General features: G+C 73.3%; 50 protein-coding genes (2 of these 50 cut by a window edge). 18 read left to right on the top strand and 32 right to left on the bottom strand.

The features are described 5' to 3' along the window. The 4 genes from EV374_RS26380 to EV374_RS26365 all read right to left on the bottom strand — a co-directional run. A protein-coding gene (locus EV374_RS26380) for an 8-amino-7-oxononanoate synthase family protein (protein WP_132239854.1) crosses the window boundary here: on the bottom strand, positions 1-444 show its beginning. 810 nt of this gene lie to the left of the window's left edge; 444 of the gene's 1,254 nt are visible here — the first part of the coding sequence; its start codon is at positions 442-444; its stop codon lies off the left edge, out of view. Continuing rightward, positions 444-1,250 carry a cupin-like domain-containing protein gene (locus EV374_RS26375; protein ID WP_132239880.1) on the bottom strand — a complete coding sequence of 269 codons (807 nt, stop codon included), beginning with the start codon at positions 1,248-1,250 and terminating at the stop codon, positions 444-446. Before EV374_RS26375 ends, EV374_RS26380 begins: the two co-directional genes overlap by 1 nt. Positions 1,251-1,351: 101 nt before the next feature. Next, positions 1,352-2,362 carry a 4-hydroxy-2-oxovalerate aldolase gene (gene dmpG, locus EV374_RS26370; protein WP_132239853.1) on the bottom strand — a complete coding sequence of 337 codons (1,011 nt, stop codon included), beginning with the start codon at positions 2,360-2,362 and terminating at the stop codon, positions 1,352-1,354. Further along, positions 2,359-3,288, bottom strand: a complete 930-nt coding sequence (locus EV374_RS26365; protein ID WP_132239852.1) for an acetaldehyde dehydrogenase (acetylating) — start codon at positions 3,286-3,288, stop codon at positions 2,359-2,361. The genes dmpG and EV374_RS26365 overlap by 4 nt, the downstream gene beginning before the upstream one ends. Positions 3,289-4,267: 979 nt before the next feature. Here EV374_RS26365 and EV374_RS26360 point away from each other — a divergent pair. Continuing rightward, a complete protein-coding gene (locus EV374_RS26360; RefSeq protein WP_132239851.1) occupies positions 4,268-5,650 on the top strand; it encodes a hypothetical protein in 1,383 nt (460 codons plus the stop codon). Positions 5,651-5,810: 160 nt separating this feature from the next. Here EV374_RS26360 and EV374_RS26355 read toward each other — a convergent pair whose 3' ends face one another. Then, the gene (locus EV374_RS26355; protein WP_132239850.1) at positions 5,811-7,316 is read right to left on the bottom strand and encodes an aminopeptidase P family protein; all 1,506 of its coding nucleotides are present in this window, start codon (positions 7,314-7,316) and stop codon (positions 5,811-5,813) included. Between the two features lie 351 nt (positions 7,317-7,667). Here EV374_RS26355 and EV374_RS26350 point away from each other — a divergent pair, with 351 nt between their 5' ends. Further along, positions 7,668-8,693: an alpha/beta fold hydrolase gene (locus EV374_RS26350; RefSeq protein WP_486485977.1), complete on the top strand. Its 1,026-nt coding sequence runs from the start codon at positions 7,668-7,670 to the stop codon at positions 8,691-8,693. Positions 8,694-8,905: 212 nt separating this feature from the next. Here EV374_RS26350 and EV374_RS26345 read toward each other — a convergent pair whose 3' ends face one another. The 3 genes from EV374_RS26345 to EV374_RS26335 all read right to left on the bottom strand — a co-directional run bounded on the left by EV374_RS26345 (position 8,906) and on the right by EV374_RS26335 (position 10,856). Beyond that, positions 8,906-9,334 carry a hypothetical protein gene (locus EV374_RS26345; RefSeq protein WP_486485976.1) on the bottom strand — a complete coding sequence of 143 codons (429 nt, stop codon included), beginning with the start codon at positions 9,332-9,334 and terminating at the stop codon, positions 8,906-8,908. A gap of 234 nt (positions 9,335-9,568) precedes the next feature. After that, positions 9,569-10,288, bottom strand: a complete 720-nt coding sequence (locus tag EV374_RS26340; protein WP_132239847.1) for a hypothetical protein — start codon at positions 10,286-10,288, stop codon at positions 9,569-9,571. Next, complete coding sequence (locus tag EV374_RS26335) at positions 10,281-10,856, bottom strand: RNA polymerase sigma factor (RefSeq protein WP_486485975.1); 576 nt, start codon at positions 10,854-10,856, stop codon at positions 10,281-10,283. Before EV374_RS26335 ends, EV374_RS26340 begins: the two co-directional genes overlap by 8 nt. A gap of 176 nt (positions 10,857-11,032) precedes the next feature. On the opposite strand from EV374_RS26335, the gene EV374_RS26330 reads away from it, so the two are divergent. From EV374_RS26330 to EV374_RS26320, 3 genes are all read left to right on the top strand, one after another. Further along, positions 11,033-12,853, top strand: coding sequence for a glycoside hydrolase family 3 protein (locus tag EV374_RS26330; RefSeq protein WP_132239845.1), 1,821 nt, complete (start codon positions 11,033-11,035; stop codon positions 12,851-12,853). Between the two features lie 13 nt (positions 12,854-12,866). Continuing rightward, a complete protein-coding gene (locus EV374_RS26325; protein ID WP_132239844.1) occupies positions 12,867-14,672 on the top strand; it encodes a serine hydrolase in 1,806 nt (601 codons plus the stop codon). Positions 14,673-15,051: 379 nt separating this feature from the next. Then, positions 15,052-15,654, top strand: a complete 603-nt coding sequence (locus EV374_RS26320; RefSeq protein ID WP_132239843.1) for a winged helix-turn-helix domain-containing protein — start codon at positions 15,052-15,054, stop codon at positions 15,652-15,654. Between the two features lie 88 nt (positions 15,655-15,742). On the opposite strand, the gene EV374_RS26315 is transcribed toward EV374_RS26320, so the two are convergent. Further along, the gene (locus EV374_RS26315) at positions 15,743-20,125 is read right to left on the bottom strand and encodes a S8 family serine peptidase (protein ID WP_132239842.1); all 4,383 of its coding nucleotides are present in this window, start codon (positions 20,123-20,125) and stop codon (positions 15,743-15,745) included. Between the two features lie 357 nt (positions 20,126-20,482). Between EV374_RS26315 and EV374_RS26310 the strand changes: the two genes are divergently transcribed. After that, the gene (locus EV374_RS26310) at positions 20,483-20,962 is read left to right on the top strand and encodes a winged helix-turn-helix domain-containing protein (protein ID WP_486485974.1); all 480 of its coding nucleotides are present in this window, start codon (positions 20,483-20,485) and stop codon (positions 20,960-20,962) included. Here EV374_RS26310 and EV374_RS26305 read toward each other — a convergent pair. The 8 genes from EV374_RS26305 to EV374_RS26275 form a co-directional block, all read right to left on the bottom strand. Then, entirely contained in the window at positions 20,954-21,721 is a 768-nt protein-coding gene (locus tag EV374_RS26305) for a YqjF family protein (RefSeq protein WP_132239841.1), read from the bottom strand. The genes EV374_RS26310 and EV374_RS26305 overlap by 9 nt on opposite strands. A 99-nt stretch (positions 21,722-21,820) precedes the next feature. Then, the gene (locus EV374_RS26300) at positions 21,821-23,680 is read right to left on the bottom strand and encodes an ABC transporter ATP-binding protein (RefSeq protein WP_132239840.1); all 1,860 of its coding nucleotides are present in this window, start codon (positions 23,678-23,680) and stop codon (positions 21,821-21,823) included. Further along, entirely contained in the window at positions 23,677-25,383 is a 1,707-nt protein-coding gene (locus EV374_RS26295) for an ABC transporter ATP-binding protein (RefSeq protein WP_486485973.1), read from the bottom strand. The genes EV374_RS26300 and EV374_RS26295 overlap by 4 nt, the downstream gene beginning before the upstream one ends. Before the next feature lie 5 nt (positions 25,384-25,388). Then, positions 25,389-25,535, bottom strand: coding sequence for a hypothetical protein (locus EV374_RS32775; RefSeq protein ID WP_165947919.1), 147 nt, complete (start codon positions 25,533-25,535; stop codon positions 25,389-25,391). A gap of 77 nt (positions 25,536-25,612) precedes the next feature. Beyond that, positions 25,613-26,446 carry an ABC transporter ATP-binding protein gene (locus EV374_RS26290; RefSeq protein WP_132239839.1) on the bottom strand — a complete coding sequence of 278 codons (834 nt, stop codon included), beginning with the start codon at positions 26,444-26,446 and terminating at the stop codon, positions 25,613-25,615. Then, entirely contained in the window at positions 26,443-27,477 is a 1,035-nt protein-coding gene (locus tag EV374_RS26285) for an iron ABC transporter permease (protein WP_132239838.1), read from the bottom strand. The genes EV374_RS26290 and EV374_RS26285 overlap by 4 nt, the downstream gene beginning before the upstream one ends. Then, positions 27,474-28,517: a FecCD family ABC transporter permease gene (locus EV374_RS26280; protein WP_132239837.1), complete on the bottom strand. Its 1,044-nt coding sequence runs from the start codon at positions 28,515-28,517 to the stop codon at positions 27,474-27,476. The genes EV374_RS26285 and EV374_RS26280 overlap by 4 nt, the downstream gene beginning before the upstream one ends. Then, entirely contained in the window at positions 28,514-29,542 is a 1,029-nt protein-coding gene (locus EV374_RS26275) for an iron-siderophore ABC transporter substrate-binding protein (protein ID WP_132239836.1), read from the bottom strand. Before EV374_RS26275 ends, EV374_RS26280 begins: the two co-directional genes overlap by 4 nt. A 386-nt stretch (positions 29,543-29,928) precedes the next feature. On the opposite strand from EV374_RS26275, the gene EV374_RS26270 reads away from it, so the two are divergent. Then, the gene (locus EV374_RS26270; RefSeq protein WP_132239835.1) at positions 29,929-30,726 is read left to right on the top strand and encodes a siderophore-interacting protein; all 798 of its coding nucleotides are present in this window, start codon (positions 29,929-29,931) and stop codon (positions 30,724-30,726) included. A 52-nt stretch (positions 30,727-30,778) separates the two neighbouring features. On the opposite strand, the gene EV374_RS26265 is transcribed toward EV374_RS26270, so the two are convergent. From EV374_RS26265 to EV374_RS26250, 4 genes are all read right to left on the bottom strand, one after another. After that, positions 30,779-31,201: a hypothetical protein gene (locus EV374_RS26265; protein ID WP_486485972.1), complete on the bottom strand. Its 423-nt coding sequence runs from the start codon at positions 31,199-31,201 to the stop codon at positions 30,779-30,781. Between the two features lie 113 nt (positions 31,202-31,314). Further along, positions 31,315-32,979 (bottom strand): alpha/beta hydrolase, encoded by a 1,665-nt coding sequence (locus EV374_RS26260; RefSeq protein WP_132239833.1) that lies wholly within the window; start codon positions 32,977-32,979, stop codon positions 31,315-31,317. 7 nt (positions 32,980-32,986) lie between these two features. Continuing rightward, on the bottom strand, positions 32,987-33,289 hold the full coding sequence (locus tag EV374_RS26255; protein ID WP_132239832.1) for a type VII secretion target: 303 nt from the start codon (positions 33,287-33,289) through the stop codon (positions 32,987-32,989). Further along, complete coding sequence (locus EV374_RS26250) at positions 33,286-33,588, bottom strand: hypothetical protein (RefSeq protein WP_132239831.1); 303 nt, start codon at positions 33,586-33,588, stop codon at positions 33,286-33,288. The genes EV374_RS26255 and EV374_RS26250 overlap by 4 nt, the downstream gene beginning before the upstream one ends. Positions 33,589-33,706: 118 nt before the next feature. On the opposite strand from EV374_RS26250, the gene EV374_RS26245 reads away from it, so the two are divergent. Continuing rightward, positions 33,707-34,996, top strand: coding sequence for an MFS transporter (locus tag EV374_RS26245; protein ID WP_132239830.1), 1,290 nt, complete (start codon positions 33,707-33,709; stop codon positions 34,994-34,996). A 65-nt stretch (positions 34,997-35,061) separates the two neighbouring features. Here EV374_RS26245 and EV374_RS26240 read toward each other — a convergent pair whose 3' ends face one another. From EV374_RS26240 to EV374_RS26210, 7 genes are all read right to left on the bottom strand, one after another. After that, positions 35,062-36,045, bottom strand: coding sequence for a nitroreductase family protein (locus tag EV374_RS26240; protein WP_132239829.1), 984 nt, complete (start codon positions 36,043-36,045; stop codon positions 35,062-35,064). Between the two features lie 2 nt (positions 36,046-36,047). Further along, positions 36,048-37,148, bottom strand: coding sequence for a hypothetical protein (locus EV374_RS26235; protein WP_132239828.1), 1,101 nt, complete (start codon positions 37,146-37,148; stop codon positions 36,048-36,050). Next, positions 37,145-37,585: a DUF4188 domain-containing protein gene (locus EV374_RS26230; RefSeq protein ID WP_132239827.1), complete on the bottom strand. Its 441-nt coding sequence runs from the start codon at positions 37,583-37,585 to the stop codon at positions 37,145-37,147. The genes EV374_RS26235 and EV374_RS26230 overlap by 4 nt, the downstream gene beginning before the upstream one ends. 3 nt (positions 37,586-37,588) lie before the next feature. Further along, positions 37,589-39,169, bottom strand: coding sequence for a phenylacetate--CoA ligase family protein (locus EV374_RS26225; RefSeq protein WP_132239826.1), 1,581 nt, complete (start codon positions 39,167-39,169; stop codon positions 37,589-37,591). 102 nt (positions 39,170-39,271) lie between these two features. Then, a complete protein-coding gene (locus EV374_RS26220) occupies positions 39,272-40,024 on the bottom strand; it encodes an alpha/beta hydrolase family protein (protein WP_132239825.1) in 753 nt (250 codons plus the stop codon). Positions 40,025-40,151: 127 nt separating this feature from the next. Then, positions 40,152-40,706, bottom strand: coding sequence for a hypothetical protein (locus tag EV374_RS26215; RefSeq protein ID WP_132239824.1), 555 nt, complete (start codon positions 40,704-40,706; stop codon positions 40,152-40,154). Positions 40,707-40,752: 46 nt separating this feature from the next. Next, positions 40,753-42,402 carry a glycoside hydrolase family 10-like protein gene (locus EV374_RS26210; protein WP_486485971.1) on the bottom strand — a complete coding sequence of 550 codons (1,650 nt, stop codon included), beginning with the start codon at positions 42,400-42,402 and terminating at the stop codon, positions 40,753-40,755. 709 nt (positions 42,403-43,111) lie between these two features. Between EV374_RS26210 and EV374_RS26205 the strand changes: the two genes are divergently transcribed. Further along, the gene (locus EV374_RS26205) at positions 43,112-45,451 is read left to right on the top strand and encodes an isoamylase (protein ID WP_132239823.1); all 2,340 of its coding nucleotides are present in this window, start codon (positions 43,112-43,114) and stop codon (positions 45,449-45,451) included. 115 nt (positions 45,452-45,566) lie between these two features. Here the strand turns inward: EV374_RS26205 and EV374_RS26200 are convergent, their stop codons facing one another. From EV374_RS26200 to EV374_RS26185, 4 genes are read right to left on the bottom strand one after another with little or no spacing between them, the layout of a single operon-like run. After that, positions 45,567-45,998 (bottom strand): DUF202 domain-containing protein, encoded by a 432-nt coding sequence (locus EV374_RS26200; protein WP_132239822.1) that lies wholly within the window; start codon positions 45,996-45,998, stop codon positions 45,567-45,569. After that, positions 45,995-46,393, bottom strand: a complete 399-nt coding sequence (locus EV374_RS26195) for a DUF202 domain-containing protein (RefSeq protein WP_132239821.1) — start codon at positions 46,391-46,393, stop codon at positions 45,995-45,997. The genes EV374_RS26200 and EV374_RS26195 overlap by 4 nt, the downstream gene beginning before the upstream one ends. Next, the gene (locus EV374_RS26190; protein ID WP_132239820.1) at positions 46,387-47,115 is read right to left on the bottom strand and encodes a sulfite exporter TauE/SafE family protein; all 729 of its coding nucleotides are present in this window, start codon (positions 47,113-47,115) and stop codon (positions 46,387-46,389) included. The genes EV374_RS26195 and EV374_RS26190 overlap by 7 nt, the downstream gene beginning before the upstream one ends. A gap of 2 nt (positions 47,116-47,117) precedes the next feature. Further along, complete coding sequence (locus tag EV374_RS26185; protein ID WP_132239819.1) at positions 47,118-47,993, bottom strand: beta/alpha barrel domain-containing protein; 876 nt, start codon at positions 47,991-47,993, stop codon at positions 47,118-47,120. Positions 47,994-48,120: 127 nt separating this feature from the next. Here EV374_RS26185 and EV374_RS26180 point away from each other — a divergent pair, with 127 nt between their 5' ends. The 9 genes from EV374_RS26180 to EV374_RS26140 all read left to right on the top strand — a co-directional run. Then, entirely contained in the window at positions 48,121-48,903 is a 783-nt protein-coding gene (locus tag EV374_RS26180; RefSeq protein WP_132239818.1) for a DeoR/GlpR family DNA-binding transcription regulator, read from the top strand. 419 nt (positions 48,904-49,322) lie between these two features. Next, the gene (locus tag EV374_RS26175) at positions 49,323-50,543 is read left to right on the top strand and encodes a mandelate racemase/muconate lactonizing enzyme family protein (RefSeq protein ID WP_132239817.1); all 1,221 of its coding nucleotides are present in this window, start codon (positions 49,323-49,325) and stop codon (positions 50,541-50,543) included. After that, positions 50,540-52,015, top strand: a complete 1,476-nt coding sequence (locus tag EV374_RS26170) for an aldehyde dehydrogenase family protein (RefSeq protein WP_165947918.1) — start codon at positions 50,540-50,542, stop codon at positions 52,013-52,015. The genes EV374_RS26175 and EV374_RS26170 overlap by 4 nt, the downstream gene beginning before the upstream one ends. A 5-nt stretch (positions 52,016-52,020) precedes the next feature. Then, on the top strand, positions 52,021-53,127 hold the full coding sequence (locus EV374_RS26165) for a diphosphate--fructose-6-phosphate 1-phosphotransferase (RefSeq protein WP_132239815.1): 1,107 nt from the start codon (positions 52,021-52,023) through the stop codon (positions 53,125-53,127). Between the two features lie 27 nt (positions 53,128-53,154). Continuing rightward, entirely contained in the window at positions 53,155-54,450 is a 1,296-nt protein-coding gene (locus EV374_RS26160) for an ABC transporter substrate-binding protein (protein ID WP_132239814.1), read from the top strand. A gap of 97 nt (positions 54,451-54,547) precedes the next feature. After that, complete coding sequence (locus tag EV374_RS26155; RefSeq protein ID WP_165947917.1) at positions 54,548-55,411, top strand: carbohydrate ABC transporter permease; 864 nt, start codon at positions 54,548-54,550, stop codon at positions 55,409-55,411. After that, on the top strand, positions 55,408-56,229 hold the full coding sequence (locus tag EV374_RS26150) for a carbohydrate ABC transporter permease (protein ID WP_132239812.1): 822 nt from the start codon (positions 55,408-55,410) through the stop codon (positions 56,227-56,229). The genes EV374_RS26155 and EV374_RS26150 overlap by 4 nt, the downstream gene beginning before the upstream one ends. Then, positions 56,226-57,227 carry an alcohol dehydrogenase catalytic domain-containing protein gene (locus EV374_RS26145; protein ID WP_165947916.1) on the top strand — a complete coding sequence of 334 codons (1,002 nt, stop codon included), beginning with the start codon at positions 56,226-56,228 and terminating at the stop codon, positions 57,225-57,227. The genes EV374_RS26150 and EV374_RS26145 overlap by 4 nt, the downstream gene beginning before the upstream one ends. Then, positions 57,224-57,671 carry the start of a 2-deoxy-5-keto-D-gluconate 6-phosphate aldolase domain-containing protein gene (locus tag EV374_RS26140; protein WP_165947913.1) on the top strand. It continues 464 nt past the right edge of the window, so only the first 448 of its 912 coding nucleotides appear in the window; it begins with the start codon at positions 57,224-57,226; the stop codon falls past the right edge of the window. The genes EV374_RS26145 and EV374_RS26140 overlap by 4 nt, the downstream gene beginning before the upstream one ends.

Here is a 57,671-nt window from a genome sequence, read left to right as displayed (position 1 = left end):
GTCGAAGACCATCAGCGGCCGGGTGCCGTTGCCGAGGTGCCCCGACGCGATCAGCGGCAGCAGGCCGGTGCTGGCCGCCGCCGTGGAGATCGCGCTGATCACCATGGCGTCGAACAGCTCGCCCAGCGACTCCTCCAGCTCCAGCAGCACCGACGTCTGGACGCGGGTGCGCGGGATGCAGTGGTCCAGCACGCCGAATCGGCGCAGCGCGGCGACGGCCCCGTCGATCACCTTGGGGTGGGTGTCGAGGTCCAGGTAGGAGCAGACGGTGAAGTTGACGAACTCGTGGCCGTCGGCCATCCGGAACACGCCGTCGGAGAGGTCGCCGACGATGCCCGCGACCCCGTGCTCCTCGGACATGTTCCAGAAGGTGTTCCCCACACCGATGAGCTTGTCGTTGTTGCGGTAGCGGTGGGTGGGGGTGATGGACTTGCGCTCGCTCATCAGGAGTTCACCTCGGTGGGCTTGTAGCTGTAGACACCCTTGACCCTCCGGTAGGCGTACGTGTACAGCGCGACGCCGAGCGCGTGCGGCCTGCGGAGGATCTTCTTCGACTTCAGCCAGAAATTGACGTTGATGTTCATCTCGTCCAGCGACTCGGCCTGGTGCCACCAGCCGAGCGGCAGGTAGAGCATGTGGCCCGGTTCGAGGACGAAGTCACGGCGCTGGGCCAGCTTGGGCGCCACCCTCGGGAAGCGCGCCAGGTCGACGTTGTCCAGGTCGAAGACCTGGGACTTGTCCCCGAAGCCGCGCAGCACCGAGCGCGGATAGTACTCGCGGGAACCGGGCGGGGCGATGATGAACCGCTTGCGGCCCTCCAGCGCGATGTTGAAGTTCTCGAACTCGTCGAAGTGGTTCTTGGTGAACACGCCGCGGTGGCTGATCCACAGGTTCGCCGCGTACAGCGAGTCGCCGTAGCCGAAGAACTTGTCCGCGTCGAAGCCGATGACGGCGTTGACGTCGGCCGGGCTGTTGCGGATGTTCGACACCACCCGGTGCCACGTGCCCGGGGTCGTCAGGTGCCGCTCGTCGGCGAAGAAGTCGCGCAGCTTGATGTCGCGGGTCTCCCAGCGCCCCGGGTGGTTCTTGTCGCCCGGCTCGGTGAACAGGGTGACGGTCATGTCGGCCAGCCGGCTCGCCACGCCGTCGCGGCCGAGCCCCTGCACGTCGGGCGGCAGCGCGATCACCACGGGCACGTCGGCCTTGAACAGGCCGCCAGGGCCGACGGCCATGAACTCGTCGAAGGTCATGCGGGCCACGGGGACACCCGCCGACCCGTTCGCGTTGGGCACTGCGTCCGAAACTCCCATGTCGCCTTTCCTCACTGCTGAGGGCCGCGCTGCGCGGCCGGTCACGCGTTGGCCCTGCGGGCGCTCAACTCCGCCACCACGTCCACGATCAGGTCCTCCTGGCCGGCGATGGCCTGCCGCCTGCCGAGTTCGAAGAACACGTCGCGCGCGTCGACGCCGGCGCGGCCGGACAGCTCGACCACCCGGTGCTTGAACCCGGAGAACACCCCGGCCAGGCCGCTCACGATGGACATCGAGGCGGTGACCGGAGGTGCGGGCATGAGCTCGCGTTCCGCGAGGTCGGCGGCGTCGAGGAGCGCGTAAAGGTCGATGCCGGTCGCGAAGCCGCTGCGCTCCAGCACGGGGACGAGCACCTCGAGCTGGGTGTTGCCCGCCCCGGCGCCGAAGCCCCGCGCGCAACCGTCGATGATCAGGGCGCCGGCCTGCGCCGCGGCCACCGAGTTGGCGACGGCCATGCCGAGGTTGTCGTGGCCGTGGAAGATCACCGGCGTGTCGACCGCCGCGGCGATCGCACCGATCCGCGCGGTGACGTCGTCGGGCAGGAAGTGACCCGCCGAGTCCATGATCCCGACCGCCTGCGCGCCGTACGCGACGGCCTGCGCGGCGTGCTCGGCCAGCTCGGCGGGCGACGCCATGTGGCTCATCATCAGCACGCAGTGCGCCTCGGCGCCGGCCTCGCGCAGGACGTCGAGGTGGCGCTCGGCCAGCGACGTCTCGGTGGCGTGCACGCCGATGCGCACGACGTCGGCGCCGTGGCCGATCGCGCGCCGCAGGTCGTCGGAGGTGCCCCAGCCCGGCAGCATGAACACGCCCATCCGGCTGTGCCGCAGCGCCTCCCGGACCGTCGACAGCATCTCGTCGTCGCTGACCGCGGCCTGACCGACCTGTAGGGACGACGCGCCGAGGCCGTTGCCGTGGCCGACCTCGACCACCGGGATCCGCGCCGCGTCCGCCGCCTCCGCGTACCGGCGCAGGGCCACGGCCCCGAGCTGGTGGCGGACCGCGTGCTGGCCGTCGCGCAGCGTCGGGTCGTGGATCACGACGTTCCTCATCGGGCCGCCTCCGTCCGGGCGCTGCGGCCCAGCCGGGCCGCGTGCTGCTCGGCGACCAGGATGGCGGCCGAGTTGATGATGTCGAGGTTGCCGGCGTACCCGGGCAGCACGTCGCTGTGGGCGGTGACCTGGAGGGCGACCGTCACCCGGTCGTCGACCACCGTGCAGGCGGTCACCGCGTAGCCGGGGGCGAACGAGCGCACCTGCTCGGCCACCGGGTCGACCGCCGCGCGCACCGCGGCGACCTCGGCGCCCGGGATCCGCGCGTGCACGGCCGTCCGGAACGTCGCCGGCGGCACCGCCGGGCTGATGTTGAGGATGGCCTTGACGTCGCGTACGCCGGAGAACGTCGTGACGGCGTGCCGGGTCGTCGCCACGTACTCGTCGAGGTTCAGCCGGGTGCCACGGCCCGCGACGTCGCTGGCCACCGTCGAGACGACCTCGATGTAGCTCACCGGGAAGCGGGCGGCGAGCGCGTGCGCGACCGGGATGGACGCCTGGCCGCCGCAGCTGATCAGGTTGATGTTGCGCCCGCTCGTCGCCTCCACCCCGGTCACGGTCGGCACCACCATCCGGCCCACCCTGCTGGGCGTCATGTCGACCACCAGCGGGCCGAGCGGCTCCAGCAGCGACCAGTGGCGCAGGTGCGACGCCGCGTTGGTGGCGTCGAACACGACGTCGAACGCGTCCCCCGCCGCCAGCACGGCGTCGATCCCGGCGGCGCTGACGGGGTAGCCGAACCGCTCGGCGTGCCGCAGGCCCGCCGAGTCCGGATTGCGCCCGGCCACCAGGCGGCAGTCCAACAGGGCGGATCGGTGGATCTTGCTGATCAGGTCCTGGCCGATCGCCCCGGTGCCGATGACGGCGACGGTGGCGGGTTCGACGACGCGGACCTCGGCGTCGGTCACGTCCGCGGTGAGACTCAAGGCGTGCCTCCAGGGCGCCGGAGCCGGCCGGTCCGCGACCGCCGGGCGAGGGATCGGCGGGTACGGGTCGCGCGGCTCACGGATTCCGGGTCGTAGGTTCTCAAGTACGTCGTCCTCACCATTCGAAGTGCGCGGCTCCCCGGGCGGAACCCCGTGCGACACGACAGGGGTCGGTCGCGCGGGCTCGGCGTGCCGGGCGTCGCCGCCCGCCGTGCCGCTAGGGGTGCGGGTGCCCGGACGACCCGCGACGTCCACGGCGGCGCGGCCGCCCTCGGGGCGTCGCGGTCGATGGACGGTCGGGAGACGGGTGCGCCGGGCGGATGTCGGAACACGTCGTGACCGGGAGTCGTTCGGCGGAATCCGTTCGGCTGGAATTGCCGAGTCGAACAACAATCGGACATATACCTTGATCTCAGAAGTCTCGACGTATTAACCGAAGAAGCCCCCGTTTACCTGCACGACAACCAATGCGGCCGTTGCGCTCCGTCAGCCGCAGCGTTCCGTCGGCATCGAAGCTATCAGATGGCCACGCCGAGTGGACCCGGCTGTTACGTCACTCTCGCGACAGTCCAGGCTGGAGTGTGAACCGTCACAGAGCCCGCGAACGGCGATGTGCGGCGGCAGCCAGCGACCCGCTCGCGGCGCCGCGGAGGGCCTCCGGGCAGGTCGTACGTCGGGGCTGCCCGCGCGGTCCTCCGGCGGGTCACCGATCCGTCGCGCGGCACCGACGGCACTTCGCCCTCGACGCCGCCACGACCATTTGCGACTATCCTCGTCAGCTCCACCGTGCCGGCAATTTCGGACGGTCCGGCCGAATTGTCGACGGCGGTGTATCGGCAGATCGAAAGGGGGAGGGAATGGCACGTCCGCCCACCCGCCGGCGAAGCTCGACCGGCGCCGGACGACCATCGCCGCCGCACCCACTGCCGGTCCCGCCCGCCCCGAACCGGACGCGCCACCCGCCCCGAGAGGACACACCATGACGACCACCCGGCCGCCCGCAGTGAGCAGGTCGCCACTGGGCCGCGCGTACGCCGAGCACCTCGCCCGGAGCGCGTCGACGGGCGACCCGACGGCCGCCGCCCTGGACTCGGTCATCCTCGAGCCGTACCGGGAACGGTTCATGAGCGCCCCCGCCTTCCTGGCGGAGAGCGAGTGCCGGGCCGTCGCCCGGGACCTGCGCACCGTCTACGACCTGCTGCGCGCCCTGCCGGAGCGGGTGTTCGACGGGGACCTCACCGCACTGGCCGAGGCCGTCGGCATGGATCCCCGGCAGACGGCGCTGATCACGCGCGGCGCCCGCGTCGGGTCGCTCGTCCCGCTGGGCCGCGCCGACCTCTACCACGACGGCGCGGGGTTCCGGCTGCTCGAGTTCAACCTCACCAGCGCCCTCGGCGGCTTCGAGTCCGCCGACATCAACCGGGCGATGCTCGCGTACCCGCCGCTGCGGGAGTTCGTGGACCGGCACGGGCTCCGGTACCCGGACACCCTCGGCTGCATCGTGCGGATGATGTACGCCGAGTGCGCCGCGATGATCCCCACGGACCGGCCGCCCGTCGTCGCCGTGGTGGACACGACGGAGAACTATGCCATCGTGGGCGGCCGGCTCGAGGTGTTCGCCGAGCTGCTCGCCGGGTACGGGATCGAGGGGATCGGCTGCCACCTCGGCGAGTTCACGTACCCGCAGGGCCAGCCGACCGTGGCGGGCCGCGCCGTCGACGTCGTCGTGCGCTACTTCCTGCCCGAGGACCTGGCCGACCCGGCGGCGGCGGCCCAGGTGGAGCCGCTGCTGGTCGCCGCGGAGCAGGAGAAGGTCGGCCTGTTCAGCCGCCTGGACGCCGAGCTGTACGGCAACAAGGGCACCCTGGCCATGCTCTCCGACGACCGGCACCGGCACCTGTTCGACGCCGACGAGCTGGCCTGCCTCGACCGGCTCCTGCCGTGGACCCGGCACGTACGCCCGCGCGGCACCGATCCCGAGGGGGCCGAGGTCGACCTGCTCGCCTACGCCCGGGCCCGGCAGGACGAGCTGATCCTGAAGCCGACGCTGCTGCACGGGGGCAACGGCGTACTGGCCGGGTGGACGGTGGGCGGCGACGAGTGGCAGGCCCGGCTCGACGCCGCGCTGGACGGCCCGTACGTGCTGCAACGCCGGGTCCGGCCCGCCGCCGAGCCGTTCGCCGACGGCGCGGGCGGCGTGCGGGACCTCTACCTCAACTGGGGGGTCTACCTGGCCGACCGCGACGTCGTCGGCGAGGACGGCTACGCCGGCTGCCTCGTCCGTGGCAGCACCGACCCGGGGGTCGGGGTGGTCAGCATGGCCGGCGGCGCGAAGATCGGCTGCACCTTCCACGGCGGCTGAGCGCCCGTCGCCGGCCGGGTCAGGCCGTCGCGCGCGTACCGCCGCCCGCCGGGCACCGGATCGCGGTGCCCGGCGGGCTCAGCGGTGCGCGACGGCCGGTGGGGCCGGCACGACCGGGTGCTGCGCGCCCGCACGTGCCGGCCGGTCGGTCGCGGGGTGCTCAGGCACCCGCGCCGGAGCGCACCCGGTCGATCCAGGCCTCGACGTCGTCGGCGGTACGCGGCATGGCCGACGACAGGTTCTCGTGACCGTCCTCGGTGACCAGCACGTTGTCCTCGATCCGGACGCCGATGCCGCGGAACTCCGCCGGCGCCAGCAGGTCGTCGGCCTTGAAGTACAGGCCGGGCTCGACGGTCAGGATCATCCCGGGCTTCAGCTCGCCGTCGTTGTACTCCTGGCGCAGCAGCATCTGGCAGTCGTGCACGTCCATGCCGAGGTGGTGGGAGGTGCCGTGGACCATCCACCGCCGGTGCCAGCCGCCGCTCTCCCGGTCCAGCGTCTGCTCGAGGGTCACGCCCTCGGGCAGCAGCCCCCACTCGTGCAGCCGCCGGGCGATGACCACGTTCGCGGCGGCGTGGATGTCGCTGAACTTGTTGCCCGGCTTGACCGCCGCCAGGCCGGCCTCCTGGGCCTCCAGGACCGCCTCGTAGATCTTGCGCTGCACGTCGGTGAAGCGACCGGTCACCGGGAGGGTGCGCGTGATGTCGGCGGTGTAGAGGGAGTCGACCTCGACGCCGGCGTCCACCAGGATGAGGTCGCCCTCGCGGACCGGACCGGTGTTCTTCGTCCAGTGGATGGTGTTGGCGTGGTCGCCGGAGGCGCAGATGGTCTCGTAGCCGATGCCGTTGCCGTCGTGGCGGGCGTACAGGCCGAAGAGACCCTCGACCCACCGCTCGCCGCGCTCCTTGCCCACGGCCTCGGGCAGCCCGGCGATGATGGCCTCGAAGCCCCGGTGGGTGGCGGCGATCGCCTTGCGCATCTCGCCCACCTCCCACTCGTCCTTGCACAGTCGCATCCCCGACAGGTGGCGGGCCAGCTCCTCGTCCGCCTCGTGCTGCTGCGTGACCGACGCGGGCGTCTCCGCCTGGGCCCGGGTCTCGTCGACGAGCCGGGCGAGCTCGCCGTCGGCCCCCCGCACCACGCGCACCACGGTCGCGCCGGCGTCCTTGGCCAGGACGTCCGGGAGCGAGTCGATGTGCCGGGTGCCGATGCCGAGGCGCTGCTCGATCTCGCGCATCGTCGGGCGGGGTCCGACCCAGAACTCACCGAACCGGGAGTCCGCGAAGAACTCCTCGCTGTCGCGCGGCGCGAGCGGCCGGAAGAACAGGATCGCCTCGTGGCCGTCGGGCCTGGGGTCCAGCACCAGGACGCTGTCGGGCTCGGTGTCGAACCCGAGACCGGTCAGCCAGGCGAAGGCCGTGTGCGGGCGGAAGGTGTAGTCGGTGTCGTTGCTGCGCACCTTGAGGCCGCCGGCGGGGATGATGAGGCGCTCGCCCGGGAACCGGCGTGACAAGGCCGCCCGGCGGCGGGCCGCGTGCTCGGCGACCTCCGCGCGCGGGACAGGTGCCGCATCCGTACTGGCCCAGCCGGAGGCGATGAAAGCGCGGAATGCGTCGCTCGTCGGGGTGTTACGGTGGCTGGCTTTCACCTGCTCGTCGCTTGTCATGGCCGATATCCTGCCACGCGCCGCGGAGCCACGGCAAAGCTGCCGCGACCCTCGACTGTGGCCCTGGAGCGCCCCGGCGGCAGGCGTGGTTCGCGGTCGTCACCGTCGGGCGTCCGGCGCGTAAGCGGGTATCGACGTTTGTGTCCACGGCACGGGCCGCAGAGTTTGCCGAAACGCCACAATCGATCGACGTCTTGACATCCGTTGTAACATTTCCGAAGCCGCTCGATCGGCATCCGTGGCGCGCTTGTGAACGCCGCCGTTTCCGCTTTGTTTGATCCGACCGTCCGATGCGGTCGCCAACTCACGGAAAGCGAAGTGTCCATGCAATTTTCTGCGTTGAGTTCTGCGGTGAAGACAGCTTTCGGCAGTGATTCGCGTCGTCGGGGCAGGCGGATCGCCGTCGCGGCCGCGCTCGGGGTGGCACTCGTGGGTGGGGCGGGCGCGGGTGCCGCGGCCGTGGCCCCCGCGCCGCCGCCGGAGCCGGCCGCCGCGCCCGTCGGCGGCCACGCCGTACGCCAGGGCAACGTCACGGTCGACGGCGCGACCCTGCGTTACACCACCAGCGGGAGCGGCTCGCCGCTGGTGCTGCTGCACGGCTGGCCGCAGACGTCGTGGGTGTGGCACAAGGTGCTGCCCAGCCTCGCCCAGCAGCACACCGTGATCACGTTCGACCTGCCCGGCCTGGGCGCCTCCACGGCCCCGGCCGGCGGCTACGACAAGGCCACCACGGCGCGCCGGATCCGGCAGGCCGTCAACCAGCTCGGCTTCACGCAGGTGGCCCTTATCGGTCACGACCTCGGCGCCATGGTCGCCTACAACTACGCCCGCGACTTCCCCACCGAGGTCACCCGGATCGGGGTCGTCGAAAGCCCGCTGTCGGGATTCGGACTGGAGAACTTCTACGGGATCAGCTGGCACTTCCTCTTCAACGCCTCACCGGCGCCCATCCCGGAACGCATCATGGACAACGAGGACGTCCCCACCTATCTGGGAATGCTCTTCGACCGCGCGCAACATCCGGCGGCGATCGACCGCAACGTCTACTACCGCGCGTATTCCGACCCGGCGAAGCGCACGGCGGGATACGAGTACTACCGGGCGTTCAAGGCCGACGCCGCCGACAACCAGGCGCACGCGCAGTCAAAGCGCCTGAGGATTCCCGTGATGGCCATGGGCGCCCAGTCCGTGTTCGGACCCGCCGTCGCCGCCTCCTACCAGCAGGTGGCCGACGACGTCCGCACGGTCGTGGCCCCCGACACCGGCCACTGGATCGCCGAGGAGAACCCGACCTTCTTCAGCGCCTGCGCGTTGCTCTTCTTCGGACCCTCCACCGGCACCCCGTCCAGCCCCGAGCTGACCGGCTGCGCCCCCTGACCTGAGCCCCGCCCGCACGTACCGCGCCACGGCGAGGGCGACCTGCGTCGACCCGGGCCGGCGGTGGCGACGCCACCGCCCCTTCCGGTCGACCCGGCCGCCCTCGCCGTGGCGTCGGCGTACCTCGCCGGCCCCGACCGTGGAACTGGTGCTCGCGGACGAGTGGGTGCGGCGGCGTCCGACGCCTCCGGCACGGTCGGCGGCGCGTGGGCCTAGCTGTCCGCGTAGACGAGGTCCAGCACGTCGGTGCGCCCGGACCAGCGCAGTTCGAGGTGCCAGCAGCCCGCCTGCGGCAGGTCGACGATCGACGGCCCCGGACCGCCGGCGACCTCCCGGGTCACCCGGGTTCCGGCGCCGTCCAGGGTCGCGGTGATCCGCAGGGCGTCCGGGGTGGTCGCGGCGGGGGGCGTCGCGGCGGGACGGGCGACCCAGAGGATCTTGTTGTTCGCCCCGTGCTTTCTGGACCGGCTCAGCGGGTGTCCGAACAGCACCGCGACGATCTCGCCGCGCGCGCCGAGGACGTGCGGCGTCCGGGCGCTCCCACTGAACCCGGCGTCCGCCCAGTCGGGCAGCGGCCCCGTCTCGACCCGGGAGCCGCAGCCGGTGGTGGCGCCCGCAGCCGCGCCTGCCGACGCCGTCACGGCCGGAAGGGCAGTCTGCGGACCAGCCGGAGAGACGGCCTGCGGGGCGGGCCGTCCCGCTGTCGCACACCCGGCCAACAGGACCACTGCCCCCAGCAACACCCTGCGCGCTGAACCCATCTCACGCCCTCCCGACGACCTGCTCGTGCTTTCTCACTGTCGGGACACCGGCCGGCTCCCCCGGGTTCCCGACCCCGGCCCCCCGGGTGGCGGGCCCGGGTCGGCACGACCGCCCTAACGCAGCGACCTGGCGATCTCGATCGCCTCGGAGCGGGTGAGGTCGCCCTCGATGCGGTAGCTGACGTCGGCCCCCTGCCAGATCAGGGTGGCGGCGGCGAGCCGTGCGGTCTCCACCCGGACGACGCCGGTGCGATCCACGTAGGAGACCGGGTGCGGGGCGCCGATCCAGACGGCGAAGCCGCCGTCGACCTGGACCCAGCTGGCACCCGCCGCGCTGCTCTCCTTGTGGAAGGCCAGGTCGAGGCGGCCGTCGAAGGCGTCGATGCGCAACGCTCCCCCGCGGTAGAGCAGCGTCGCCACCCGGCAGAAGCCCGCGCCGTCGGGGTCGGCGACCAGCACCTGCTCCGGCGGGCCCAGCTTCGTCGGGGTGCGGACGGGGAAGCGCACCTTCCGCTGTGCCTCGGCCAGGGTGGCGGGCCGCTGCGTCGGCAGCGGCGAGGCCGCGCCGGTGGGACGCGCCGGGTCGGGCGTCGTGGCGATCGTGATCCCGGCGAAGCGCAGCAGCCCGGCGGCGGCGTCGGCGAGGGCGGCGCGCCCCGGCGGCAGCGCCGCCACGACCAGGGCGGCCAGTGCCGCGGCGACGAGGTGGCGCCACCGGCAGCGCCTGGGCGGGGGCGCGGCGAGGCGCGCGCGTACCCGGGTCGTCACGTCGGGCGGGTCGGGCGTCTCCAGCCAGGCGGCGAGGTCGCGCAGTTCGCGTTCGAGGTCATCCACGGCGCACCTCCGCGACGTCGAGCAGGCCGCGGAGCTTCGCCAGTGCCCGGGAGGTCCGCGACTTCACCGTGCCGCGCCGCCAGCCCAGCATGGTCACGGTCTCGTCCTCGCTGAGGTCGAGGAAGAACCGGCACACGATCACCTCACGGTCCTTCACCGGCAGCGAGCGCAGGGCCCGCACCAGGGTGGCCCGGCGCTCCCCGGCCAGGACGGCCTCGACGGCGGCGTCCCCGCCGATCTCCGCGGGCGGGTTCGCGACGGCCACGCGCAGGGCGAGCCCGTCGCGCCGGCCGCGCGACCGGTGCAGGTTGCGGGTCTCGTTGGCCACGATCGCCAGCAGCCACGACCGGAACGACGACTCTCCCCGGTAGCGGGAAATCTTGCGATGTCCCTTCACGAACGCCTCCTGGATGACGTCCTCCGCGTCCGGACCCGCGCCGAGCAGCACCGCCGTCCGGTACGCGGACGCGGTGTGCCGGGCGACCAGGAGTTCGTACGCCTCCAGGTCGCCCGCCCGGGCGCGGGTGACCAGGTCTTCGTCGTTCAGGGGTACCTCCGATGGGGACACGTTGATGACACCACCGGCGCCCTGCGGGTTCCGCCGCAGCGCGAAAAGCCCTCCGGTCGCGTCCTCCGCCGTCCCGCCGGTCACGCCGGAGTCCGGCCCGGCGTGTAGCAATCCTTCTTGACGATTCATCGATGCGTAGCTAAGTTTCAGCCATCCGGACTGAGAGGTCGTCGTCGATGAAGGCCCGACTCGTTACCGCGACCGTCCTGGTGGTCACCCTGTCGACCACCCTCGCACCGCTGCCCGTCCAGGCCTCCGCCACACCCGCGCGCCCACCGGGCGGCGAGCACGGCTGGGTCACCTCGACGCTGCGGCACATGAGCCTGGCGCAGAAGGTCGGCCAGCTCTTCGCCACCTACGTCTACGGCGCCGACGCCACCGAACCCTCGGCCGCCGACCGCGCCGCCAACCGCGCGGCGTTCGGCGTCGAGACGCCCGCCGAGGTCGTCGACGAGTTCCACCTCGGCGGCGTCTGCTACTTCTCGTGGTCGCACAACCTGGACAGCCCGCGCCAGATCGCCACCCTCTCCAACGGGTTGCAGCGGGCCGCCGTCGGCGACGGCACGAAGGGGCGGGTGCCCCTGCTTGTCTCCACCGACCAGGAGCAGGGCGTGGTGCTGCGCATGCCCGCCCCCGCCGCGCAGTTCCCCGGGTCGATGGCCCTGGGCGCCGGGCGGTCGCCCCGGGCCGCCCACGAGGCCGCGAAGATCACCGGACGCGAGCTGCGCGCGGTCGGCATCCACCAGCCGTACGCGCCGATCGCCGACGTCAACGTCGACCCCGGCAACCCGGTGATCGGCGTACGGTCCTTCGGCGCCGACCCCCACCTGGTGTCCGAGCTGACCGCCGCCCAGGTCGCCGGGTTCCAGGACGGCGCCGGCGTGACCGCGGTGGCGAAGCACTTCCCCGGCCACGGCGACACGGCCACGGACAGCCACACCGACCTGCCGGTCATCGACCACACCCGACAGGAGTGGGACCGGATCGACGCGCCGCCGTTCCGGCGGGCGATCAGCGCCGGCGTCGAATCGATCATGACGGCGCACATCGTGGTACCCGCGCTCGACCCCTCCGGCGACCCGGCCACGCTGTCGCCGACGATCCTCACCGGCGTGCTGCGCGGCGAGCTCGGTTTCCGGGGCGTCATCGTCACCGACGCGCTGAACATGGCCGCCGTGCGGCGCAAGTACGGCGACGACCGGGTGCCCGTGCTGGCCCTCAAGGCCGGCGCCGACCAGCTCCTGATGCCGCCGGACCTGCGGCTGGCCCGGGACGCGGTGCTGCGGGCCGTCGCCACCGGCGAGCTGACCGAGCGGCGCGTCGACGAGTCGGTCCGGCGCATCCTCGCCATGAAGTACCGGCAGGGCCTCGCCCGGTCGCCGCTGGTCGACGTCGAGCAGGCCGTACGCACGGTCGGGGCGCCCGAGCACCTCGCCGCTGTGGCGCGGGTCACCGACCCGACCCTCACCGCCGTCCGCAACGACGCGGGGCTGCTGCCGCTGGACTCCGGGCAGCGCTCGGTGCTGGTCACCGGCTGGAACAGCGCCGCCTTCGCGCCGGTCGAGACCGTCGCCGACGGGTTCACCGCCCGCGGCGCCCGGGCCACCGCCCGGCCCGCGACCCTGCCCTCGGATCAGACGATCGCCGCGACGGCCGCGCTGGCGGCCGGGCACGACCTCACCGTCGTGCTGACCAACAAGGCGTGGGACACGACCGTCACCGATCCGCGCGGCACCCAGCGGCGTCTCGTCGCCGCGCTGCTCGGCACCGGGAAGCCCGTGGTGGTGGTGGCGGTGCGGGACCCCTACGACCTCGCGTACCTGCCGGGCGTGACCACCTACCTGGCGACCTACTCGTACACGCGGGCGGCGATGGACGCCCTCGTCCGCGCGCTGCACGGCGAGTTGTCCCCCCGCGGGCGGCTTCCCGTCACGATCCCCACGGCCGAGGGCGCGGGCACCGTGCTCTACCCCTACGGCCACGGCATGAGCTGGTAGGAGGCAACCCACCATGTCGTCGCTCCGCCCACCCGCGCTCCGTCCACTCGCGATCGGCCTGACCGTGGCCGTCCTGGGCGCGGCGCTGCCGGCCACGGCGGCCGGGGCCACGCCGCCGCCGGCCGGCTCGGCGCCGCCGGTCGTCACGCCCGCCGACATCCACTTCCGGCACGACACGCTGCGGCCCGGCCACGCCCGCCAGGTCGGTCTGCTCCCCGAGCACGTGGACCGCATGCCCGCCGACCTGGCGGCGTACCTCGAGCCGACGCCGGACCACCCCGGTCACCCCGCGTACGCGGGCGCCGTGGTCCTGGCGGCCAAGGACGGCGTGGTCGTGCAGCACGCCGCGGTGGGTGCCGCGGTGAAGTACGCCGCCGTCGGCCCGCCGCCCGGGCTGGCAGGGGTGGAACTCCCCGCCGACGAGCAGATCCCGATGCGGCCCGACACCATCTTCGACCTGGCGTCGGTGTCGAAGCTGTTCACCACCATCGTGACCATGCAGCAGGTCGAGCGGGGACGGGTGGACCTCGACGCGCCGGTCGCCCGCTACGTCCCGGAGTTCGCCGCCGGCGGCAAGGCGGCGGTCACCGTACGGATGCTGCTCACCCACACCTCGGGTCTGCCCGCCTTCGTCCCCCTGTGGAGCAGGTACCCGACGCCGGCGGAGCGGTTCGCCGCCGCGCTCGCCACGCCGCTCGCGCCCGGTGCGGAGCCCGGTACCCGGTACGTGTACTCCGACCTCGGGCTGATCGCGCTGGGCGTGCTGGTGGAACGGGTGACCGGCCGCCCGCTGGAGGCGCTCGTCGCCGACGGCGTCACCGCCCCGCTGGGCATGACCGACACCGGCTACAACCCGGGGCCGCAGCGGCGGTCGCGGATCGCCGCCACCGAGTACCAGCCGTACGCCGGACGGGGCATGGTCTGGGGTGAGGTGCACGACGAGAACGCGTGGTCGCTCGGCGGCGTCGCCGGGCACGCGGGGGTGTTCTCCACCGCGGCGGACCTGGCTGTGCTCTGCCAGTCCCTGCTCAACGGCGGCGAGTACCGGGGGCGACGCATCCTGCGGGCGGCCACGGTGCGCGCGATGCTGGTCAACTACAACGCCCCGCTGGAGCAGGCCTACCCCGAGAGCGATCGCGGGCTGGGCTTCGAGCTCGACAAGCACTGGTACATGATGGGCCTCTCCTCCCCGGTGGCGTTCGGGCACACCGGCTTCACCGGGACGTCGATCGTCGTCGACCCGCTCTCCCACTCGTTCGTCATCCTGCTCAGCAACCGGGTTCACCCCGACCGCGGCTGGGGCAGCAACAACGTCGCCCGGCGCGCCGTCGCGCGCGATCTCGCCGAGGCGATGCCGGTGCGCCCCCGGTCCCGCGAGGCGTGGCGGGCCGACCCGCGCGACCTCGCGACCGTCACCCTCACGGCCCCGCTACGCCGGCCGGCGCGGGGCGGCACGGCGAGCTTCCTGCTCTGGTACGACACCGAGCCCCGCTTCGACAGCGCCCGCTTCGAGGTCTCCACCGACGGCGGAGCCACGTGGGCTCCGGGACGACTGCTGCTGCGCCACGCCGACCGGCGGTGGAGCAGTGACGGCACGGTCACCGGCCACGGCGGTCGGGTCTGGTGGCAGGTCTCCGTCGAGTTGCCCGACCGGGCGACCCACCTGCGCTTCAGCAGCACCACCGACGCCTCCAGCCAGGGTCGGGGCGTCTACGTCGACCGGATCGTGGCGGCCGACCGCGACGGGTTGCTCTTCCAGGGCGAGGGCGCCGACGCCGCCCGGCTCGTCCCCGTGGGCTGGTCGCCTGCCCGCACCTGACCGGGCCACGGCCCGCGTCGCCCGGGCCACCAGCGCTCGGCCGGGCGCCGCAGCGTGACAGGAGTTTCGAAAACGCCGGCAGTCCCGACCGAGGCGTGACGATTCGCCGGACCCGACGCGGGGTTTCCGGTCGCACCTGCCGAGCCATTGTCGGTCGCCGACACCGCGCGTCCGGAGAACACATCGCGCCGAACAGGGTCAAGCCACCATGAAGGGCCACGACCCGACTCGGCCGCCGAATGCAGTCAATTTATCGACGCCTACGCGTCACCGTTTTTAACCGAAGCGAGACGAGCCACCACTAGGGTCAGTGAACCGATTGATCGGCGTCGTGGCTGAATCTCTCCCCGGGGTGGGTGGGGAACCGGAAGGGGTGGGAATGAGGGGGGTGGCTCCGCTGGTCATCGGCATCGCCTCCTCGCCGGCCGAACGCAGGCAGCTCGCGCGTCTGCTCGGTGGGACCGAGGCGTTTCTGATCGTCTCGAGCGTCGACCAGGCGCGCACGTTCCTCGGCGTGCCCGGCACACCGGTGCTTCCGCCCGGGCCCGTCGTGACGGCCCCACGCGTCGTGACGGCCGAACACGTGACGGCCGGACCTGTCGTGACGGCCGGACCAGTGGCAGCCGAACCTGTCCAGGCGGCCGAAACCGTCGCGACGGCCGGGCCCGGGCTGGAGGTCGGGACGCCGTCGCCGCCGACCGACCTGAGCGTCGACTCCGACCGCCGGGTGCTGCGCTGGCTGGACCGCGAGGTCGAGTTGACCCGCCTGGAGCACGACTTCCTGCGGTGCCTGGTCGGCGCGCCCGGGCAGGTCTGGACCTACGAGCGGCTACACCTCGAGGTCTGGGGCAACGTGCACCTCGGGCGGGGCTCCGACATGCACTCGGTGGTGCGCAGGGTGCGACGCAAGCTCGCCCGGCTGGGCGCCTCGACGTCGATCCACGCGGTCCGCGGGGTCGGCTTCCGGCTCGCGTCGATCTGACCCGTCCGGCCTCTTCGAGGCCCTCCGACGCGGTCCGGCCCGCCTGGTCGCAACCAGGCGGGCCGGATCTGTCAGCTGACGGTCGGCGTCAGCAGCGGACGGGGGACAACGCGAAGTCCTCCACCGTGGGGGTGGTGGTGTTGATCCTCGTCTGCCGGGTCTGGGGCTTCCAGTTGTCCTTGGCGACGATCATCGTCAACGGGTTGTTCCGACGGTCCAGCCAGTAGGCGTACTTGCCCTCGGCGTCCGTGGAGAACGTCCAGGACATCGCCCACGAGTCGACCTGCACGGTGGCACCGGAGAGCGGCGAGCTGGCACCCTGGCAGCTCGTCCCGGTGACCGTGCCCGTCAGCTTGCCCCAGGTCGTCGGCTGCAGCACGTTCATCGTGACCGCGACCGGCTCGACCGTGTACGGGGTGTTCTCCTTGATGGCGACCGAGGCGGTGTAGGTGCCGGGCTGGTCCACGTTCGCCGTCATGCCGACGTTGACCGTGACGGCCTCGCCCGGCGCCAGGGTGGCCGCCGTCTTGTCGATCGTCATCCAGCTGACGTCGGCGGTGCTGACGGCGCACTCCTCGAAGCCGGGCAGCGACTCGCTGTCCCGCGTCGCGGTGAAGCCGCCGGAGGAGCCGCCGACCTTGTAGAAGCCGCACGCCGCGCCGCCGCGGTAACGCGCCGTGTTGGCGTTCGGCAGGCTCGACCACGAGGAGGTGGCCGGGTCGTAGGCGAAGCCCACGTTGGTGATGGCGCCACCCTGCGAGCCGCCCACGACCAGGAACTTCCCGTTGGCCACGGCGAACGAGCTGGCCCAGTTGTCGGCCGGCGCGTCGGCGATGGCCGTCCAGGTGTTGGCGCCCGGGTCGAAGGCGTAGCTCGCCTTCTGCGCCACGGAGCCGTCGTTGCCTCCGGTGCAGTAGACGATGCCGTCGATCCCGCCGCAGGAGAGGAAGGCCACCGACTTCGGGTAGTCCGCCAGGGTCTCCCAGCTGTCGCTGGCCGGGTCGTACCGCACGACGTCGTTCGACATCGGCGTGCAGGACGCCGTGGTGCAGCCACCGACGGCGTACAGCTTGCCGCCCGCGACCGCCTGGCCCGCAGCAGAGCGCGGCGCGGGGTTGTCGGCCTTCTCCGTCCAGGTGTTGGCCGCCGGATCGTACGACCAGGTGGTGCCGTCCGGGCCGGCCGCCGCCCAGCCGCCGGTCGCGATGATCTTGCCGTCCAGGACGCCCACCGTCATGGCGGTACGCGCGCCGGGCAGATCGGCGATCGCGGTCCAGGTCTGCGCGACCGGGTCGTAGGCGTAGTTCTTCGCCGAGGACGCCGAGCCGGTGCCGCCGGCGATGGAGTACACCTTGCCGCCCAGGTTGACCACCCGGTTGTCCATCACCACGGCCGGGTAGTTGGCGATGTCGGTCCAGGGCGCGGCCTGCGGGCCGGCCTCGGGCGACGCCGCCGCCGTCGACTTGCCGGACGTCTTCGCCGCGAACGAGGTCGGGACCTCGAGCCGCTGCACCGGCGCGCCCTGGGAGCCGAGCACCTCCTGCTTGCTCATCCGGGACCCGTCGGCCCGCAGCAGCTCGAACCCGCCGGGGCGCTCACTGAACTCGACGGAGACCGGGGCCCCGCCGGTGTTCGTCACCGTGAACGCCTTGGTGACCTTGCCGCTGGGCATCCGGGCCGTGCCGGTGACCTGGGCCGGCTTGACCGACAGGCGGCCCGCCGCGAGCTGGAAGTTCGCCGCCGTGGCCCAGTCGGCCTGGACGTCGACCTGCTTGCTCTGGCTGACGTAGCTGCCGGCCCGGGCGGTGAACTTGTGGGTGTCCGTCAGCGTCGAGAACAGCCAGTAGAAGCCGTCCGCCAGTCCCGGGTCGTCCGGGGTCGCCACGGTGGTGGCCTTCTCCGCCGGCCGGTCGTCGCTGGTGACGGTGGCGCCGTTGACGTAGCCGTTGTCGTTCTTGTCGCGGACGTGGCCGAGCACCAGGCCGCCGTCGATCGGCGTGCAGGTGAGCTGGCTGCCGATCAGGACGTTGTCGATCGACCACCACCACTCGTACGAGGCGTCGTAGTAGCGGAACCGGACCCGCGCCTGGGCCTGGCCCGCCGCCTGCGGAATGGCGACCTCGGTCACCTTCGGGCCGCGGACGTCGGCCGCCTGCCGGAGCACGTTGGTCCACGTGGTCCCGCCGTCGAGGCTGAGGTCGACGTCGGCGCGGTCGCTGCCCAGCCAGTTGTAGTCCTGGTTGAACCGGATGACCGGTGCGGTGACGCCGGTCAGGTCGACGACCGGGCTGACGAGCGAGGTGTCCTGCTTGCCGCCGGAGCCGTACTCGTCGCTGTCGACGATCGCGAAGTTGCCGGTGCCGCCGGTCAGGTTGCCCCGGGCACCGTCGTCCGTGAACTTCCAGACCTGGCCGCTGGCGGCGTGGTCCACCACGGACCAGCCGGCCGGCACGGTGCTGCCGTCGAAGGTCTCGTACTCGCCGTCGGAGCCGAAGCGGTAGCCGGGTGCGGTCGTGCAGGCGTTGGTCTGCACCGGCACCGCCACGTTGGCCGTGGCGTTACCCGTGCCGACCACGACCTGCTTGGTCACCGTCTGGTAGCCCGGGTACTGCGACTCGACCTTCAGGTCGTAGGTGGCGCCGGCCGGCAGCTTGAGGCTGTAGCGGCCGTTGACGGGGGTGGTGTAGTCGGACACGCCCGACGGACCCTGCACGGTCACCTTCGCGTAGAGCGGCCAGCCGTGCCCGGAGCCGTCGGTGACGGTTCCGCTGACGGTGACGCTCGGCACCGCCGTCAGCGCCACGTCGACGGTCGTGGTCGCGTTGCGGGCGACCGTGGCCGGCGTGGTCTTCGCCTGGTAGCCGAACGCCGCCACGGCGACCTGGTAGTCGCCGGCCGGGAGCAGGGACGAGTACGTCCCGTCGGCCCCGGTGGTCAGCTCGCGGTCAGCCGCGCCGGTCAGGGTCACCGTGGCGCCGGCGATCGGGGCGCCGGTGGTCGCGTCCGTGACCTTGCCGGCCAGGGTGCCGGTGTCGTCGATCGGGGCGGCGCTGAGCAGCGCGAGCGCGTCCAGGCGGCCCTCGCCGAACACGTTGTTGTCGTCGGTGGTGCCGCCGCACTGGGTGTCGGCCTTGTCGATCGCCGAGTTGTCCAGCAGCGCGCGGGTGGCGTTGACGTCGCCGACGAGCGCCGGTGCGGCGGACCACAGCAGCGCGATCGCGCCCGCGAGGTGCGGGGCGGCCATCGAGGTGCCGTTGTAGCTGGCGTAGCCGCCGCCCGGAATGCTCGACCGGACGTTCACGCCGGGCGCCGCGATGTTGGGCTTGATCTCGCCGTTCTGGCCGGCGCCGCGGGAGGAGAAGCTGGCGATGTTGTTGTTGACGTCGTAGGCGCCGGCGGAGTAGTTGCTGACCAGGCTGCCCGGTGAGCCGCTGGTCTGGCAGGCCGATCCGCTGTTGCCGTTGGACCAGACGCCGAAGATGCCCGACGCGGTCCAGGCCAGCGTCACGTCCTCCATGAACGGGTCGTTGGAGGGCAGCGTGGTTCCCCACGAGTTGTTGATGATGTTCGGGCGCTTGCTCGCGTCCGGGTTCTGGCCGTTGAGGTCAGTCGGCTCGAGCATCCACTGGCCGGAGGTGACCAGCGCCGCGTCGGTCGGGCAGCAGCCGTTGGCCGCGATCCACTTCACGTCGGGCGCGACGCCGATCTGGTTCGCGCCGGCGGAGCCGGCCATCGTCCCCATCGTGTGCGTGCCGTGCCCGTTGGTGTCACAGGGCGCGGCGCAGGAGCCGGTGGCACGGAACCAGTTGTAGTTGTGGTCGAACGTGCCGTCGCCGTTGTTGCCCCGGTAGGAGTTCACCAGCGCGGGGTGGTCGAACTGGACCCCGGTGTCGATGTTCGCCACCGTGATGCCGGCGCCCTTGGCACCGTACTGGGACCAGACGTCGTCGGCGTTGATGTTCGCGATGCCCCACTCGAGGGCGTTCACCGTCTTCTCGTCGGTGCCCTCGGTGACCTCGGGCACCTTGTAGGCGACCGGGGCGTACAGGCCTTCGACCTCGGCGTGCGCGGCGAAGCTCTGCGCCATCGTCAGGGAGCCGCCGCTGACCTTGATCGCGTTGGTCGCCCAGAAGGTCTCGTACTTCGTGCCCGTGCCGTCGAGCTCGGCCCGGATCTTGGACTGGCTGCCGGCGGCGGTCTTCTTCAGGGCGTCGGCGACGGCGGTACCGCGCTTGGCCCAGTCCTTGATGGCGGCGGCCTGGCTGAGGTCCGCCTTGTCCTTGAAGCGGATCCAGAATTCGCCCTCCGTCTTGCCCTGGAGTGCCTTCGTGAGCTCCGGCCGGATCTTGTCGGACGGGGAGGCCTGTGCGCCTGACCCTGTCGCGGCCAGGCTTGTCGCGGCGAGGATCATCGCCGCGCCGGCGCTGACCAGTGATCTGGCCCAGCGCCTCGTGGGTGGACGTGTGAACATTCGGTGGTGCCTCCTCCAGAACGACCCAGAGTGGAACGAGCCATGGTGGAGGGTGCAGGGGCTCGTCTCCGTTCGGATGAGCGGGATCCGGCCCCTCCATGCCCCCCAAGGCACCGCGCGGGTCACGCCGGCTGCCCGTCTGGACACTATGATCGACAAGAATGGACGATCAAGAACTTGCCGTAAGCAATTTGTCACTAGCCGTTGGCCGGCGAATGGGGAGCTTGCCAATGATTGTCACGGTCCTGACGAAGATGGGCAGAGGCTGTCCATAGTTTCCGGGTGGGTGCTGTGGGGGCACGCGACGAAAGCACTGCGCCGGGCGGACCAGATCCGGCCGACGAACCATTTCCGCTGGTGATCGCGGTGACGCCGTCGGCGGCCGAGCGGATACGACTCGCGGAACGGCTGGAGGGTGTCGCGCCGCTGCTGCTGGTCGCCGACCTCGACGAGCTGCGCCGGCTGATCGCGGCCCCGCCGGGGCCCGCCCGGACGCCGTCCGCGCGCCCGTCGGCCGCCGACGACGACGCGCTGCTGATCGACTCGGCCCGGTCGACGGCCCGCAGCCGGGGCCGCGAGATCGGCCTGACGCGCCTCGAGCACGACCTGCTGGCCTGCCTGACCACCGAGCCGATCCGGGTGTGGAGCTACGCCGAGCTGCACCGCTCGGTCTGGCGTGACGAGGGCCGGGAACGCAGGGCGGACGTGCAGTCCCTGGTCAAGCGGCTGCGCCGCAAGCTCCACGAACTCGGCACCGGGGTGGCCATCGACGCGGTGCGCGGCGTCGGGTTCCGGCTGACCGACCATCAGCAGCCGAAGGTCAGCGGCTCAGGATGACTGCCTGACTTGGGCAGCCCGGGCCCGGCACCGTGCGACCGGCGGACCGAACCGGACCGGGACGCCGGGGGAATACAGCACGCTCACCGGCGCCCCGGCGGGCGGCGGCAGCCCGGCGGCGGCGACCAGGTCGTCGTCCAGGTGCAACAGCTCCGCCCGGTGCAACGGCCAGCGGGGATGCCAGTTCGGCAGGTGCAGCGTCCGCCCGTACGCCCGGGTGTGCAGCCCCCAGCGGGCGGTGACGAAGTGCTCCAGCGGGGTCGGGTCGGCGACCAGCTCCCCCACCCGCACCACCATGCGGCTCGTCGCGCCCACCGGGCCGGGCCAGCGGCGCCGGCACCGGTAGGTGTAGCGGTCGCCGTCCCGGACCAGCCGCATCGCCGACCACATGTACGGCAGTCCCAGGGTCACCCGGGCGACCAGCACCGGGACCAGCCGCGACGCGTCGAGCGAACGGAACACCACGGCGCGCCGGCCGGTGTCGTCCACCGAGTAGAGCCGGACGTTGGTCTCCCAGAAGCTGCCGAAGTACGGGATCCCCGGCCCTCGGCCGAGACCCAGCCCCACCATCCGGAAGCCGATCAGACCGACGTGGCTGACCCCGTCGAGGGTGTCGGGGCGGGTCCCCTCGGGCAGCAGCGGCGCGACGAGTTCCGGCGCGACCGCCCAGTGCAGGAACGTCAGGTCTTCCCACCGCTGCCGCAGGATCCCCCGCCGGAACGCCTGCTCGGGCGCGGCGTCGATCGGCTCGATGTGCACGTACCCCATCCTGCCCCGCCGGGGCGGGCGGCGTCGCCCGGGGCAGCCTCCGTCCGCCGCCCCGGGGCCGTCGCCGGCGACCCGCGCCGGCGCGGCCGGTCAACGATGGGCGGCGGCGGCCTCCTCGCCCTCGCGCCCCCTGGGGAGGACCGGATCGGACGTGCTCCAGGACCGCCACAGGCGGCTGTACCCGCCCCCGGCCGCCAGCAACTGCTCGTGCGTGCCGTGCTCGACGACGCGCCCGTGCTCCAGCACGACGACGCGGTCCGCGGTGGCCGCCTGGCTGAGGCGGTGGGCGACGATCAGCGTCGTACGGCCCTCGGTGGCCGCCGTGGCGGCGCGGTCGAGGTCACGCGCGCCCGCGCTGCCGGCCTCCGCGGTGGCCTCGTCGAGGATCGCGACGGCGGGGTCGGCGAGGACGAGGCGGGCCAGGGCGAGCTGCTGGGCCTGGGCGGCGGTGACGTGCCGCCCACCCTCCCCCACGCACGTGTCGAGACCGTCGGGCAGGGTACGCAGCCAGTCGGCGACGCCCACCAGCTCGAGCGCGGCGGTGATCTCGGCGTCGGTGGCGTCCGGGTCGGCGAGGCGCAGGTCGTCGCCGAGCGTCCCGGCGAAGACGTGCACCTCCTGGCTGATCAGCGCGATCTCGCGCCGGACGCGGTGCTCGTCCAGGTCGGTCAGCGGCACGCCGCGCAGGCGGACCGCGCCGCTGGTGGGCGCGATGATTCCGGCGGCGACGCCGGCGAGCGTGCTCTTGCCCGCGCCGCTCGCGCCGACGAGGGCGACGCGTTCCCCGGGTGCGAGACGGAGGGCGACGTCCCGCAGCACGACGGGCCCGTCGTCGTAGCAGTGCCGGTCGACGAGCACCTCCAGCGCCGCGGGTCCGAGCGCGCCCGTCGCGGGCCGTGGCGCACGGGCTGGCCCGGAGCCGTCGGGCGCAGCGGTGTCGGGCAGCGCGGTGACGCCGACGAGCCGGGCGAGGCTCGCCCCGGCCTGGAGCACGGAGTCGGCCTGGAAGAGCAGCAGGCCGATCGGGTTGAACAGGCGGTGGAAGTAGAGGGCCGCGGTGGTCGCCGCGCCCACGGTCGCCAGGTCGTCGCGCACCAGCATGAACCCGGCGAGCAGGACGGCGGCGAGGCCGACGAACTCCGACCGGTTCATCCGTAGCCCGAACCGGGTGTGCAGGTTGAAGATCTCCAACGACAGGTCGCGGGCGGCGGCGGAGCGGTCGGCGATCCCGCCGACGTGCGTGTCCTCCAGCCGGTAGGCGCGCACGGTCGCCGCGCCGCGCAGCGCCCCGGCCATCGCCTGCGTCCGCTCGCCCGTCGCGACCCGCTCGCGCGCGTAGTACGGGACGGACCGCCTCAGGTACCAGCGCAGCGCCAACGCGTAGGCGGGGGCCGCTGCCAGCCCGGCGAGGCCGAGGCGCCAGTCCAGCGCGAAGAGCCCCAACGCGGTCAGCACGATGGACAGCAGCGCGCCGAGGAAGGCGGGGCCGCTGGTGGCGATCGCGTTCGTCACCACGGCCACGTCGTCGCCGGCGCGGGCCACCAGGTCCCCGGTGCCGGCGCGCTCCAGCGTGGCCGACGGCAGGTGCAGGGCACGGTCGAGGACCCGCTCCCGCAGCCGCGCCAGCACGGTCTCGCCGAGGCGTGCGGTGAGCGCGGCGCCGATCGCGGTGAGGACGCCGGCGAGCACCGCGGCACCCGCGATCACCCCCGCCCAGGCCACGACGCGGGGCGTGTCGGATCCGGCGATGACGTCGTCGACGAGGCGGCCGAGCACCCAGGGGGCGACCAGCCCGGTCGCCGCCGCGGCGACCAGCAACGTGCCGGCGGCGGCGCTGAGCCCGGGCAGCCGGGCGAACTCGACCCGGAGGGCGGCCCAGGTCTGCCGCGCGGTGGCCGTGGGCAGCAGCCGCCTGGTCCGCACGTCGGGCGTGCTCGGCTCGTCGGTCATCGCAGGACCTCCTCCCGGTAGCGGGCGTCGCTGGCGAGCAGGTGCTCGTGCGGTCCCTCGGCGACGACCCGCCCGCGGTCGATCACGACCACCCGGTGCGTGCCGCGCAGCAGGACCGGGCTGTTGGTGATCAGCACCGTGCCGCGGGCCGCCACCGCGCGGGCCGAGGTGAGCCCCTCGGCGAGCAGCGCCTCGGTCACCGCGTCGACCGCCGTGGTGGGGTTGTGCAGCACCAGCACCGGCGGGTCGGCGACGAGCGCCCTGGCCAGCCCGATCCGCTGCCGCTGCCCGCCGGAGAGGTTGGCGCCCCGCTCGGTGAGCAGCCGGTCGAGGCCGTGCGGGTGCGCGGCGAGCACGTCCTCGGCCGCCGCGGCGCGTACGGCGGCGCGCAGGACCGCCTCGTCGGCGTCGGCGCCGGCGGCGAGGTTGGCGCGCAGCGTCCCCTCGAACAACGCCACGTCGTGCTGCTCGACCAGGAGGATGCCGCGTACGGCGTCGACGTGCAGGTCCTCGGCGGGCACGCCGTCGACGTACAGCGTGCCCCGGTAGTCCTCCCGGGGCACGCGGCCGGAGAGCAGCGTCACCAGCGCCTCGGCCTCGCTCGGGTCGTGGGCGAGCACACCCAGGACCTCACCGGCGCCGACCCGCAGGCACAGCCCGTCGAGTCCGGCGTACCCGACCGCGTCGAGGGTGAGCCGCGCCGGGGCCGGGGCGGGTGGCCCGGCGGTACCCGGCCGGGTGAGCGGCTCGGCGCCGAGGACCCGGGCGACCCGCCCGGCGCTGGCGCGGGCCATGGCGAACAGCTGCACGGACCAGCCCAGCGTCTGCACGGGCTCGGCGACGAACTGGGCCAGCCCGACGACGGCGACGAGTTCGCCGACGGTGAGCCGGCCCTGGATCGCGAGCCAGCCGGCGACCCCGGCGACCGCCGCGAGGAAGAGGCCGTTGACGGTGGTGGTGAGCCCGAGGTGCAGGCCCTTGGTGGTGGCGGCGCGCAGGGTGACGTCGAGGGCGTGGCGGCTGGCGGCCGCGTACCGGCGGGCGGCGTGGTCCTGCGCGCCGATGCCGCGCAGCACGCGCAGGCCGGTGACGAGGTCGACGGCGAGCGAGGTCGTGGCGGCGAGGGCCTCCTGCTGCGCGGCGCTGCGCCGGCTGAGCAGCGGCGCCATCCGTTGCAGGGCGACGACCACCAGCGGCACGCCGACGAGCACGCCCAGCCCGAGGGGGACGTCGACGACGAGCAGCGCGGCGGCGGAGACCGCGATGGCGGTGAGCGCGGCGGCGCAGAGCCCCGCGACCCGTACGACGAGCGCGGTCAACTCGGCGTCGGAGGCGGTGACGGACAGCAGCTCGCCGTCGCGCATGCCGGAGCGGTTCCCGCGCGGGTCGAGGGCGCTGCGGGCGATCTCGACGCGCAGGAGGTGGGCCTCCTGTTCCAGGGCGGCGTATCCCAGGCGGGCGCCGGTGCGGTAGGCGAAGGCGAGGACGGTGAACAGGACGGCGAGACCGGCGAGGGAGAACAGCAGCGCCCGTACGTCCCCGGTGGCGACCGCGCGGTCGATGATCACGCCGATCGCGACCGGGACGAGGGCCTCGGTGGCCTGGTGGGTGCAGAGCAGTGCGGTGCCGGCCACCACGCGGCCGCGCTGGCGGCGCAGGGCGCGGCGCAGGACCGTCCCGCCGCTGGTCTTCCCGGCTGCCACGGGCGTCAGGCCCCGACGGGCGCGACGGGGACGCCCGGCCGGCCGTCGGTCGGGGCGCCGCAGCCGGCCGGCACGGTGACGTCGGCCCGGGTGGGGTTCAGGGTCCGCACCCCGGGGTCGCCCGCGACCCGGAGAAACGACGATGTGTGCACGAGCTGCGTCCTCCCAGCGATCGAAGGCCAGGTTAGCCTCACCTAATGGCTCCGGTGAACGGGGGCTCGGCGACCCGTCAGCCGCCCACCTGCGCGCCGGGGCCCGGGCCGGTCGCCACGTGATGGCGGCCGATCGGCAGCATCAGCGGCTTCTGCGACGTCGGATCGACGATCACCTGGCTTTCGAGGCCGAACACCGCGCGGACGCACTCCCGCGTCAGGACCCGCGCCGGCTCCCCCGCGGCGTGCAGCCTGCCGGCGGCCAGCGCGATGAGGTGGTCCGCGTACCGGGCGGCGAGGTTGAGGTCGTGCAGCACCATGACGATCGTCGTGCCGCGCGTCAGGTTGAGGTCCGTGAGCAGGTCGAGGACCTCGACCTGATGGCTGACGTCGAGGAACGTCGTCGGTTCGTCGAGCAGCAACAGGTCCGTCTGCTGGGCCAGGGCCATCGCGATCCAGACCCGTTGCCGCTGGCCGCCGGAGAGCTCGTCGACCGGGCGGTCGGCGAGGTCCGCCGTCTGCGTCGCGTCCAGGGCCGCCGCCACGGCGGCGTCGTCCTCCCGGCTCCAGCGCGAGAACACACGCTGGTGCGGGTTGCGGCCACGACCGACGAGGTCGGCCACCGTGATCCCCTCGGGCGCCGTCGGCGACTGGGGAAGCAGGCCGAGGGTACGGGCCAGTTGCCTGGCCGGCAGCCGGTGCACCTGCTCGCCGTCGAGCAGGACGTGGCCGGCGCGGGGCGCCAGCAGGCGCGACATCGACCGCAGCAGGGTCGACTTGCCGCACGCGTTCGCGCCGACGATCGCCGTGATCTTCCCGGGCGGCACGAGGAGGTCGAGCGAGTCGATGACGACGCGGTCGGCGTAGCCGAGCGTCAGGCTCTCGACCACGAGCGTGTGGGTGGTGGTCACAGCGAGCCTCCCGCGCGGTTCGTACGGATGAGCAGGTAGATGAGGTAGGGGGCGCCGAGCACGCCGGTGACGACACCCACGGGGAAGCGCGTGTCGAAGGCGAACTGACCGGCGAAGTCCGCGACGAGCACCAGCAGGGCGCCGACGAGGGCGGAGGGCAGCAGCAGCGAGCCGGCCGGGCCGACGATCCGGGCGGCGATCGGCCCGGAGAGGAAGGCGACGAAGGCGATCGGCCCGGTCGCCGCCGTGGCGAAGGCGATGAGACCGACGGCCGCGACGATGACCAGGATCCGGGTGCGCTCCAGGCGTACGCCGAGCGCCGCCGCGGTGTCGTCGCCCAGCTGCATCATGGAGAGGTTGCGGGCCTGACCCAGCAGCACCGGCGCCAGGACGGCCACGGCGACCGCCACCGGGACGGTCTCCGCCCAGGTGGCGCCGTTGAGGCTGCCGGTCAGCCAGCGCATCGCCTCCTGCAGGTCCCATTCGGCGGCCTGGGTCAGGACGTACGCGGTGAGGCTGTCGAGCATCGCGGCGATGCCGATGCCGATCAGGACGAGGCGGGTTCCCGCGACGCCGTCCTTGAACGACAGCGTGTAGACGACCAGCGCCACCGCCAACCCGACGACGATCGCGAAGGCGGACACCCCGGCCTCCCCGAGGTGCAGCGTCACGATCGCGAAGGCGGCTGCGGCGCTCGCTCCGGAGCTGATGCCGATGATGTCGGGGCTGGCCAGCGGGTTGCGCAGCATCGTCTGGAAGGTGACGCCGCCGAGCCCGAAGCAGGCCCCGGCCAGGATCGCGAGGACCGCCCGGGGCAGGCGGAGCGTGCCCACCGCGAAGGAGGCCCCGGGGACGTCCTCGCCGGCGATCACCGCCAGTACGTCCGCCGGCGGATAGAAGGTGCGCCCCACCATCAGCGAGACGGCGAACGTGGCGACGACGAGGGCGGCCAGCACGACGAGCACGCCGCGTCGCCGGAGCGTACGGCGGACGCGGCCGTGGGTGACGGCCTCGAGAGTCGTGGTGCTCACAGCTCGCGCACCTTCTGCCGGCGGACGATGTGGATGAAGAAGGGGGCGCCGATCAGCGCCGTCACGATGCCCACGTCGATCTCCGCCGGGCGCGCCACCACCCGGCCGACGACGTCCGCGGCGGTCAGCAACGACGCGCCGAGGAGCGCGGAGTACGGCAGCAGCCACCGGTGGTCGAGCCCGACCAGCAGGCGGCACACGTGCGGGACGACCAGGCCGACGAACCCGATGGGTCCGGCGACGGCCGTGGCGGCGCCGCAGAGCAGCACGGCGCCGATCGCCGCGACGGCCCGCACGACGGCCACCCGTTCGCCGAGCCCCGCCGCGAGTTCGTCGCCGAGCGCGAGCGAGTTCAGGGCCCGGGCCGACAGGAGGCAGATCGCGAAACCCACGGCGAGGAACGGCAGGGCCTGCCGGAGGCTGTCGTAGGTCGCACCGCCGACCCCGCCGATCTGCCACGAGCGGAAGCCGCCGGCCACGTCGTTGCGGGGCAGCACGAAGGCGCTGATCAACGACGCGAGCGCGGCGGACGTGGCGGCGCCGGCGAGGGCGAGCTTCAGTGGCGTCGGGCCACCGCGTCCCAGGGAGCCGACGGCGTACACGAAGACCGCCGCGAGGGCGGCGCCGAGGATCGCCGCCCAGAGGTAGCCGGTCGCCGAGGAGAGGCCGAAGGTGACCATGGCGGTGACCACGGCGAGCGACGCCCCCATGTTCACGCCCAGGATGCCGGGGTCGGCCAGCGGGTTGCGGGTGACGCCCTGCATGACCGCCCCGGACAGGCCGAGGGCCGCGCCGACCGCCACGGCGAGCAGGGTCCGCGGAATCCGTTTGGTGACGGCGGCCTGCTCCATGGTCGCGTCCGCGCCCTGGAACGCGGCGAGGATGTCGGACCATCCGACGGTGCGGGAGCCCAGCGCGACCGACGCCAGCATGAACGCCAGCAGCACCGCGGCCGCGACGAGGAACCACAGCAGCCGTACCCGGGCCGGACGCCGCACCACGGCGACGTCCGGCAGGGCGCGCGAGTCGAGCGTGGTCATGACACCTTGTCGGCGGCCTTGGCGAGCATCGCGACGTAGTCGTTCAGCACGAACGGGATGGCCAGCGGGGTCGGGTTCGCCGCGGTGCCCAGCGGCGTGCTGCCGGAGAGCATGACCACCGAGCCACGCTTGATGGCGGGGATCTTCGACAGCAGCGGGTCGGCCTGCGCGGCGGCGAGCAGCTTGTCGTCACCGTAGGCGACGATGACGTCCACGTCGTCGAAGACCTGGATCTGCTCGGCACTCTGGTCGAGCGTGAACTTGTCGGTGCCGGCGGAAAGCCCGGCGATGCTCGCCGGAGCCTTCATCCCGAGGTCCGCGAAGAACTGGGCCCGGGTGTCGTGCGTCGTGTAGAAGCCGATCTTGCTGAGGTCGGTCGGGTCGACGTGCGTCATGAACATCGCCGACTTCCCTGCCAACTGCGGGTGCTTCCCGGCGGCCTCGGCCATCTGCTTCTCGATGTCGGCGACCAGCGCGTCGCCCTCCTTGGCCAGGCCGAGGGCCTGGCTCTCCAGCTTGATCGTGTCGCGCCACGCCGTGGCCCAGGGCGCCTTCGGGTAGGCGACCACCGGAGCGATCTTGCTGAGGGTGTCGTAGTCCTGCCGGGTCAGACCCGAGTACGCGGCGAGGATGACGTCGGGCCTGGTGTCCGCGACCGCCTCGAAGTTGATGCCGTCGTTCTCGTCGAACAGCACCGGGGCTGTCCCGCCCAGCGACTTGAGCTTCTCGGCGACCCACGGCAGGACGCCGTCGTTGTCGTCGTCGCCGAAGTTGGCCTTCGCCATCCCCACGGGAACGATGCCGAGAGCCAGCGGAACCTCGTGGTTCGCCCAGGCGACCGTCGCGACCCGCTTCGGCTTCTCCTTGATCGTCGTCGTGCCGAGCGCGTGCGTGATCGTGATGGGGAATGCCGAGGAGCCGCCGTCGGCCGGGGCGTCCTCGGCCTTCGACGAATCGCCGCACGCGGTGAGCGCCAGCGCGGCGGCCAGGGCGACGACCCCGGTGAGGAAGCGGTTTGAACGCATGAAAGTGCACCTCAATGCAGGTAAGGGAAGGCTAACCTAACACACGCTCCAGGGCGGTCTTGATCTACCGCAAGCACCGCCGGGAATCGCACCCGCAGGCCGCCTCATCTGGGTTATCGGGGCGACGCGGTCCGCGCCGTGGAGCGCGGGCCCCGCCGTCCGGCGAGCGCGACGGGCGCCGGGCGGACGGGCGCGGCCGCGAACACGAACCGAGTCGAGGACGGCCGGACGGGGTGCGGGACGACCTCCGGGCCGGGGGCGAGCCTCCGCACCCGGGTCGATCCTCCGCCTTCGATGGCCAGGGGCGGGAGATCAGCCGGACCAAGGTCAGGCTAACCTAACTTCGCAGCCAGGAGGTGGCTCACGATCCTCGAAGGAGCGACACCATGACCGTCGGCAGCACACTGGTCGAGGCCGAGGTGATCAGGCGCCCGATGCTCGCCGAGGTCGTCGCCAACCGGCCACTCACGCCTCATCTTCGGCGCATCACCCTGACCGGCGCCGAGATCGACCGCTTCGGCTACGACGGGCCGGACCACCTGGCACGGATCTTCCTCGCCCCCACGCCCGACGCCGACCTGCACCTGCCGGACTCCGCACAGTGGTGGCCCGCCCTGCAGGCCATGCCGGCGGAGCGACGACCGGTGGTCCGCAACTACACGGTCCGGCGCCTGGACGCCGGCCGACGCGAGCTGGACATCGACTTCGTGCTCCACGGCGACGGCGGACCGGCCTCCGCCTGGGCGCTCAGGGCCGCCCCGGGCGACCGGATCGGCGTGCTCAGCGACGGCGCCGCGTACGCCCCGCCCGCCGACACCGACTGGCAGCTGTTCGTCGGCGACGAGACCGCCGTGCCGGCGATCACCGCGGCCGTCGAGGCGCTGCCGCCGCAGGCGCGGGCGATCGCGCTGATCGAGGTGGGTTCGGCAGAACACGAGATCGAGGTACGCACGCCGCCGGGCGTCACGCTGACCTGGCTGCACCGGGGCGGCGCACCGGCGGGCGGCAGTGACGTGGTGATCCGTACGCTGCGGGACCTGGCGTTGCCGGCCGGCACGCCGTACGCCTTCGTCGCGGGCGAGTCCGCCATGGTCACGACCGTCCGGCGGCACCTGTGCGCCGAGCGCGGCATCGCCAAGGAGCGCGTGTACTTCGGCGGTTACTGGAAGGTCACCGCGCCCTGAACTCCGATGGCCGTGCGTGTCCGGGTCACCCGCGGACGCGCCACGAGCCGGTCTAGGCGTTGGCCGGGTCCTCCCCGGCCACGGGCCGGTAGCAGCCGGTCGCCAGGATCAGGGCGACGCGGTCCCGGCTCGCGGTGGTCGTGAGGCTGATCGTGATCCCGGTGTCGGGGTCACGCATCGACACGGCGCCCCGGGTGCCGTCGGCGAAGGTGCGGTCCTCGGTGATCTCGTAGCCCTGCTGCCGCCACATGTCCCGGATGCGCCGCAGCGTGGCGATCTGGTCGGCGGGCGGGACCGGGAGTCCGGCGAAGCCGCTCAACGTCCATCGGCCGTCGTCGGCGATCTCGCCCCGCTGGCCCTGGCAGGGCGAGGTGTTGGTCCGCCAGGCGTCGAGGGCGACGCCGGCGGTGGTGGCGACGGCCCGGGCGCGGGCCTCGGCCAGGGTGCTCACCTCGGCGGCTGCCTTGGTCTGCAACGAATCGTCCTTTCCTGACGACGGGCCGGGGTGGCCGCCCGCGCAGGCGGTGGCGGGCGCCAGCCCGGCCGCCACCGCCACGGCGCACCACCGGGGCGGGCGGTGACGCGGGGTCATGGGGCTGTGCCGTGGTCGAGGGCGGCCGCCTCGTAGTCGCCCACGATGACGGCCGCCTGGGAGCGCAGCATCTGACTGTTCTGCGCCCAGTATCCGCTGTGGCCGGACGTGTCGACGTGCAGGACGTTGCCGCCGAACTCCGGGTCGTGCGGGGCGGGGCCGTGGATGCCGACGAGGCCGTCGACCAGCCATTCCCCGACGACGGGTACGCCGTCGAGCCAGCCGATCGTCTCCTCCGGTCGCGCGACGACGGTGTCGTCGGCGGCGGCCCCGGCCCACACGTGTCTCGGGTCGATGTTGAACTCGCCGGCGTTCTCGACCCGCATGCCGGGACTGCCGACGGCGATCATGTCGTCGACGGCGAGGCCGTCGCCGTTGCTGGCGGCCTCGCCGAGGACGGTCGACCCGTAGCTGTGACCGATGGCGGTGACGTGGGACGGGCCGTCGTCGTGGGAGGCGCGGAGCCCGTCGACGAAGCCGTCGAGCGCGCGGGCGCCGGCCTCGGACCTGGCGCCGAACACGGCGCTGACGATGTCGAGGTCCAGCGACGGGGGGTCGTAGCCGAGCCAGGCCACGACGGAGACGTCGCTGCCGGTGGGAGCGAGCTCGACCGAGGCCTCCCGCAGGTCGTTGGCCCGACCGATCAGGCCACGGATGTCGTCGAGTTCGGTGCCGACCCCGGGAACGAGGACCGCGGTGTGGGCGGCGGTGTCCGGGTTGCCGATCGCGACCGCCGCCTTCCCGTCACCCGCCGGATCGACCGAGAGCAGGTAGAGCCGTTCGTGCGGAGCCGCGTTCTCCGTGTCCTCCAGTTTGTCCAGCAGCATGAGCGCGGCGGCGTGCCGCAGGTCGTCCCGGTCGCGGTGCCGGCCCACGTCGTCACCGACGAACGTGCGCAGCGCCAGCTGGTTCGCCGCGTCCCGGTCCGTGGCGGGCAGCCCGTCGAGTGCGCCGATCCGCTCCGGGTAGGCGCTGCGATAGACCTGCCGCTCGTCGTCGGACAGGCCGCTCCACCAGGCGTGCACGTCGGCGGGGCTGCTGCCCGGCGCCGGGATGCCGTCCTCGCTGAGCTGGAGCGCCGCGGCGGCGGCGAGGGCGCCGTCGTTGGCCCTGTCGTACTCCCAGGCGAACTGCCCCGGCGCGCCGGGCTTCAACTGGGTCAGGGCGCGGGCGATCCGGCTGTCGGCCTCGGTGGCCTCGGCGACGATCCGCGTGATGAGGTCGGTGTGGATCGCGGCGTTCCGGACGTGTCGACGGTGCAGCGTCTCCGCGTCCGGGTCGGGCCTGTCCCCTGCCGCCATCGCCGGCGCGGACACCCGCCCGGCCTCGTTTACGGTCAGTCCGAGGGATCGGGCGGCGGCGACGGCCGACTCCAACCGTCGCTGCAGGTCGCCGAACTCCTCCGCCGCTTCCCGCAACACGCTCGCGGCGGTCCGCGTCTGCAGGCTCGCGACCTCGAACTCGTCGTCGAGCTCGCTGAGCCGACCCATCGCGGCGTTGGCGGCAGGCCCCTGCCAGCCCGAGGAGCGCAGCGGCCCGGTCAGCTCGGCCCCGCACCGCGCCTCCAGCTCCGCGCAGGCGCGCGACAGGTCCGTCCAGGCCTGCGCGGCGTCCCGCAGGGGGGCGACGCGCGCCTCGCGCAGGTCCGCGTACGTCACCACCGGGCGGTCACCGCTCGGGGATGTCGAAACGGGCGGCGCTGGCCTCGTCGCTGTAGCGGTAGTCCATCGCGCAGCCCTGCAATGCGTCGCCGACCTGGGACAGATAGCGGTCCAGCCCGGCCAGGTCGTCCGACCACGACCAGCGCAGCTGCTCCAGCGCCGCCCGGGTCTGCCAGCCGGGCAGACCGGAGACCGCGGCCCGCGTCTCGTCTCCGACGTCGGACACACCGCGCCGCAGGTCGTCCCGCAGGTCGTCGCACACCCGCGACGCCGTCTCCAGCAACTCCGGCTCGACGTGAAGTTCGATCACTGACTGGCCTCCCGCGAAGATCGACGCGAGCCTACATAACCGCCCCACGCACCGCGCGGATCGGTCGCCTCAGCCGGTGCCCAGCCCGGCCAGCACGTCGCCGGCGCGCAGGGCGCGCCGGGCACGGCGAGCAGGTGGGTCAGCAGCCGCCGTACGTAGACCGCCTCGACGTCGCGCGGGCTGTCGGGGAACGAGCGGTGGAGCGGCAGCATCGGGCGGTCCGCGCCGGCCATCTCGTCGATGGTTGCCAGCAGCCAGTCGGCCCACCGGACCCGCACCGCCGCCGGGGAGCCGCCCACCGCGGGAAGGATCATACGGCGCGGCCACGGCCATCCTCACCCTGATTCCGGCCCGCCGACGCCCGTCTGGCTCGCCAGGGACAACGCTCGCAGGATGGCTCGGTTTACCCTCGCCGGTATGAACCGACGCACCGATCCGGTTCGGCGTCCCCTGTGGCGCGATCGCCACTTCGGCGCCTACTGGGCTGCGCAGTCGCTCTCCGCCGCCGGCGACTCGTTCGCCTACATCGCGGTGCCGCTGCTCGTGCTCCACGCGACCGGGTCGGTCGCCCAGATGGGCCTGCTCACCGCGGCGGCCGGTGCCGCGTCCGTCGGCGCGGGGATCTTCGGCGGCGTTCTTGTCGACCGGTACGACAGACGCAAACTGATGATCACCGCCGACCTGGCCCGGCTGGTGCTCTACGGCCTCATCCCCCTGGCCTGGCTCGGTGGCCCGCAGGTCTGGCTGCTCTTCGTCGTGCTGCCGATCTGCGAGGCGGCGGGCATGCTGTTCCAGGTCGCCGCGGTGACGGCGGTGCGCAACCTCGTCGACCGGCCCAGGATCACCGAGGCCAACGGTCGTCTACAGGCGACGTACGCGGCGGCTGCCGTGCTCGGGCCGCTGCTCGCCGGCGTGGTGTCGGCCCGCTTCGGCCCCACGGCGGCCATCGCCATCAACGCGGCCAGCTTCGCCCTGTCGGCCTTCGGCCTCTGGCTGGTGCGGCTGCGGCGGTCCGACGACGGTGCGACGGCCGGCGGCGCGACGGCGAGCGAGGGCCGGCTGGCCGAGTTCCTCGCCGGTGCGCGGTTCCTCTGGCGGCAGCCCGTGCTCCGCTCGCTGACCCTCCTGCTGTCGGTCTTCATCTTCCTGACGTACGGCTTCACCGACGTCCTCGTCTACCACGTCAAGCACGACCTCGGCGGCTCCGACGGCACGGTCGGCACGGTGCTGGGGTTGGCGGCCCTGGGCACGGTCGTCGGGGCGCTGCTGGTGGCGCCGCTGCGCCGCAGGCGTGGCTTCGGCATCACCTGGATCGGCGCGCACGCGGTGTGCGGTCTCGCCATCGTGGGCATCGGCGTCGTCGGGAGCGTACGGGGCGTCACCGTGCTGACGGCGGTGTACCTGTGCGGCGTCAGCGTGGGCGGGATCTGCTCGATGTCGCTGCGCCAGGAGATCACGCCGGACCACCTGCTCGGGCGGGTCACCTCGGCGTTCTGGAGCACGCACTACGCGCTCGGTCCGGCCGGCGCCGCCGTGCTGACCTGGGCGGCGGGCCGCTACGGCGTCACCGCGGTCACCGTTGTCGCGGGGGCGGGGTGTCTCCTGGTCGCGGTCGGCGGGCTGTTCACCCCGATCCGCCGCGCCGGCTCGGAGCCGGTGGCCCGCCCGCCGGCGCTCCAGCGGCCCGCGACCAGCCAGGCGTCGTGACCCTGGGACGTGCCACCCGCACGCCGGGGGCCCCGCCCCGCACGTGCCGCCACCATCGCCGGGGGTCAACGGAAGCCCTGCCCGGAGCCGCCGAGCCGGCGCGCCGAGGGCGCCGCCGGGCCCACCGGTCGGCCGACCCGGGCCACGTGCAGCAGGCGCTCCGGCGCCACGCCCAGCAGCGAGCCGAGGGCGTCGCGGGTCGCGGCCGTGTCGATCAGCTGGCTCAGCGGGTGCGCCGCCAGTCCGGCCGCGTGCAGGGTCAGCCACACGCGCGCGAGCACCCGACCGAATTCGACATGTGTCGCGTCGTCCGTCCTGGGCGGTCCGACCAGGACGATCACGGCGCCACCGCGTGCGAGCGGGTTGCCGGACGCCGCCGCGAGGAGCCGGGGCAGGCCCAGCGGGCGCAGGACCGGGTACGCCGCCAGCGCCGCCCGCAACGCGGTCGCCTCGTGCCCGGACAGACCCAGGCACCGGTCGGTGAGCCCGTCGGCGTGGTAGTCCGGGTGCGCCGGCGTGAGCCGCAGCCACGACCGCAGCTCGGCGACCACGCTGGGATCCGCGTACGTCTGCCGGTCGGCGGCCCTCAGCAGGCGGGCCAGCCGGCCGGCGTCCGGTACGGCCCGAACGGTCCCGCCCGACGCCCGCGCGACGGCGTCGGCGGCGGCCAGCACCTCGGCGTCCGGGCCGGCTGAGAACCGGCCCCGGTGGGTGCGGCGGGTGAGCACCTGCGCCGCGTCGAACGGGGTGTCGTAGCGGTGCGGGGACGCCCGCAGCCAGCCCGCCCGCCGGTCGGCGGCACAGTGGTCGGCGACGAAGCGCAGCCGGAGCCCGGCGTCGGCGGCGACGACCAGGCAGGTCTCGACGAAGGCGCCCAGGGACAGCCGCAGGTCCCGGCCGGACGGATCGGCCGCCGGCAGGGTGTGCGCCGGCTCCCAGCCCACCCGGACCGCATCGGGCTGATGGTCGAGGCGCCACGGCTGGGTGTTGTGCGCGCTCGGCGCCCGCCAGCAGAGCGGCGCCAGGGCGCGGAACGCCGCGAGGTCCATGTCTACAGCGCCTTCTCGTAGAAGGTGTACCCGTGCAACGGCCGGCCGCCCGACGCCCGGTACTGCGCGGCCGAGGCCGGGTTGTCCCGGCCGACGTAGGTGCTGCGCAGCGTGGTGTACCCGCCGGCGTGCAGGTTGCGGCGCAGCGCGCCGGAGAGCAGCCGCTGGTATCCGCGCCCCTGGTACTCGGGCAGCACGCCCTTGATGATCAGCACCGCCTCCCGCCGGTACCGGCGGCGGACCGTCAGCAGCCGGAGCTGGTGGAACAGGTTGAGGTTGCCCCGGACCCGGATGACGAACTCGCTGATGTCCGGTACGCAGAGCACGAACGCCACGGGCTGCCCGGCCCTGGTCAGGTAGAGCAGCAGCGACTCGTCCAGCAGGTACGCGAGCCCGTCGGTCTGCCGGCGCAGCTGCGCGGCGGAGATCTCGGTGTAGTAGCCGAGCTGGGCGAAGGACGCGTTGAGCATCCCGCGCAGCAGTTCGAGCTGCTCGGCGAGGCGCCGGACGTCGCCCCGGTGCACCCGCAGCTCCGCGCCGTCGGGGTCGGTGCCGGGCTCGTCGGTGCCGGGCTGGTCGGCGCCAGCGGAGACCGGGCAGATCCAGGTGTCCGACTCGAACCGCCGGTGGAACCCGTACGACTCGTAGGCGGTCACGTACCGGGGCGGGTTCCAGGCGCTGTCGATGAAGCCCCGGTCGGCGTACCCGGAGGTGATGACGCCACCCGACTGGTTGGGCAGCAACGCCACCGGCCCGAAGAGCGCGTCGCGGTCGCCGGCGGCGCGGGCGGCGGCGACGATCGCCTCGAACAGCGGTCGCGCCGCCGCCTCGGTGAACTCGGTGAGCCCGAAGAGCTGACACCGGCGGCCGAGCTTGGCGTCGAGGGCGGTGTCGGTGTGCAGGGTGGTGCGCCCGACGACCGCACCGGTGGCGCCGTCGCGCAGCACGTACATCGGCACGCCCTCGCGCCACCACCGCCGCACCTGCTGACGCGACGGCGGCACGAAGCGCGGCTCGCCGGCGTACACCCGGTCGGTGAGCGCCAGGAACTCGCGCAGGCCACGCCGGTCGACGACCCGCTCCAGGCCGCGCGGGGCGGTCATCGCCGCACCGCCGGTCCCACCGTCTCCGAGCCCAGCGGAGTGAACGTCTCGATGTGCCCCAACTCGGTGGACTCGGCCCGCCACAGGCCGTTGGAGTAGCCGTCGGGTTCGGCGGTGAAGAGCCGGATGAAGCCCGCGGTGGCGTTGCGGTCGCCGTCGGTGAGCCAGACCATCAGCTTGCGGTGGTGACGGGAGCGGGCGAAGCGCATCAGTGCCTCGCGGTCGGTGAAGAACGCGACGGTGCCGAGGGTGAACGGGAACTCCCAGTACACCCGGTGCCAGCGGTATCCGGACATGCGGCGCATGTCGCGGACCATCCGGCGCCAGGCAGGGAAGAGCCGCAGGATCGCCAGCGGCCCCCGGTAGCGCGTGGCGCCGAAGAACATGGCGCCGGCCTGGGCCCGCGCGGGGGCGCGGGAGAAGTCACGGGTACGCATCGCTCAGCCCTTCAGGTAGACGTTCTTGATCTTCTGCTGTCCGGCGAACGGGCCGGCGTCCGGTTCGTGCAGCTCGACGCGGAGATCGCCGGCGGTCGGGTCCTCGGTCAGCGACTGCGCGAAGTCGCGGGAGACGGCCGCCAGGTGCCGGCGTACCCCGCTGCGGCAGGCGGCGGCGAGAGCCTCGCGGTCCGACCCGGACAGCGGGCGGCGCAGCTCCAGATGGACCACGGGTCGGGTCTCCAGCGCGGCGTCCTCGGCCAGCGACAGGCAGAACCGGCTGATCTCGGCGGCGTACGGGTTGCCGGCGTAGAGGCCGTACTCCACGTCCTGGGGATACAGGTTGGCGCCCAGGTACGACACCGTCGAGTCGCGCCGGCCGAACAGCAGCAGCACCGGCAGGGTCATCCGCTCGCTGGCCAGCGCCGCGCGGCAGTCCGCCCAGCGCCGCGGGTCGCCGCGGACCAGGTCGAGGATCCGTCGGTACCCGACGAGCAGCGCCTCGTCGCCGACGTTGTACCGCAGCCGTGGTTGCAGGACGTCGGGACCGGTGATCGTGCAGAGCAGTTCCCGGCGCTCGTTGGTCTCCAGGTAGGTGGCCAGCGGGTTGTACTGGAACGCCATCGGCAACCGCTGCTCGTCGGCGCCGAGCAGTGCCGCCCGCAGCTCGGGGTCGTCACGCAGACGTCGCCGCAGCCACACCGTGAACCGGGTCTCCGCGCCGATGCCGATGGTCAGGTCCGAGGCGCCGTACGCCGACCGGACCCGCAGGAACCGTTCCTCCAGATAGGCGCGCAGCGCCTCCGTCATCGCCTCTCCCCCGCAGCTGGCGAAGATGCGGTGGCGCGACCAGTCGAAGCCCTCGGCGTCGAGCCGGTCGCGCAGGTGCTTGAGGAACGGCGGGTACGCGGTCACCAGGTAGTCGAAGTCCGGGCCGAACTCGCGCAGCGTGTCGACGATCTTGCCGAGGTCCGGGCCGGTGTTCTTGACCACCGCGATCCGGGCCATCGCGGCGCCGGTCGTCGTCCCGGTCGCCCACGCGCCCATCGAGTAGGCGTTGATGACGAACGGGCGACGCATCGGGAAGACCAGGCTGGTGTAGCCGACGATGTCGCGGTGCACCGCGCGCAGCTCGCGCTCGCCCCGGGGCCAGTTGAAGGGCCGGCCCGACGAGCCGGCCGACTCGTCGACCACCACGCCCCGCTCCGGCAGTCGTCCGCCCCGGCAGCGCCGGGCGGCGTCGAAGGGGACGACGTAGCTCACCTTGTCGGTCTCCGGGAAGTCCCGCAGCCGGCGGCGGGCCCCGGCCGGCCGGGCGCGCAGGAAGGCGCGGTACGCCGGGACGTCCAGCGCGGCGAGCGCGCAACCGGCGCGCGCGTTCGCCGCCGCGAGCAGGTCCAGTGCCCGGTGGTGGCGCCGGGCCGACCACCGCCACGCGGCGGGATGGCTGCCGGCGAGCCGCACCGCCGCCCCGAGCAACCGGCCGGAGATCGTCAGACGTGCCCGTCGCCAGCGCTCGCCGGCCGTCAGACGTGGTGCCGTGAGAAGGGACGGATCAGCGTATCGATGCAGCGTCTCGGCCATGTCGAAATCCTCGGCGCCGCCGACCGAGGACGCCTGAGCTGTCGCACCGGTCGACGCTGAGTACCCGCACCCAGCTCGATCCGGGCGCCGGCCCCTACCCGGTCACGGGGCCAGGCGCTGCGAGATCCAGTCGGCCGCCTGCTCGACCGCCCGCCGGGACTCGTCGGTGTGGTCCAGCATGTCGAACCCGTGCTGCCCGCCCGGTACGTCGATCACCTCCACCCGTACGCCGGCGTCGCCCGCCGCGTCGAGGAACACCGCGACCGTCCCGGCGATCTCCTCCCGTTCCCGGCCGACCCGGGTGAGCAGCAGCGGCGGTACGGGCCCACCCGCCTCGCCGATCGCCGCGCCCGGCGCGAAGCGCGGGTCGACGCCCCAACCCGGCAGCGGCGCGAGGAGCGGATACGTCAGCGCCACCGCCCGCAGCCAGGACGGCCGGTCCCGCAGCCAGTCCGTGCTCAGCAGTCCCCCGCCGGAGAAGAACCAGAGGGCGATCCGCCCGCCGTCGACGCGCGGGTCGGCGCGGACCCGCTCCACGGCCGAGGCGACGTCGAGGGCGGCCGTCGCGCAGTCGGTGACGGGGCCCTGCGGACCGACGACGACGCCCATCCGGTGCGCGACGGTGACGGCCAGGAGACCGAGGTCGGCGAGAAGGCAGCCGTAGCCGCGGAAGACCGGCCAGTCGCGGGGACCCGATGACAGGTCGGGTGGCAGCGGTCCACCGTGGACGAGGACCACGGCGGGGTGCGGGCCGGCGCCGGCCGGCACGTACCAGTCGAGGTTCGCCTCCCGCTCGGGCTGACGTGCCGTCGGCGTCAGCACGAAGGGACGGAGGAAGCTCGGCGTCTCGCCCATGATCGCAGTCTGGCACGGCTCGGCCACTCTGTGGTGCCCCTGCCGGGCGTCGCACCGTCGACCGCCCGCCGGCGCCCACGCGCCGGGGCGGTCCCCGCGAGGCGTGCGGCGGCCGTCGCCGAGCGGCTCAGGCCCCGGGGCCGGGCGACCCGGGCGGCGGCAGCGGCAGCTCGACGGCGTCCACCGTCGCGACCCGCACGGCCGAATGCGCCGGCGGCAGCTTGTCGGCCCGCGGCGAACGACTGTGCAGCCGGCCCCGGCCGGTCGGATCCGGCCGCCCGCTCACCTCGCAGGCCACCATCAGGATCGGGGCGGGCGGCGCGGTGAACCGGCCGGCACCCCAGCGCACCCAGAGCGGGATCCGCCCCGCGTCGGCCTCGGCGAGCAGCTTCTCCCAGGTACGGCGGCGCGTACCGTGATCGACCTCGACGACGACCGGCGGCCCGTGCGGGCGGGCGCAGGCCACGTCGAGCACCGACTGCTGCGCGGACATCGGCGGCGGCAGCGGCAACACGCTGGACGCCCGCCGGTAGACCCGCCAGCCACGCTCCCCCGCCCAGCCGACCACCGCGTCGATCAGCCGGGCGGTGACCTGGTCCGTGGTCAGGTCGGTGAAGGTGACCGCGTCGAGCCGGTCGGCCAGCGACGCCGCCAGCCGCTCCCCGTCCTCGCCGACCACCACCGCCGCAGGGTAACCGGCGCCACCGGACGTTCCGGCAACCCCCCTCCTACGGCGCCGCGACGGCCACCGGCGCGCTCAGGCGGCCCTCGTTGCCGCTGCGGTCCAGGCCGGAGACGCAGTAGGACAGCGGACGGTCGGCCGGGGCGGTGCGGTCGACCCAGCCTGCGCCCCGGGTGGTGCCGACGAGCCGGGCCGTGCCGCCGTCGACGCGGTAGACGGCGAAGCTCGTGGCGCCGTCCCCGCGCCAGGTCAGCGTCACCCCGCCGGCGCCCGCACGCCGCGCGCCGGTGACCGTGGGGGCGGCCGGCGGCGTCGCCGGTAGCTGCGCCATCGCGGGCACCAGTGCCGGCCCGGCGTAGTGGGCCGCGCGGTACCGGCTGACCGCGCCGAGCTTGTCGGCGCGTACCTGCCTGGCGCTGAAGTGCACGCTTCCGCTCGCGCCGTGCCGGCGGTTGAGGGCGAGCTGGCGGTCCAGTTCGGCCGGGTCGCGCCAGGCGCCGCGCTCGCCCACCCGGTAGTCGGCCTGGCCGATGTAGAGCTGCACCCGGGTGCCCCGCACCGTGGCCGCCCACCACGGCAGCAGCGTGGCGTAGTCGGCCTTGTCGAAACCGATGTGCCAGTACAGCTGCGGCACGACGTAGTCCAGCCACTGCCGCCGTACCCAGAGCCGGGTGTCGGCGTGGATGTCGTCGTAGCTCTGCAACCCCGCGGTCGCCGAGCCGGCCGGGTCGGTACGCCCGTTGCGCCAGATGCCGAACGGGCTGATACCGAACTTGACCCAGGGCTTGATCGCCTTGATCCGCTCGCTCATCTCGCGGACCAGCGTGTTCACGTTGTCCCGGCGCCAGGCGTGCTTGTCGGCGAACCCCTGGCCGTACCGGGCGAACGTCGCGTCGTCCGGGAAGTCCTGCCCGGCCTCCGGGTACGGGTAGAAGAAGTCGTCGAAGTGCACCCCGTCGACGTCGTACCGCTGGACCGCCTCCAGCATCGAGTCCTCGACGAACGTGCGCGCCTCGGGGATGCCGGGGTTGAAGTAGAGGCGGCTGCCGGGCTGGTCGGCGCTGGGATAGGTCACCACCCAGTCGCGGTGCCGCCGCAGCGGGTGCGTCGGCGCGAGCCGGTCCAGCCTCGGGCCGGGCCCGCCCACCGTGGCCGGCTGCCCGCCCCGGTACGGGTTGAACCAGGCGTGGAACTCCAGGTTGCGGGCGTGCGCCTCGGCGACCATGAACTCCATCGGGTCCCAGCCCGGGTCGCGGCCGTCGCGGCGCCCGGTCAGCCACTCCGACCACGGTGCGTACGCCGACGGCCAGAGCGCGTCCCCGCTCGGGCGCACGTGCACGAAGACCGCGTTGTGGTGCTGCCGCACCGCCAGGTCCAGCCAGCCCCGGAACTCCGCCCGCGCCGCCTCGGCCGACAGCCCCCGCCGGCTCGGCCAGTCGATGTTGTTGACCGTCGTGATCCACATGCCCCGCAGCTCGCGGGGCGCCTCGGCCGGTCGGCCGGCGCAGGCGGGGGTGCGATCCGCCGGGGCGGCCCCGAAGGGGGTCACGGCGCCCTGCTCCGGCACGCCGTCCTCGCCGGCGACCCGGCCCCGCAGCGACCAGGCGCCGAGCGCGACCGCCATGGCGAGCGCGGCGACCACCGCGACGAGTGTTCGGGTACGACGGCGGCGGGCGGGCGGTTCGGCGGCGGACATCGCTCCAGTCTGCCCAGTCCGGCCCACCTGATGCACCGGTTGACCGTTACTCAACGGTCAGTTGAGGCTGGCCGCCGCCCACCCGGCGGGGATCCACGACGATCCACCGGAGACCCGGTGGACGTAGGTGGGCACAGCACTAGTGTCGGCCGGTCTCGTCAGCGGTGCCGCGCTCGGCGTCCCGGGAGACGAACGGGGTGCGCATGCGGGTCATCGCGTCCGCGCTCACGTCCACCGCCTGCCCGGGTTCGCGGTCGGTGTCCCGGTCGCTCTCTGATCCGAAGGGATTCAGGGCGGGCGGCGTCATATTCGGCAAAGCGCACTCCAAGATGTCACGGGCAGCGCACAACGAATTCACTGGCGGCTGCATGCCGGGAAGAGGGCGGGTGGTGGGGGCGCGTCGTCGGCCGTCACACACCCGCGTCGACAGCCTACCGCTCGCCCGCCTCCTTCCGGACGGTGAGGTGCGACCGGGGCGGTCGGCCAACGCGCCGGGCCGCTCCCTGGACACCTCCGAGCCGGCCGCATCCCATCGACAGTCGTCGACCATTTTGCGATCTTTGAATCGACTGTTATCTTTGCAGAAATCTTGCAGAACCTTCCACACCCCTGGACGTCGTACCGGCCAAAAGGCCGGGGAATCCCAGCTCGCATCGTCCGACCCGTCACGTCACGTCACGTCGGTTCCGCGCCCCGTCCGGAGAAGAGCATGTCCGTACCGCAAGCCTCGCGTGCCCGCGCCGCCCTCGCCGCCCTGCTCTGCGCCGCGCTGGCCGCCGTCGCCGCGCCCCTGGTCACCGCGCCCGCGCCGGCCGTCGCCGGCATCGACGCCCGCGCCCTCGGCGCCCGCTACGACAACGCCGGATCGCGGATCACGTTCCGGGTCCACTCGTCAACCGCCACCCGCATGACGGTCAACCTCTACGCCGCGCCCACCGGCACCCAGGAGAACGCCAGCTACCTGCTCACCAGGGACGCCGCCGGCACGTTCGCCGTCACCGTCGACGTCGCCGCGCTGCGCGGCGCGGGCATCACCGGCAGCGTCTACTACGGCTACCGGGCCTGGGGTCCGAACTGGCCGTACAGCACCGCCTGGACGAAGGGCTCCTCGGCCGGTTTCATCGCCGACGTCGATGCCGCCGGAAACCGGTTCAACCCCAACAAGCTCCTGCTCGACCCGTACGCCCGGGAGATCAGCCACGACCCGCTGCGGCCCGGCATGACTACCTCGACGGTGTACGCCTCCGGCCCGTCGCACCGAAACGTCGACAGCGGCCCGCACGCGGCGAAGGGGGTCGTCCTGCCCACGGCCACGCCCGCCTTCGGCACCAAGCCGGGGCGGGCCCTGAAGGACGACCTCGTCTACGAGGTGCACCTGCGCGGGTTGACCCGCAACGACCCGTCGGTGCCGGCCGCGTACCGGGGCACCTACCGGGGTGCCGCGCTGAAGGCCGGCTACCTCGCCTCGCTCGGGGTGACCGCCGTGGAGTTCCTGCCGTTGCAGGAGACCCAGAACGACACCATCGACGTCGATCCGACCGGCACCGCGGGCGACAACTACTGGGGCTACATGACCCTCAACTACTTCGCCCCGGACCGCCGGTACGCCTACGACCGCTCGCCAGGTGGGCCGACCCGCGAGTTCCAGCAGATGGTGAAGGCGTTCCACGACGCCGGGATCAAGGTGCTCCTCGACGTGGTCTACAACCACACCGGCGAGGGCGGGGTCTACAGCGCAGGCGGGTCGTCCGTCTACGACGTCTTCTCCTGGCGCGGGCTGGACAATCCCACCTACTACTCGCTCACCGCCGACCGGCAGTCGTCCTGGGACAACACCGGAGTCGGCGGCAACTACAACACCTACCACCCGGTCGCCCAGGACCTGATCGTCGACTCGCTGGCGTACTGGAAGAACACGCTCGGGGTCGACGGCTTCCGGCACGACCTCGCCTCGGTGCTCGGCAACACCTGCCAGCACGGCTGTTTCTCCTACAGCCGCACCGACCCGGACACCGCACTCAACCGGATTACCCGCGAGATGCCGCCCCGACCGGGCGGCGGGGGAACCGGCGTCGACTGGATCGCCGAGCCGTGGGCCCTCGGCGCCGGGACCTACCAGGTGGGCAACTTCCCCGCCGGCTGGTCGGAGTGGAACGGGCGGTACCGGGACACGCTGCGCCGCGACCAGAACAAGCTCGGCGTCAGCCCGGTCACCCCGGGCCAACTCGCCGACCGGTTCGCCGGCTCCGCCGACCTGTACGGCGACGACGGGCGACGGCCTTGGCACTCGGTGAACTTCATGGTCGCCCACGACGGGTTCACCCTGGCCGACCTGTACGCCTGCAACAGCAAGAACAACAACCAGGCGTGGCCGTACGGGCCGTCGGACGGCGGCAGCGACGACAACATCTCCTGGGACCACGGCGGGATCGCCGCCGACCAGCGCCGGGCAGCCCGCAACGGGCACGCGTTCCTGATGCTGTCGGCCGGCACCCCGATGATCACCGGCGGCGACGAGACCCTGCGCGGGCTGCGCTGCAACAACAATCCGTACAACCTGGACTCGTCGGCGAACTGGCTGGGCTGGAGCCCGACCGCCGACCAGACCACCTTCCGGACCTTCGCCTCCCGGCTGGCCGCCTTCCGCCACGCGCACCTGGCGCTACGGCCGGCCAACTTCTACTCCGCCGCCGACGGCAACGGCAACGGGCTTGCCCAGCTGGCCTGGTTCACCCCGGCCGGCACCAGCCCGGACAGCGCGTACTGGGGCGACGCGGGCAACCACGCGCTCGGCTGGCGGATCGACGGCACCGAGTTCGGCGACCCGGCATCGGCGATCTACGTCGGCTACAACGGCTGGTCCGGGGACGTGAACTTCACCCTCCCGTCCCCGGGGGCCGGAAAGAACTGGTACCGGGTCACCGACACCGCCACCTGGGCGGAGGGCGCCAACCAGGTCGCCGTACCCGGGTCGGAGACGCTCATCGGCGGCCAGGGCACCGGCTATCTGCTGCGCGGTCGCAGCCTGCTGCTCCTGGTCGCCCGCTGAGGCCGGCGTCCCGGGCGAGTGGCCGCAGGTGACTGCCGGCTGACGCACCCGTCGGCTCCCATCCCCCTCCCGACGAGGAGTCGACGCGGCGACACGGAAGCCTCCTGGTTGCGAGTCACGGGGTCGCGGCGGTCAGCACAGTCGCCGCCGCGGCGAGGCCGAGGAGGCAGGTCAGGGCCGCCACGCCGGCCATCCAGCCCGCCCCCGGCGTGACGACCGTCGGCCCCGGCGGCATCGGCGTCCCGCGCGCCGCCGTGGCCGGCCGCCGCCCAGCGCTGCGGCGCGGTGGGACGCGCCTCGCGAGGGCGAGCGCGCCCACGCACAGCGCCGGTCCCGCCACGGCCGGATAGGCCCAGCCGCCGAGCAGCGGGGTGAGCAGTCGCGCGCCGACGGCACCCGCCACCAGGAACGCCGCCGCCGTGCGCCGCCAGGCCAGCATGGTCCGCTCCAGTTGCAGGCCGGGGTCGCCGTCCAGGCGAGGGGGCGTCCCGGGTGGACCCGCCGACGTCGGGCGGTCCCCGTCGCGGGGTGCGGCGGCACGGCTCACCGGACGAGGCCGACCAGGATCAGTCCGGCCGCCAGGACCAGGCCCAGGCCGAGCGGCATCGCCAGCGCGGGTGGCGGCAGGCTCCGCCCGAGGCGCAGCGCCGCCTCCGTACGCAGCCAGCCGATCCACGCCTGCACCGGGGCCGCGGCGCCGAGCACGATCAGCACGACGGCCGCGGCGCGGCGCAGCCCAGGCGCGATGGGCAGGGCCAGCGCCTCCAGGGCGATCCCGGCCGCGAAGAGCGCCAGCGACGTACGGATCCAGGCCAGGAAGGTGCGCTCGTTGGCGAGGCTGAACCGGGGGTCGGGATCGACGCCCCGGTCGAAGACCCGGCCGGGCCACCGGCGTCGCCCGGGCGTCCGCGAGGCATTCTCGTCGTCCGTGTCGACTACCACAGGGCGGTCACTCCCTTTCCGACGGCGATGACGCTGCCGATCAACGCCAGCCCGATGACCGATCCTCGGGCCCGCTCCTCCGGCAGCCAACGGGACAGGACCTGACCTCCGGCGATGCCGACGGTCATCGCCACGCCACAGGCCAGCAGCAGGGGCCAGGACAGCGCCGGCGTGCCCTTGGCGGCCAACGACAGCACGTTGGTGACCAGGCCGACGACCTGCACGGTCGGCACGAAGCTGCGCTGGCCCCAGTCGGTGCTCACCGCGTAGACGGCCAGGGGCGGTCCGCCGGTGCCCGCGGTCGTGTTGAAGAACCCCGAGGTGAAGCCCGACAACACGGGCCCGGCCCGGCCGCGCAGGAACCGCAGCGGGTTGCCCCGGGCGACCCAGGCGACGGAGATCGCCGTGATCGAGCCGACGCCGATGAGCAGCAGCGGACCGGGCAGGGACGCCACCACCCAGGCGCCGAGGGGGACGGCGACCACGACGCCGACGATCATCTCCACGGCCAACCTGCGGTGCAGGGCCCGGAACGTCGAGGCCAGGACGACGAGGTTGATCGCGGCGGAGAGCAGGTTCGCCAGCACGACGCCGGTGAACGGGCCGAGGATGATGACCAGGAACGGCGCCGCGACCAGCGCGAAGCCGAGCCCGGTGACCCGCTGCATGGCCGCCCCGAGGGCGACCGCCACCACCGCGAGGGCGGCGCCGAGGAGGGCCACCGTCAGCGGGACACGGCGTCGTCAACCACGTCGCAGAGGCGGCGCAGCCGGTCCACGGAGATGGTCCGCAGGTCGTCGGCCATCGTCGGGCTGCCGACGACCGACGCCCAGATCGCCCGGCCCGCCAGGAAGCCCGACGCCCCGGCCTGGCAGGCGAGGCGGACGGCGTCGGGGAAGAGTTCGGCGGGTACGCCCGACGACAGCACCACCCAGGGCCCGGCGATGGACTCGCTCAGCCGGGAGCAGCCGGCGACGATCTCCGCCGGGGTGCCCTGCCCGGCGGTGGGGACCTCGGCCTTGTAGAGGTCGGCGCCGAGCGAGCCGAGTTCCCTGGCGGCGGCGAGGATGCCGGCGTCGTGGTCGAAGGCGCCGCCCTGGCGGGGGGCGCGGGACACCGGCTCGATGATGCTGACGAGTCCGTTGTCACGGCACCGCCGCACGAAGTCCGTCACCAGGGCGATCCGGGGGGCGGGGTCCTCGTCGGGGCGCCAGAGCACGAGCAGCTTGAGCGCCTTGGCGCCCTGGGCGCGTACGGCGGCGGGGTCGACGTCGTCGTCGATCGCGACGTCGGCGACGAACTCGGTGGCGCTGGCGGTGAAGCGGTCGGCGGCGGCGATCAGGGCGCACTCGGCGGCGACGGCCTCCTGGGCGATGACGGCGTCCCAGCCGAACTGCTTGTCGACGAGGATCGCCGAGGCGTACGGGCTCAGCGCGCGGGCCGCCGCGACCTTGAAGGCGGTGATCTGCTCGTCGGTCACCGGCTGGCTCTGGTGGGCGGCGAACATCGCCCGCAGGGCCTCCCGCTGGTCGACGGCGAGCATGGCGTAGCCGCCGGAGGGGCGGGCCAGGACGGTGGGCGACACGGTGGCGACGGTCATGGGTACCTCCCAGAATTACCAAAGGACGTTGGCAACATACCATCGGATGGTAGAAAAATAACATCCCTCGGTTGCTCTAAACTCTCCACCGAGCCCCGTGGGGTGACATCCGGCAGGAGGGCCCGGCGTGAGCGTGCAGACGTCCCGTTACGAGAGCGCCCCCCGGCGCCGCACGCAGATCATGGCCGCGCTGCGGCGGGCGGGCTTCCTCTCCGTGGCGGAACTCAGCGCCCAGCTCGGCGTCTCGCAGATGACCGTGCGCCGCGACCTGCGCCAGCTCGCCGAGTCCCACGAGGTGACCCTCGTGCACGGCGGGGTCAGCCTGCCGCCGGGCGGCGTGGCCGGCCCCGGCTTCGCCTCCCGGGCCCAGACCCACACGCAGGCCAAACTCGCGATCGGGGCGGCCGCCGCCGCCCTGGTGCAGCCCGGCGACACCATCGGCATCGACAGCGGGACCACCGCCGCCGAGGTGGCCCACGCCCTGCCCGCCGAGTTCGAGGGATGCGTGGTCACCCACTCGGTGCCGGTGCTGGGGCACATGCTGTCGCGTCCGCGCGCCCGCGTCATCGGGATCGGCGGCGAGCTGCTGCACGACAACCAGGCACTGGTCGGCTTCGCGGCCCTGGACCTGACCCGCCGCCTGCGGATCCGGATGCTCTTCCTCGGCGCCGGCGCCGTCGACGAACGCGGGGTCTACGTGCGCTCGGAGATCGAGCTCAGCGCCAAGCACGCCCTGATGGAGATCGCCGACGAGATCGTCCTGGTGGTCGACGCGAGCAAGCTGACCGCCACCGCCCCGGTGCAGGTCTGCGGGCTCGACCGGATCGACACCGTGGTCGCCGACGCGCCCCTGCCCGAGGCGGTCGCGACGACGGTGCGGCGCAACGGCATCCGCGTCATCACCGCCTGACCTCCCGGCCCACTCCGCCACCGGCCGCCGATCCGGCGGGCGGCACCGGATGCCACGAAGCCCGGCGGCGGGCTCCGGCCGTCCCGGTGGCCCGCGGCGGGCCCTGCCGTTCACGTAGCCCCGCAGCGGGCCCTGCCGTCCATGCAGCCCCGGGCCGGCCCTGCCGTCCGCGTAGCCCCGCAGCGGTCCCTGCCGTCCGCGTAGCCCCCGCGCCGGGCCTTGCCGTCGACGTAGCCCCGCGCCGGGCCCGGCGGTCCGGGAGCCCACCAGCATCGCCGCGCGGCGACGCGTCCCGTTGCGGGGCGCGTCGTCCTTTTTCGCCCGCCACCGGGACGACCCAGTTTGTTTCCAGCCCTTGACGGGCCGATGAACGCCGGCTAGAACTGCATGCAGTTCTTCACAGATGTGAGAGAGGCCTCATGGGACTCAGCGGAGATCTGCGGCACGCCCCGGACGCGGTCGACCAGGCCGGCCCGCCGGCCGGGAAGGCCGGCCCCTCGGTGGGCGACGTGCGGCTGCCCGACGTCCCCGTCGCCGACGTGCGGTGCCGGGTGTTCCGCGCCCGGCCCGCCGAGCAGATCGCGATGTCCTTCGCTCCCCTGACCCACCGGGTGATGGTGCTGGTCGAGGTAGAGCTGGCCGACGGTTCGGTCGGCGTCGGCGAGAGCTGGGCCAACTACCCGTCGTGGGCCTGGCGCGAGCGCGTCGCCACGATCAGGGAGGGCGTGGCGCCGCTGCTGCGCGGCACGCGGCCGGCCGAGCCCGCCGACGCGCAGCGGGCCCTGATGGCGAAGCTGGGTCCGCTGGGCCGCCAGTGGGGTGCGCCCGGCCCGATCCACCAGGCGGTGAGCGCGGTCGACATCGCGCTGTGGGACCTGGCCGCCCGGCACGCCGGCCGGAGCCTGGCGTCGCTGCTCACCACGCACCCCCGCACCGAACTGCCCGTCTACGGCTCCAGCCTCGGCCCCGCCGGGGTCGCCGAGACCGCGGCGCACTGCGGGGCGCTCGGGCTGACCGCCGTGAAGGTCAAGGTCGGCTTCGGCCGGGACCGGGACCTGGACAACGTCCGCACCACCCGGCGCGTCCTCGGCGACGGGGCGCAGATCTTCGCCGACGCCAACCAGGCGTGGTCGTTGCCCGAGGCGCTGCGGATGCTGCCGGCGCTGGCCGACCTGGGTGTCGCCTGGGTCGAGGAGCCGCTCGCCGGCGACCGTCCGGAGGAACTCGACGAACTCGGCGCCCGCACCGGCATGCCCCTGGCCACCGGCGAGAACCTCTACGGCGCCGCGGCCTTCACCCCGTACCTGCGGGGCGGCGGGGTCGCCATCGTGCAACCGGACCTCACCAAGGTCGGTGGGATCAGCGAGTACCTGACGGTGCTCCGGGCCGCCGAGGCCGCCGGCAAGACCGTCAACCCGCATCTGTACAACGGCGCGATCGCGACCGCCGCGACCGTGCAGGTGGCCGCCAGCAGCCCGGCGACGTCCCTCGTCGAGTGGGACGTCCGGTCCAACCCGCTGCGCCGGGCCGCCGACGAGTTCCTGACCGCCCACGGCACGGTCACCGTGCCCCACCGCCCCGGTCTCGGTATCGACCTCGATCCGGACCAGCTCGACCCGTACGAGGAGCAGCTGTCGTGACCGATTCCCCGATCGTCGACGAGGTCCTGGCAACCCGAAGCGCGGTGCGCATCGGCGGCCGGGCGGTGCCGGGCGCCGTCACGGGGGCGCCCGCCCTGCCCGTCGTCGACCCGTCCACCGGGACGGCCTTCGCCGAGGTCAGCACCGGTGGCTCGGCCGACGCCGCCGACGCGCTCGCCGCCGCCACCGAGGCGCTGCCGACCTGGGCGGCCACCCCGGTGACGCAGCGCGCCGCCGCCCTGCGGGCCATCGCCGACGACATCGAGGCCCTCGCGAGCCGCCCGGACTGGCCCGGGCTGATCACCCGGGAGACCGGCAAGCGGCTCGCCGAGTCCACCGCCGAGCTGGGACTGACCGTGACCTACTTCCGGGTCATGGCCGATCTCGTCGAGCGGCAGGAGGAGCAGCGGCTGACGGTGGTGCCGCAGCACGAGCACCGCGTCGGCGTCCGGCCGGTCGGGGTCGCGGCCGTACTCACCCCGTGGAACTTCCCGGTCTCCATCCCCGCCCGGAAGATCGCACCGGCGCTCGCCGCCGGCTGCCCGGTGCTGTTCAAGCCCTCGGAACTGGCTCCGCTGTCGTCGATGGTGCTCGCCGCGGTGTGCGAGCGGCACCTGCCCGACGGGGTGCTCGGCACCGTGCTCGGCACCCCGGCCGACGTGGTCTCCCCGTGGCTCGCGGCACCGGCGGTGCGGGCGGTCTCGTTCACCGGGTCGACCCGGGTCGGTCGCCTGGTAGCCACCGAGGCGGCGCCGCGGTTCCTGCGTACGGTGATGGAGTTGGGCGGCTGCGCGCCGTTCGTCGTCCTCCCGGACGCCGACCCGCAGGCTGCGGCACAGACCCTGATGGTCGCCAAGTACCGCAACAACGGCCAGTCCTGCATCGCGGCCAACCAGATCCTGGTCGCTCGGGAGGTGGCCGGGAAGTTCGTCGAGGCGTTCGTCGCGGCCACCCGCGCCCTGTGCGTCGGCGATCCCCGCGACCCCGGCACCGACATCGGCCCGCTCGCCCCGGCCGGCGACCCGGCGCGCATGGCCGGCCTGGTCGGCGAGGCCGTCGCCCGGGGCGCCCGCGCCGTCGCGCCGCGCAGCGCGGCACCGTCCGCCGGGCACTACGCCGCCCCGACGGTGCTGCTCGACGCGCCCGTGGACAGCCGCGCCATGACCAGCGAGATCTTCGGGCCGGTCGCGCCGGTGCACGTCTACGACGACCTCGACGCGGCGTTGGCGGTGCACCACGCCACGGGCTACGGGCTCGCCGGCTACGTGTGCGGCACCGACCTGGACGCCGCGCGGGCGGTCGCCGACCGGCTGCGCGCCGGCATCGTCGGGATCAACACGGGCACGCCGAACACGCCGTGGGTGCCGTTCGGCGGACTCGGTGACTCGGGCGTCGGCTACGAGGGCGGCCGGCCGGGCCTGGAGGCGTTCCAGACCCACCTCAGCGTCGCCTCCCGCCCGGTGGGGGCCTGAGCGTCATGCGCCTGCTCATCGGCCAGACCGGCGCGCCGACCGCCGTCGTCAACGCGAGCCTGCGCGGCTTCCTGGAGGGCGCCGAGGGCCATGAGGTCCTCGCCCTGCGCGGGGGCCCCGACGGTCTCGTCGACGGCCGGCTCAACCCGGTCACCCTCGCCGACGTCCCGCCCGCCTGGACCCACCGCGGCGGGTCCTGGCTCGGCGCCGGCCGCCGGGCGGTCACCGGCGACGACCTCGACGCGGCGGTCGCGACGCTCGCCGAGCACCGCGTCGACGGAATCGCGCTGATCGGCGGCAACGGCACGATGGCGCTGCTGCGGGCCCTCACCGAACGCGCCGAGCAGGCCGGGTCGCCGCTGTGCACCGCCGGCATCCCCAAGACCGTCGACAACGACCTGGTCGGCGTCGACCACTGCCCCGGATTCGGCTCCGCCGCGCGCTACCTGACCCGGGTCGTGCCCGACCTCGCCCGCGACCACGCGGCCATGCGGTCGATCGAGCCGGTACGCATCGTGGAGACCCTGGGCCGGTCGGTGGGCTGGCTGGCGCTGGCCGCGACGTGGCACCGGGAGGACCCGGCGCACGCACCGCACCTCGTCCTGCTGCCGGAGGTGCCGTTCGACCGGGCGGACTTCCTGCGCCAGGTCGACGACGCCCTGCACGCGCACGGCCGCGCGTTCGTGGTGACCAGCGAGGGCGCCGCCCGCGAGCTGACCGACGAGCCCTTCGAGGCGGCCAACCACACCCGGATCCTGCTGGGCGGGGTGTCCCGCCGGCTCGCCGCGCTGGTCACCGCCGAACTCGGGGTCGCCGCCCGCGGCGAGGTCCTCGGCATGGTGCAGCGCTCGGCCGGCGCCCTGGCGGGCGACGTCGACCGCCGGGAGGCGACCGAGGCCGGACGGCACGCCGCGCGGCTGCTCGCGGACGGCCGCAGCGGACTCATGGTCGGCCTGCACCGCGTCGGCACCGATCCCTACGCCGCCGGGTACGACCCGGTGCCACTGGCCGAGGTGGCCGGCCACACCCGACCGGTACCCGCACCGTGGCGCACGACCGACCCCGCCGACCTCGGCGACTTCCACGACTGGCTCACCCCTCTCATCGCCTGAGTGACCCCTCCATCGAAAGGCAGGCACATGCGGCACAGGTACCTGAGCGCGGCGCTCGCCCTGGCCCTGGTCGGCGGACTCACCGCCGGCTGCGGCTCGGACTCCGCCGGCTCCGCCAACGAGATCAACCTGATCATGTCGAACCACCCCTGGCAGCGGGCGATCGAGCCGTTGATCGACGACTTCGAGAAGGAGTCGGGCGTCACGGTGAAGGTCCAGACGTTCGCCGAGCAGCAGATGCGCGACAAGGTGCAGCTCAACCTCCAGTCGCGCAGTGCCTCGATGGACGTGTTCATGACCCTGCCCTCCCGCGAGGGCCCCCAGTTCGCCAAGTCCAACTACTACGAGCCGCTGGACGAGCACGTCGGCAAGGCGGGGGCGGACTACGACGTCGACGACTTTCCGGCCGCCGTACGGGCCGGCATGACCGTGAACGACAAGCTGATCGCCGCGCCGATCAACGTCGAGGGCGTGGTGTTGTACTACCGCACCGACCTGTTCGACAAGTACGGCGTCACGCCGCCGAAGACGCTCGACGAGCTGACCACCGCCGCCGAGACGATCAAGCAGAAGTCCGGCGGCAGCGTCACCCCGATCGCGTTGCGCGGGCAGTCCGCGGCGCTGCCGTTCACCTTCGGTCCGTTCCTGCACTCGCAGGGCGTGAGCTGGACCAAGCCCGACGGCACGCCCAACTTCGACGACCCGAAGGCGATCGAGGCGATCGACCGCTACGCCACCCTGGCCCGCGAGTACGGCCCGCCCGGCGTCGTGAACAACACCTTCACCCAGTCCTCGGCCCTGTTCGCCGCCGGCAACGCCGCCATGGAGCTGGAGTCGAGCAACGAGGTCAGCAGCATCATCGACCCCAAGACCTCCAAGATCGCGGACAAGATCGGCGTCCTCGACTTCCCGGCCGGCGCCGCCGGTTCCAAGACCACCGTGCTGTCCTGGGGCCTGTCGGTCTCCTCGTTCTCGAAGAACAAGGACGCGGCGTGGAAGTTCGTGCAGTGGGCCACCAGCGCGAAGACGCAGCTGGAGCTCACCAAGTCCGGCATCGCCCCGCCGCGCACCTCGGTCAGCCAGGACCCCGCCTACACCGCCACGCTGAACACCGAGACGCTCAAGCAGTGGAACGCGGCGCTGACGAAGGCGCAGACCGACGGTGACACCGAGGTCGGGCCGGTGGGTGTCGCGGCTCCCGAGATGCGCAAGGTCATCGGCGACGCGGTGGGCACCGTGATCCTCGGCCGGGCGAGCGCCGAGGAAGCGGCCAAGCAGATCCAGGACGGCCTCACCCCGCTGCTGGCGAAGAACAGCGAGTAGGAGCCTCATGAGCACCGACACGACGACGAAACGCCCGACCGGCCCCCGCCCCGCCAGCACGGCGGGGCGGGGGGCGGGGCGCCGGCCGAGAAGGACGGTGCATCCGACCGCCCGGGGGATCTGGCCCTTCGTGGTGCCGGCCGCCGTGGTCACCGCCCTGCTGGTCCTGCTGCCGATCGCGTACACCGTCTGGCTGTCGGTGACCGACCGGCAGTCCGACGGCACGAACACGGGCTTCCTCGGGTTCGACAACTACGCCCAGATGTTCGCCAGCCCGGCGTTCTACAACTCCCTGAAGGTCACGCTCTTCCTCTTCGTGGTGTGCCTCGCCGTGGAGACCGTGCTGGGACTCGCGCTGGGCTACGTGATGAGCCTGGACGTGCCGGGTCGGCGCGTCTTCCAGGGCATGATGCTCATCCCGGCGATCACCGCGTCGGTGGCGGTCGGCCTGCTCTGGCTGCTGATCATGGATCCGTCGCTGGGGGCGGCCAACGAACTGCTGGCCGTCGTCGGGATCGACCCCGTGGTCTGGCTCGGCGACCCGTCCATCGCGCCCTGGTCCATCGCGCTCGTGGACATCTGGCAGTGGACGCCGTTCATGGCACTGATCATCTCCGCCGGCATCCGGTCGTTGCCGGAGGAGCCGTTCGAGGCGGCGGCCATCGACGGGGCGAGCGGCTGGCGTACCGCGTGGAACATCGGTCTGCCCCTGCTGCGGCCGGTGCTCATCGTCGCGATGCTGCTGCGCACCGTCGACCTGGTCCGCTTCTTCGACACCATCTACATCATGACCCAGGGCGGGCCGGTCGACTCGACGAACACCCTCAACGTGTACGGCTACAACGAGGCGTTCATCAACCAGGCGCCCAGCTACGCCGCCGCCCTGCAGATCGCCCTGCTGGTGCTCGTCGTGCTGATCGCCACCGTCTTCACCCTGGTCCGAAGGAGGGCCGCGAAATGAGCGCGGGCAAGCGGCTGGTCGGCGTCTACACCGCGTACGTCCTGTTCGCCGTGGTCTTCTTCGGCCCGGTGCTGTTCATGCTCTGGTCGTCGCTGCGGCGCAACGTCGACATCACCGGCTCCCTGTTCGACGTGGCCTCGCCGCTGACGCTGGAGAACTTCACCAACCTGTTCGAGCGGTTCGAGTTCGGCCGCTACATCGTCAACAGCTTCATCGTGGCCGGCGGCTCCACCCTGCTCGGCCTGGTGCTGGGCGCACCGGCCGCGTACGTGATCGTCCGGCGGCAGCTGAACACGCTGGGCTTCGTGACGCTGCTCGCCCGGATGGCACCCGGCGTGCTGTTCGTGCTGCCGCTGTTCGTGCTCTCCATCCGCATCGACGCCCCGTCGAACACGGGGCTGAACTACGCCCTGCTCATCGTGGCGCACCTGATCGTCACGCTGCCGCTGTGCATCTGGCTGCTGATCCCGTTCTTCGAGGAGATCCCGATCAGCATCGAGGAGTCGACGCTCATCGACGGCGCCTCCACCTGGCAGCGGTTCCGCATGGTGGTGCTGCCGCTCGCCATGCCCGGCGTCTCGGTGGCACTCACGCTCAGCTTCGTCTTCTCCTGGAACTACTTCCTGTTCGCCCTGGCGCTCGCCAACGACCAGACGCTGCCGCTGACGGTCATCGCCTTCAACTTCATCGGCCAGGGATCGAACGACTTCGGCGGTCTGATGGCCGCGAGCACGCTCATCTCAGCGCCGGCCCTCCTGCTGACGATCTTCGCGCAGCGGTGGCTGGTGCGTGGAATCACCGGAGGTGCCGTCAAGTGACGACCACCAGTGTCCGTGCCCGCTTCCTGGGCGACGGACGGATCGACTTCGAGCGGGCAACCCTCGGCCCGGTCGCGGACGGGCAGGTACGCGTACGCGTCGACGTCTGCGCCCTCTGCGGCTCGGACAAGCGGCTGCTGCGGTCGGGCTCGCCCGTGGTGCCGGGGCACGAGATCGCCGGCACCGTGGTCGACGTCGGCGCGGACGTCACCGTGCCCGTCGGGACCCGCGGCATCGTCTACATCCCGGTCTTCTGCGGTACGTGCCGACGCTGCGCCGCCGGCCGCACCAACCAGTGCCTGCACCTGCGGGAGCTGATCGGCTGGCAGCGCGACGGCGGGTTCGCCGAGCACGTCGACGTGCCGGCCCGCTGCCTGCTGCCGGTGCCCGACGACGTGCCGCTGGACACGGCGGTGCTGGGTCTGGACACCGTGGGCACCGCCGCGCACGCCCTGCGCCTGTGGCAGCGCACCCAGCCCGACGGCGTCGACCGGGCGCTGGTCATCGGCGCCGGCCCGTTGGGCCTCGGGGTCGTCGCCGTGGCGGGCGCCTTCGGCGTCGGCGAGGTGGACGCCTTCGACCCGCACGAGGGTCGCCTCGCCACGGCCGTCGGCCTGGGCGCCCGGGCCGCCGGCGACCTGGCGGCGGAGAACCAGTACGACCTCGTGGTCGAGGTCAGCGGCGCCGCGGCGGCCCGGGAGACCGCGCAGCGGGTGGTCGCGCCCGGCGGCGCGGTGATCGCCCTCGGCGAGTCCGACGAGCCCTACACGATGCCCGCGACGCCCCGCTGGCGGCGCACCGACTGCTACACGGTGCGTTCCTTCTACTTCCCCACCAGCGAGGTCGAGGCGAACTGGGACCTGCTGCGCGGCCACGGCGCCGCGCTGCGGGACCGGCTGACGGTGCCGGTGACCCTCGCCGAACTGCCGGACGCCTTCGCCCGCTTCGTCGCCGGCGACTACTTCAAACCCTGCATCGTGTCGGAGGACGCCTCATGAACCAGCCGCAGCACCTGCTCATCCTCGCGGTCGACCAGCGTCCCTGGCTCACCCAGGCGCTCTACGGCCACACCGGCACCGCCACGCGCGGCCAACGCGCGGCGATCGCCGACGGCAAGCACATGGTGGTGGAGGGGCTCCTCGCGGCGCTCGCGGACGAGCCGAGGCTCGCCGCGCACGCCGGCATCCTCGTCGACGCGACGCTCGGCCCCGGTGTGGCCGAGCGGGCCCACGCCAACGGGGTGACTGTGAGCATGCCGCTCGAACGCGGCGGTTGCGAGATCTACGAGACCGAGCCGGCCGACCTCAGGTCCCACCTGGAGCACCACGGGCCCGAGCTGCCCAAGGTCCTGGTCCGCTACAACGTCGAGGGCGACGTCGACGGCAACCGCGTCCAGCGCGCCCGGCTGGCCGAGGTGTCCGCGACGGTCCGCGACACCGGTG

Source organism: Micromonospora sp. CNZ303, assembly GCF_004345505.1.
Note: the sequence above shows the minus strand (reverse complement) of the source record. Positions and strands in the feature narration are given on the sequence as shown.

Coding starts and splice junctions, on each gene's coding strand:
- EV374_RS26325 (WP_132239844.1), top strand. CDS start 12,867: ATGTCGTCGCTCCGCCCACCCGCGCTCCGTCCACTCGCGATCGGCCTG.
- EV374_RS26240 (WP_132239829.1), bottom strand. CDS start 36,045: ATGGACCTCGCGGCGTTCCGCGCCCTGGCGCCGCTCTGCTGGCGGGCG.
- EV374_RS26230 (WP_132239827.1), bottom strand. CDS start 37,585: ATGCGTACCCGTGACTTCTCCCGCGCCCCCGCGCGGGCCCAGGCCGGC.
- EV374_RS26245 (WP_132239830.1), top strand. CDS start 33,707: ATGAACCGACGCACCGATCCGGTTCGGCGTCCCCTGTGGCGCGATCGC.
- EV374_RS26300 (WP_132239840.1), bottom strand. CDS start 23,680: ATGACCGACGAGCCGAGCACGCCCGACGTGCGGACCAGGCGGCTGCTG.
- EV374_RS26315 (WP_132239842.1), bottom strand. CDS start 20,125: ATGTTCACACGTCCACCCACGAGGCGCTGGGCCAGATCACTGGTCAGC.
- EV374_RS26275 (WP_132239836.1), bottom strand. CDS start 29,542: ATGCGTTCAAACCGCTTCCTCACCGGGGTCGTCGCCCTGGCCGCCGCG.
- EV374_RS26225 (WP_132239826.1), bottom strand. CDS start 39,169: ATGGCCGAGACGCTGCATCGATACGCTGATCCGTCCCTTCTCACGGCA.
- EV374_RS26320 (WP_132239843.1), top strand. CDS start 15,052: ATGAGGGGGGTGGCTCCGCTGGTCATCGGCATCGCCTCCTCGCCGGCC.
- EV374_RS26150 (WP_132239812.1), top strand. CDS start 55,408: ATGAGCGCGGGCAAGCGGCTGGTCGGCGTCTACACCGCGTACGTCCTG.
- EV374_RS26235 (WP_132239828.1), bottom strand. CDS start 37,148: ATGACCGCCCCGCGCGGCCTGGAGCGGGTCGTCGACCGGCGTGGCCTG.
- EV374_RS26175 (WP_132239817.1), top strand. CDS start 49,323: ATGGGACTCAGCGGAGATCTGCGGCACGCCCCGGACGCGGTCGACCAG.
- EV374_RS26330 (WP_132239845.1), top strand. CDS start 11,033: ATGAAGGCCCGACTCGTTACCGCGACCGTCCTGGTGGTCACCCTGTCG.
- dmpG (WP_132239853.1), bottom strand. CDS start 2,362: ATGAGGAACGTCGTGATCCACGACCCGACGCTGCGCGACGGCCAGCAC.
- EV374_RS26355 (WP_132239850.1), bottom strand. CDS start 7,316: ATGACAAGCGACGAGCAGGTGAAAGCCAGCCACCGTAACACCCCGACG.
- EV374_RS26270 (WP_132239835.1), top strand. CDS start 29,929: ATGACCGTCGGCAGCACACTGGTCGAGGCCGAGGTGATCAGGCGCCCG.
- EV374_RS26165 (WP_132239815.1), top strand. CDS start 52,021: ATGCGCCTGCTCATCGGCCAGACCGGCGCGCCGACCGCCGTCGTCAAC.
- EV374_RS26360 (WP_132239851.1), top strand. CDS start 4,268: ATGACGACCACCCGGCCGCCCGCAGTGAGCAGGTCGCCACTGGGCCGC.
- EV374_RS26280 (WP_132239837.1), bottom strand. CDS start 28,517: ATGACCACGCTCGACTCGCGCGCCCTGCCGGACGTCGCCGTGGTGCGG.
- EV374_RS26185 (WP_132239819.1), bottom strand. CDS start 47,993: ATGACCGTCGCCACCGTGTCGCCCACCGTCCTGGCCCGCCCCTCCGGC.
- EV374_RS26375 (WP_132239880.1), bottom strand. CDS start 1,250: ATGACCTTCGACGAGTTCATGGCCGTCGGCCCTGGCGGCCTGTTCAAG.
- EV374_RS26205 (WP_132239823.1), top strand. CDS start 43,112: ATGTCCGTACCGCAAGCCTCGCGTGCCCGCGCCGCCCTCGCCGCCCTG.
- EV374_RS26160 (WP_132239814.1), top strand. CDS start 53,155: ATGCGGCACAGGTACCTGAGCGCGGCGCTCGCCCTGGCCCTGGTCGGC.
- EV374_RS26220 (WP_132239825.1), bottom strand. CDS start 40,024: ATGGGCGAGACGCCGAGCTTCCTCCGTCCCTTCGTGCTGACGCCGACG.
- EV374_RS26210 (WP_486485971.1), bottom strand. CDS start 42,402: ATGTCCGCCGCCGAACCGCCCGCCCGCCGCCGTCGTACCCGAACACTC.